The organism is Aeromonas rivuli (assembly GCF_000820045.1).
Taxonomy (GTDB): domain Bacteria; phylum Pseudomonadota; class Gammaproteobacteria; order Enterobacterales; family Aeromonadaceae; genus Aeromonas; species Aeromonas rivuli.
The window spans coordinates 57,468-112,499 of record NZ_CDBJ01000015.1; the positions used below are offsets into that span (position 1 = coordinate 57,468).

At 61.0% G+C, this 55,032-nt stretch carries 57 protein-coding genes (1 of these 57 cut by a window edge); 30 read left to right on the plus strand and 27 right to left on the minus strand.

Annotation, left to right across the window (positions count from 1 at the left end; translation table 11 throughout):
* Positions 1 to 111: 111 nt before the first annotated feature.
* The gene (locus tag BN1130_RS23005) at positions 112 to 246 is read right to left on the minus strand and encodes a hypothetical protein (protein ID WP_269745744.1); all 135 of its coding nucleotides are present in this window, start codon (positions 244 to 246) and stop codon (positions 112 to 114) included.
* 160 nt (positions 247 to 406) lie between these two features.
* Between BN1130_RS23005 and BN1130_RS01695 the strand changes: the two genes are divergently transcribed.
* Complete coding sequence (locus BN1130_RS01695) at positions 407 to 1,114, plus strand: chromophore lyase CpcT/CpeT (protein WP_042039884.1); 708 nt, start codon at positions 407 to 409, stop codon at positions 1,112 to 1,114.
* On the opposite strand, the gene BN1130_RS01700 is transcribed toward BN1130_RS01695, so the two are convergent.
* Genes BN1130_RS01700 through BN1130_RS01725 form a run of 6 tightly spaced genes read right to left on the minus strand, consistent with a single transcriptional unit; the run spans position 1,087 to position 7,116 of the window.
* On the minus strand, positions 1,087 to 2,328 hold the full coding sequence (locus tag BN1130_RS01700) for an MFS transporter (protein WP_042039885.1): 1,242 nt from the start codon (positions 2,326 to 2,328) through the stop codon (positions 1,087 to 1,089). The two genes, BN1130_RS01695 and BN1130_RS01700, sit on opposite strands and share 28 nt — an antisense overlap.
* Before the next feature lie 11 nt (positions 2,329 to 2,339).
* Positions 2,340 to 3,593 carry an ATP-grasp domain-containing protein gene (locus BN1130_RS01705; RefSeq protein ID WP_052448157.1) on the minus strand — a complete coding sequence of 418 codons (1,254 nt, stop codon included), beginning with the start codon at positions 3,591 to 3,593 and terminating at the stop codon, positions 2,340 to 2,342.
* Complete coding sequence (locus BN1130_RS01710) at positions 3,590 to 4,780, minus strand: ATP-grasp domain-containing protein (RefSeq protein ID WP_052448158.1); 1,191 nt, start codon at positions 4,778 to 4,780, stop codon at positions 3,590 to 3,592. The genes BN1130_RS01705 and BN1130_RS01710 overlap by 4 nt, the downstream gene beginning before the upstream one ends.
* On the minus strand, positions 4,777 to 6,033 hold the full coding sequence (locus BN1130_RS01715) for an ATP-grasp domain-containing protein (protein ID WP_042039887.1): 1,257 nt from the start codon (positions 6,031 to 6,033) through the stop codon (positions 4,777 to 4,779). The genes BN1130_RS01710 and BN1130_RS01715 overlap by 4 nt, the downstream gene beginning before the upstream one ends.
* Before the next feature lie 43 nt (positions 6,034 to 6,076).
* Positions 6,077 to 6,832 carry an iron-containing redox enzyme family protein gene (locus BN1130_RS01720; protein ID WP_042039888.1) on the minus strand — a complete coding sequence of 252 codons (756 nt, stop codon included), beginning with the start codon at positions 6,830 to 6,832 and terminating at the stop codon, positions 6,077 to 6,079.
* A gap of 20 nt (positions 6,833 to 6,852) precedes the next feature.
* On the minus strand, positions 6,853 to 7,116 hold the full coding sequence (locus BN1130_RS01725) for a 2Fe-2S iron-sulfur cluster-binding protein (RefSeq protein WP_042039890.1): 264 nt from the start codon (positions 7,114 to 7,116) through the stop codon (positions 6,853 to 6,855).
* Positions 7,117 to 7,276: 160 nt separating this feature from the next.
* Between BN1130_RS01725 and BN1130_RS01730 the strand changes: the two genes are divergently transcribed.
* Positions 7,277 to 8,701 carry an aminotransferase-like domain-containing protein gene (locus tag BN1130_RS01730; RefSeq protein ID WP_042039891.1) on the plus strand — a complete coding sequence of 475 codons (1,425 nt, stop codon included), beginning with the start codon at positions 7,277 to 7,279 and terminating at the stop codon, positions 8,699 to 8,701.
* A gap of 111 nt (positions 8,702 to 8,812) precedes the next feature.
* Here BN1130_RS01730 and BN1130_RS01735 read toward each other — a convergent pair whose 3' ends face one another.
* From BN1130_RS01735 to BN1130_RS01760, 7 genes are all read right to left on the minus strand, one after another.
* Entirely contained in the window at positions 8,813 to 9,445 is a 633-nt protein-coding gene (locus BN1130_RS01735; RefSeq protein WP_157013852.1) for a LysE family translocator, read from the minus strand.
* Between the two features lie 47 nt (positions 9,446 to 9,492).
* Positions 9,493 to 10,308, minus strand: coding sequence for an AraC family transcriptional regulator (locus BN1130_RS01740; RefSeq protein ID WP_042039893.1), 816 nt, complete (start codon positions 10,306 to 10,308; stop codon positions 9,493 to 9,495).
* A 142-nt stretch (positions 10,309 to 10,450) separates the two neighbouring features.
* The gene (gene rarD, locus BN1130_RS01745) at positions 10,451 to 11,353 is read right to left on the minus strand and encodes an EamA family transporter RarD (RefSeq protein WP_042039894.1); all 903 of its coding nucleotides are present in this window, start codon (positions 11,351 to 11,353) and stop codon (positions 10,451 to 10,453) included.
* 211 nt (positions 11,354 to 11,564) lie between these two features.
* Complete coding sequence (locus BN1130_RS22515; protein ID WP_198135210.1) at positions 11,565 to 11,735, minus strand: hypothetical protein; 171 nt, start codon at positions 11,733 to 11,735, stop codon at positions 11,565 to 11,567.
* Between the two features lie 372 nt (positions 11,736 to 12,107).
* Positions 12,108 to 14,414, minus strand: a complete 2,307-nt coding sequence (locus tag BN1130_RS21265; protein WP_052448159.1) for an Ig-like domain-containing protein — start codon at positions 14,412 to 14,414, stop codon at positions 12,108 to 12,110.
* A gap of 281 nt (positions 14,415 to 14,695) precedes the next feature.
* Positions 14,696 to 16,192, minus strand: coding sequence for an aldehyde dehydrogenase (locus tag BN1130_RS01755; RefSeq protein WP_042039895.1), 1,497 nt, complete (start codon positions 16,190 to 16,192; stop codon positions 14,696 to 14,698).
* 144 nt (positions 16,193 to 16,336) lie between these two features.
* Positions 16,337 to 16,879 carry a cupin domain-containing protein gene (locus tag BN1130_RS01760; RefSeq protein ID WP_042039896.1) on the minus strand — a complete coding sequence of 181 codons (543 nt, stop codon included), beginning with the start codon at positions 16,877 to 16,879 and terminating at the stop codon, positions 16,337 to 16,339.
* A gap of 174 nt (positions 16,880 to 17,053) precedes the next feature.
* Between BN1130_RS01760 and aptA the strand changes: the two genes are divergently transcribed.
* From aptA to BN1130_RS01790, 6 genes are all read left to right on the plus strand, one after another.
* The gene (gene aptA / locus BN1130_RS01765; RefSeq protein WP_042039897.1) at positions 17,054 to 18,385 is read left to right on the plus strand and encodes an omega-aminotransferase AptA; all 1,332 of its coding nucleotides are present in this window, start codon (positions 17,054 to 17,056) and stop codon (positions 18,383 to 18,385) included.
* Positions 18,386 to 18,490: 105 nt separating this feature from the next.
* On the plus strand, positions 18,491 to 19,987 hold the full coding sequence (locus tag BN1130_RS01770; protein WP_042039898.1) for a CoA-acylating methylmalonate-semialdehyde dehydrogenase: 1,497 nt from the start codon (positions 18,491 to 18,493) through the stop codon (positions 19,985 to 19,987).
* Between the two features lie 54 nt (positions 19,988 to 20,041).
* Entirely contained in the window at positions 20,042 to 20,761 is a 720-nt protein-coding gene (locus tag BN1130_RS01775; RefSeq protein ID WP_042039899.1) for a glutamine amidotransferase-related protein, read from the plus strand.
* Between the two features lie 42 nt (positions 20,762 to 20,803).
* Positions 20,804 to 21,919 carry an alanine dehydrogenase gene (ald, locus tag BN1130_RS01780; protein WP_042039900.1) on the plus strand — a complete coding sequence of 372 codons (1,116 nt, stop codon included), beginning with the start codon at positions 20,804 to 20,806 and terminating at the stop codon, positions 21,917 to 21,919.
* Positions 21,920 to 22,028: 109 nt separating this feature from the next.
* A complete protein-coding gene (locus BN1130_RS01785; protein WP_042039902.1) occupies positions 22,029 to 22,868 on the plus strand; it encodes a PfkB family carbohydrate kinase in 840 nt (279 codons plus the stop codon).
* A gap of 230 nt (positions 22,869 to 23,098) precedes the next feature.
* Positions 23,099 to 23,551 carry an Rrf2 family transcriptional regulator gene (locus BN1130_RS01790; protein WP_042039903.1) on the plus strand — a complete coding sequence of 151 codons (453 nt, stop codon included), beginning with the start codon at positions 23,099 to 23,101 and terminating at the stop codon, positions 23,549 to 23,551.
* A 64-nt stretch (positions 23,552 to 23,615) separates the two neighbouring features.
* Here BN1130_RS01790 and BN1130_RS01795 read toward each other — a convergent pair whose 3' ends face one another.
* A complete protein-coding gene (locus BN1130_RS01795; protein ID WP_042039904.1) occupies positions 23,616 to 24,128 on the minus strand; it encodes a ferredoxin-type protein NapF in 513 nt (170 codons plus the stop codon).
* A 136-nt stretch (positions 24,129 to 24,264) separates the two neighbouring features.
* Here BN1130_RS01795 and BN1130_RS01800 point away from each other — a divergent pair, with 136 nt between their 5' ends.
* Positions 24,265 to 24,480, plus strand: a complete 216-nt coding sequence (locus BN1130_RS01800) for a hypothetical protein (protein ID WP_042039905.1) — start codon at positions 24,265 to 24,267, stop codon at positions 24,478 to 24,480.
* Positions 24,477 to 25,817, plus strand: a complete 1,341-nt coding sequence (rmuC, locus tag BN1130_RS01805; protein WP_084218099.1) for a DNA recombination protein RmuC — start codon at positions 24,477 to 24,479, stop codon at positions 25,815 to 25,817. Before BN1130_RS01800 ends, rmuC begins: the two co-directional genes overlap by 4 nt.
* Positions 25,818 to 25,880: 63 nt before the next feature.
* Here rmuC and BN1130_RS01810 read toward each other — a convergent pair whose 3' ends face one another.
* From BN1130_RS01810 to def, 5 genes are all read right to left on the minus strand, one after another.
* The gene (locus BN1130_RS01810) at positions 25,881 to 27,323 is read right to left on the minus strand and encodes a TrkH family potassium uptake protein (protein WP_042039906.1); all 1,443 of its coding nucleotides are present in this window, start codon (positions 27,321 to 27,323) and stop codon (positions 25,881 to 25,883) included.
* A 93-nt stretch (positions 27,324 to 27,416) separates the two neighbouring features.
* A complete protein-coding gene (trkA, locus tag BN1130_RS01815) occupies positions 27,417 to 28,793 on the minus strand; it encodes a Trk system potassium transporter TrkA (protein WP_042039907.1) in 1,377 nt (458 codons plus the stop codon).
* Between the two features lie 64 nt (positions 28,794 to 28,857).
* Positions 28,858 to 30,153, minus strand: a complete 1,296-nt coding sequence (gene rsmB / locus BN1130_RS01820) for a 16S rRNA (cytosine(967)-C(5))-methyltransferase RsmB (protein WP_042039908.1) — start codon at positions 30,151 to 30,153, stop codon at positions 28,858 to 28,860.
* A gap of 60 nt (positions 30,154 to 30,213) precedes the next feature.
* On the minus strand, positions 30,214 to 31,158 hold the full coding sequence (gene fmt, locus BN1130_RS01825; RefSeq protein WP_042039909.1) for a methionyl-tRNA formyltransferase: 945 nt from the start codon (positions 31,156 to 31,158) through the stop codon (positions 30,214 to 30,216).
* 12 nt (positions 31,159 to 31,170) lie between these two features.
* On the minus strand, positions 31,171 to 31,683 hold the full coding sequence (gene def, locus BN1130_RS01830; protein ID WP_005893461.1) for a peptide deformylase: 513 nt from the start codon (positions 31,681 to 31,683) through the stop codon (positions 31,171 to 31,173).
* A gap of 108 nt (positions 31,684 to 31,791) precedes the next feature.
* Here def and BN1130_RS01835 point away from each other — a divergent pair, with 108 nt between their 5' ends.
* The 9 genes from BN1130_RS01835 to spfP all read left to right on the plus strand — a co-directional run bounded on the left by BN1130_RS01835 (position 31,792) and on the right by spfP (position 38,778).
* Complete coding sequence (locus BN1130_RS01835; protein WP_042039910.1) at positions 31,792 to 32,880, plus strand: LysM peptidoglycan-binding domain-containing protein; 1,089 nt, start codon at positions 31,792 to 31,794, stop codon at positions 32,878 to 32,880.
* 11 nt (positions 32,881 to 32,891) lie between these two features.
* Positions 32,892 to 34,058, plus strand: a complete 1,167-nt coding sequence (dprA, locus tag BN1130_RS01840) for a DNA-processing protein DprA (protein WP_042039911.1) — start codon at positions 32,892 to 32,894, stop codon at positions 34,056 to 34,058.
* Complete coding sequence (locus BN1130_RS01845; protein ID WP_042039912.1) at positions 34,051 to 34,524, plus strand: DUF494 family protein; 474 nt, start codon at positions 34,051 to 34,053, stop codon at positions 34,522 to 34,524. The genes dprA and BN1130_RS01845 overlap by 8 nt, the downstream gene beginning before the upstream one ends.
* A gap of 53 nt (positions 34,525 to 34,577) precedes the next feature.
* A complete protein-coding gene (locus tag BN1130_RS01850; RefSeq protein ID WP_042039913.1) occupies positions 34,578 to 35,135 on the plus strand; it encodes a DNA topoisomerase family protein in 558 nt (185 codons plus the stop codon).
* A gap of 73 nt (positions 35,136 to 35,208) precedes the next feature.
* Positions 35,209 to 35,715, plus strand: coding sequence for a 5-(carboxyamino)imidazole ribonucleotide mutase (purE, locus tag BN1130_RS01855; protein WP_042039915.1), 507 nt, complete (start codon positions 35,209 to 35,211; stop codon positions 35,713 to 35,715).
* Between the two features lie 49 nt (positions 35,716 to 35,764).
* The gene (gene tsaC / locus BN1130_RS01860) at positions 35,765 to 36,325 is read left to right on the plus strand and encodes an L-threonylcarbamoyladenylate synthase type 1 TsaC (RefSeq protein WP_042039916.1); all 561 of its coding nucleotides are present in this window, start codon (positions 35,765 to 35,767) and stop codon (positions 36,323 to 36,325) included.
* Positions 36,326 to 36,406: 81 nt separating this feature from the next.
* Positions 36,407 to 37,315, plus strand: a complete 909-nt coding sequence (gene hemF, locus BN1130_RS01865) for an oxygen-dependent coproporphyrinogen oxidase (RefSeq protein WP_042039917.1) — start codon at positions 36,407 to 36,409, stop codon at positions 37,313 to 37,315.
* Positions 37,316 to 37,418: 103 nt separating this feature from the next.
* Complete coding sequence (gene aroE, locus BN1130_RS01870; protein ID WP_042039919.1) at positions 37,419 to 38,240, plus strand: shikimate dehydrogenase; 822 nt, start codon at positions 37,419 to 37,421, stop codon at positions 38,238 to 38,240.
* Between the two features lie 490 nt (positions 38,241 to 38,730).
* Positions 38,731 to 38,778, plus strand: coding sequence for a small protein SpfP (spfP, locus tag BN1130_RS23285; protein ID WP_462101308.1), 48 nt, complete (start codon positions 38,731 to 38,733; stop codon positions 38,776 to 38,778).
* A 498-nt stretch (positions 38,779 to 39,276) separates the two neighbouring features.
* Here the strand turns inward: spfP and yihA are convergent, their stop codons facing one another.
* Positions 39,277 to 39,927, minus strand: a complete 651-nt coding sequence (yihA, locus tag BN1130_RS01875; protein WP_042039921.1) for a ribosome biogenesis GTP-binding protein YihA/YsxC — start codon at positions 39,925 to 39,927, stop codon at positions 39,277 to 39,279.
* A gap of 141 nt (positions 39,928 to 40,068) precedes the next feature.
* Here yihA and BN1130_RS01880 point away from each other — a divergent pair, with 141 nt between their 5' ends.
* The 4 genes from BN1130_RS01880 to hemN all read left to right on the plus strand — a co-directional run bounded on the left by BN1130_RS01880 (position 40,069) and on the right by hemN (position 43,907).
* Positions 40,069 to 40,686 (plus strand): c-type cytochrome, encoded by a 618-nt coding sequence (locus BN1130_RS01880; RefSeq protein WP_042039922.1) that lies wholly within the window; start codon positions 40,069 to 40,071, stop codon positions 40,684 to 40,686.
* Positions 40,687 to 41,487: 801 nt separating this feature from the next.
* Positions 41,488 to 42,054, plus strand: coding sequence for a Der GTPase-activating protein YihI (gene yihI / locus BN1130_RS01885; RefSeq protein WP_042039923.1), 567 nt, complete (start codon positions 41,488 to 41,490; stop codon positions 42,052 to 42,054).
* Between the two features lie 11 nt (positions 42,055 to 42,065).
* Complete coding sequence (locus BN1130_RS01890) at positions 42,066 to 42,506, plus strand: DUF2489 domain-containing protein (RefSeq protein WP_042039961.1); 441 nt, start codon at positions 42,066 to 42,068, stop codon at positions 42,504 to 42,506.
* Between the two features lie 27 nt (positions 42,507 to 42,533).
* Positions 42,534 to 43,907, plus strand: a complete 1,374-nt coding sequence (gene hemN / locus BN1130_RS01895; RefSeq protein WP_042039924.1) for an oxygen-independent coproporphyrinogen III oxidase — start codon at positions 42,534 to 42,536, stop codon at positions 43,905 to 43,907.
* Positions 43,908 to 43,997: 90 nt separating this feature from the next.
* Here the strand turns inward: hemN and add are convergent, their stop codons facing one another.
* Both add and asnA read right to left on the minus strand, forming a co-directional pair.
* Positions 43,998 to 44,999 (minus strand): adenosine deaminase, encoded by a 1,002-nt coding sequence (gene add / locus BN1130_RS01900; protein ID WP_042039925.1) that lies wholly within the window; start codon positions 44,997 to 44,999, stop codon positions 43,998 to 44,000.
* A gap of 505 nt (positions 45,000 to 45,504) precedes the next feature.
* Complete coding sequence (asnA, locus tag BN1130_RS01905; RefSeq protein ID WP_042039926.1) at positions 45,505 to 46,497, minus strand: aspartate--ammonia ligase; 993 nt, start codon at positions 46,495 to 46,497, stop codon at positions 45,505 to 45,507.
* Positions 46,498 to 46,652: 155 nt separating this feature from the next.
* Between asnA and asnC the strand changes: the two genes are divergently transcribed.
* Positions 46,653 to 47,114: a transcriptional regulator AsnC gene (asnC, locus tag BN1130_RS01910; protein ID WP_042039927.1), complete on the plus strand. Its 462-nt coding sequence runs from the start codon at positions 46,653 to 46,655 to the stop codon at positions 47,112 to 47,114.
* Positions 47,115 to 47,250: 136 nt separating this feature from the next.
* Here asnC and BN1130_RS01915 read toward each other — a convergent pair whose 3' ends face one another.
* Together BN1130_RS01915 and BN1130_RS01920 are read right to left on the minus strand one after the other, a co-directional pair.
* Entirely contained in the window at positions 47,251 to 48,015 is a 765-nt protein-coding gene (locus BN1130_RS01915; RefSeq protein WP_042039928.1) for a substrate-binding periplasmic protein, read from the minus strand.
* Between the two features lie 100 nt (positions 48,016 to 48,115).
* A complete protein-coding gene (locus tag BN1130_RS01920) occupies positions 48,116 to 48,520 on the minus strand; it encodes a CBS domain-containing protein (RefSeq protein ID WP_042039929.1) in 405 nt (134 codons plus the stop codon).
* A gap of 180 nt (positions 48,521 to 48,700) precedes the next feature.
* Here BN1130_RS01920 and BN1130_RS01925 point away from each other — a divergent pair, with 180 nt between their 5' ends.
* A complete protein-coding gene (locus tag BN1130_RS01925; protein ID WP_042039962.1) occupies positions 48,701 to 49,405 on the plus strand; it encodes an SDR family oxidoreductase in 705 nt (234 codons plus the stop codon).
* On the opposite strand, the gene BN1130_RS01930 is transcribed toward BN1130_RS01925, so the two are convergent.
* Positions 49,331 to 49,861, minus strand: a complete 531-nt coding sequence (locus tag BN1130_RS01930) for a 2-amino-4-hydroxy-6-hydroxymethyldihydropteridine diphosphokinase (protein WP_042039930.1) — start codon at positions 49,859 to 49,861, stop codon at positions 49,331 to 49,333. The genes BN1130_RS01925 and BN1130_RS01930 overlap by 75 nt on opposite strands.
* A gap of 127 nt (positions 49,862 to 49,988) precedes the next feature.
* Here BN1130_RS01930 and cydH point away from each other — a divergent pair, with 127 nt between their 5' ends.
* The 4 genes from cydH (at position 49,989) to BN1130_RS01945 (ending at position 53,380) form a co-directional block, all read left to right on the plus strand.
* Positions 49,989 to 50,081, plus strand: coding sequence for a cytochrome bd-I oxidase subunit CydH (gene cydH / locus BN1130_RS22045; RefSeq protein WP_157013853.1), 93 nt, complete (start codon positions 49,989 to 49,991; stop codon positions 50,079 to 50,081).
* Between the two features lie 97 nt (positions 50,082 to 50,178).
* Complete coding sequence (locus BN1130_RS01935) at positions 50,179 to 51,579, plus strand: sensor histidine kinase (protein ID WP_042039931.1); 1,401 nt, start codon at positions 50,179 to 50,181, stop codon at positions 51,577 to 51,579.
* 5 nt (positions 51,580 to 51,584) lie between these two features.
* Entirely contained in the window at positions 51,585 to 52,103 is a 519-nt protein-coding gene (locus BN1130_RS01940) for a hypothetical protein (RefSeq protein WP_198135211.1), read from the plus strand.
* Positions 52,100 to 53,380, plus strand: a complete 1,281-nt coding sequence (locus BN1130_RS01945; RefSeq protein ID WP_042039932.1) for a sigma 54-interacting transcriptional regulator — start codon at positions 52,100 to 52,102, stop codon at positions 53,378 to 53,380. Before BN1130_RS01940 ends, BN1130_RS01945 begins: the two co-directional genes overlap by 4 nt.
* Before the next feature lie 114 nt (positions 53,381 to 53,494).
* On the opposite strand, the gene BN1130_RS01950 is transcribed toward BN1130_RS01945, so the two are convergent.
* Complete coding sequence (locus BN1130_RS01950) at positions 53,495 to 53,983, minus strand: DUF1097 domain-containing protein (protein WP_042039933.1); 489 nt, start codon at positions 53,981 to 53,983, stop codon at positions 53,495 to 53,497.
* A gap of 393 nt (positions 53,984 to 54,376) precedes the next feature.
* On the opposite strand from BN1130_RS01950, the gene msrP reads away from it, so the two are divergent.
* Positions 54,377 to 55,032 carry the 5' portion of a protein-methionine-sulfoxide reductase catalytic subunit MsrP gene (msrP, locus tag BN1130_RS01955; protein ID WP_042039934.1) on the plus strand. It continues 355 nt past the right edge of the window, so the window shows 656 of its 1,011 coding nt (coding positions 1-656); its start codon is at positions 54,377 to 54,379; the stop codon falls past the right edge of the window.

The following is a 55,032-nucleotide window of genomic DNA, read 5'->3' on the forward strand; positions in this document are numbered from 1 at the left end:
CAATCACGCGAACGTCCGATTACGCTTCGCTAATCGAACCTACACGTCGAATAGAGGCGGGTTATCGACATTTCGCCCGACAGGCGGGTCCCAGGCTCCCGCTTGTCAGAGTCACCGTAACTGAAACGCCTTGACGATAAATTCGATAAAGAGCCGTACCTTGGGGGACTGCTCCTTGTGGAAGGGGTAGACGGCGAACAGGGCGTAGGGGTCGGGTTGCCAGTGGGGGAGAACAATCTGGAACAATCAACAATCCGGAAAACAATCCGGGACACCCACCTTGCTGGGAGAATCATCAATCTGGCGGCAGATGAGATGGCCGAGGGGACGCCACCCGGACCCGGGATCCTTAAGGGTTTGATCTGGCTTGCAGTTTTTGCGATCGATAGCTCATATAATCGCCGCCATGAAGATGACTCGGACGGATTCGATGACACAGCGGATGGCACTCCTGCTCGGGCTGCTTTACGGCGGTCTGGTATGGGCGGCGCCAGTGTCGGCCCCCTTGATCACCCCTCAGACCGGCCCGTCCGTGGCCAGTGAAACAAGGGAGGGCGGCCCCATGGAGCCGCTGCTCTCCTGGTTTAGCGGGGATTTTTCCAATGCCGAGCAGGCGAGCCATGACGACCGTTTCGCCAGTGCCAAGCTGCGGCTGATGGAGATCTGGCCGGGCATGGCCGGGGTGCGCTGGGTCTACGCCGAGCAGAGCCTGAGCGAGCGGCCGGATCGTCCCTTTCGTCAGCGCATCTATCGTTTCAGCGAGGGGCCAGGCGGCCGCATCCTGATGGCCGAGCTGACCATGCCGCGCGCCACGGATTTTGCCGGTGCCTGGCACAACCCTCCCCTGCTCGACTCTTTGGCTCCCTCCCAGCTCTCCTTGCGCGCCGGCTGCGAGATCCTGCTCAGTCGTCAACCCTCCGGCGATTACCAGGGCCACAGCAAGATAGGCAGCTGCGACACCGATTTTGGCGGCGCCCACATCCTGGTGCAGTACCTCTGGATTGGCCCGGATCGGGTGCGACTGCTCGATCGCGCCTACGACGAAGGCGGCCATCAACGCTGGGGTAGCCCGGGGGAGGGCTATCTCTACCTGCGGCTGCCCGCCGCCGGTTGAGTCGGTTCGGGCAGGGCCCGGGTGCGGGCGGCCCCGGCGATGGATCGATAGAGCAGCAGGTAGCCCAGGGCACAGACCAGGCTCGCCATCAGGAAGATCTCCTGCACCGCCACCCTGTCTCCCAACAGGGCGATGATGAGCCCGGCCAGAGGCAGGCTGAGCTGATTGAGCAGCACCATCAGGCTGATCACTCTCCCCCGCTGCTGTTCCGCTATCCAGTGCAGTCGCTCGGTGCGAATAAAGACATTGAACAGACCGCACAGGCCGTAGCTGAGGCCGCATCCCAGCAGATACCAGCCAAAACTCGGGGCCGTGGCCATGATGAGGCCTCCGGCCAGGATCAGCAGGAAGGCGAGCTGCCCTATCCAGTAGACGGCGACCCGGCGCAGCAACCAGGGCATCAGCAGGAAGGCGCTGATGGAGATGAGCCCCATGGTGAGCTGGACGCTGGCCAGGGTCTGATCGCTCTGGCCAAACAGTCCCAGCGTCATGGGGGCGGCGGTGGCGAGCGCCAGGCCGACGATCAGGTTGACCAGCATGGCGAGTCCGACCAGCCGCAGCAATATGGGTTGGGCCAGCAAGGCGTCGAGCCCGACCCGCAGCTCGGGCAGCAGCGCCCTGTGTTGACTCTGGGGGTTGGCGGCGGGCGCGGCACCCCGGGTCAGTCCCAATACCCCGGTGGCACTCAGGGCGAAACCCAGGGCGCATCCCCATAGCAGCTGGGTGGCGGGCAGCCAGATGAGCAGAACGGCGGCCAGGGCAGGGCCGAGCACGCTGGCCCCGTTGTTGGTGACTTGCAGCCAGCTCTGGGCCTTGGCCATGTCGGCCGGAGGCACCAGTTGGGGCAAGGTGGTCTCGAGGGCGATGAAGGCCTGGGCATAGCAAAAGGCACACAGCGCCATCATCACCATGATGGGGGCCATACCGCTGCCGGGCCACAGGGTCATGATGAGGGCGGTGATGACGCAGGCCGCCGCCCTCAGGCCGTCGGCCAGTATGTAGACGCGCCGCCCGCCGACCCGGTCGGCAAACACCCCGGCCAGAGGCAGGGAGATGAGGCGGGGCAGCCATTCGATGAAGAAGGCCAGCCCGGACAGGGCGACGCTGCCCGTGCTGCGATAGACCAGCAGGGGCACGGCAAACTGGAGGATCTGATCGCCGAGCCCGGACAGCATGCGGGAACCCAGAAAGACGGAGAAGCGCATTGCTTGCATAGACATATCCCTCAGCAGTGGACGACCGGCTGGTCGCAGGCGATCAGGGTGTCGGCCTCGATGGCCTCAGCCAGGGCATCGAGTTGGGCCAGCAGGGTCGGATAGTCGGCGTGGTGCAACACTATCTGGCCCATGAAACCGCCATTGTCGGTCACCCTGGTGCTGACCCGCTCCCCCACGGTCTTGCTGTAGCTGCCTTGGTGCAGTGGGATGCCCAGAGCCTGGGCGAGGCGCGGGATATCGGCCTGGCGGCGCAGGGTTCCGCTCTGACGGGGGCGCAACATGCGGATCCCGCTATAGCCCAACTGGCGGGGAAGGACGGTATGGGTCTGTCCCGTGCGGGCCCAGTGCAACCAGCGCTGCCAGGGATCGAATGCCTCGAAGCTGAGGGCGGCGAGATCCCAGATGTGCATGCCCGCCGGCCGCATGTTGCTCTCCACCGCGCTGGCCCCCTGCTCGCGCAGGAAGAGCTCGTTGTGATAGGCCCCCCACTCCTTTGCCAGCAGTTGACGCATGAAGCCCCCGGCCTGATTGAGCCAGCGGGTCTGCTCCGGGGCGAGCCGGGCCGGTACTATCTGCTGGTATTCGGCGCGGTACTCCCCCTGGGTGGTGTGTTTCTCGGTCAGCCAGCGGCAACCGGCCACATAGTCCCAGCTGAATTCCCGCGCCCCTTCGATGAGGGGCTCCATCATGATGCCGCTGGTGTGATAGGGGGCCAGCTCGGCCCAGACGGCGGCGCAGTCGGTGTGCCCATGAACCGCCATGCAGCCCCGGCTGTTGCCTTCGGCCACCGGCTTGATGAAGCCGGTGCCGCCAAACTCCTCCCGGGTGGCGACCAGGGTCTCCAGGCTGTCGATGGCCCGGGCCGTCAGGGGCAGATAGTGATCCGGGGCGGGCACCTCGGCCTCCATGGCCCGGAAACGTCGCTTGTCCAGACCAGCAAGGGCCGCCTCCAGCCGGGCACCGGGCAGCCGGTAGTGCTGGGCCAACATGGCTCCGAGCGGTACGCCTCGATCGGAGAAGGGGAGTATGCCGACCGGTGTCATGGCCGCCTCGGCCAGGGCCTGGCACACCCGCGCCAGGGCGGGGGCCTGGCCGAGATCCGCCTGGATCACCAGATCGGCAGCCTGCCAGTCTTGCTGGCTGGCCCGTTCCACCACCAGCACCAGCTGGCAATTGAACCGGTCGTGAGCCAGCTGGCGGAGCTTGGCGACATCATAGATGCGCACATTGTTGTAACCGACAATGACGAAACAGGGGGTCATGCTGATGCCTCCATCCGCGCAGGCGGGGTCGATATGTATTCCACGCGGGTCTGCTCCAGCAGGGCGCCGAGGGCCGGGGGCAGGGTCTCTGCCCGGCCTTGCACTATGCCGGACAAGGGAGTGGCGCCAGTGGCGTAGCTGATGCTGCCGGGACGCGCCATGTTCGGTTTCGCCTGATGCCAGCTGTGCAGCAGGGCGCCCCAGCGGCCGTGGTCGAAGTGGATGCGCTGGGCCTCGCCCCTGTGGTGGGCCGGATAGACGAACCAGCCGTAGTGGGTGTCACTCAGGGGAGCCGCCTGCTGGGTGATCTTCCCATGGAGCTGGTATTGCAGGTCGATGTGATAGAGGTTGAGCCCCGTTCTCAGGGCGAAGGTGTCGGCGACCCCGGCCCCGCCGACCCGGCAGGCGGTCTCGAGGAAATAGAGTCCACCCTGGTGGTCTTCAATGAGTTCGAAGTGAAAGCAGCCCTGGGCCTGGCCCAGGGCGGCCAGGGTCTGGCGCAGCAGTGCTTCCATCTGCGGCTGGGGGGCTATCTGAACCGAGCCCAGGGGGGCGCCCCCGGCGTAGTCGAGGCAGTTGCCCACATAGCGGCTGGTGATTGCCTGGACAAGTTCCCCCTCGCGCAAGAAGCCATCGATATGGCAGATCTCACCCTGGATGAAGGCTTCCACGAAGTAGTCATCCGGGCGGGTAAGTTGCCCGATGGCATCGAGCAGCCTCTGCCGATCCCCCATCACTATCCCTGTGCTGGAGGCTTCCAGTCTGGGTTTGAGCACGAAGCTGCCGGGGCTGTCCGGCAGGCGGGAAAATGTCTCAAGGGACCAGAACGCGGGCTGGGGGATGCCCGCGGCCTCACAGCGGACCCGCATGGCCCACTTGTCGCGCAGGGGCAGTATGTCCTGCGGCCTGTCACCGGCAATGGCGAAGCGCTCGCGCAGCTCGGCTGCGGCCAGCAGCTCGTACTCGGAGCGGGCGATCAGCCGATCGGCCCGGTGCAGCAGGGGGGCACATTGCCGGGCCAGCTCCTCGGGCTCGAAGCTGGCGACGTCATGATGATGACTGCCGGGGGGAAGGTCTGCCTGGCCGCCGGGCAGGCAGAGGTAATCGACTCTGTGCTCGGCATGGTCGATGGCCTGGTCGTAGCGGATCTTGCCATAGGGCAATCGATGCAGAATGACAATGTTCATGCTTGATACTCCACCTGGAAGTGGTGCGCCGTGCTGGCGGCGAAGTCGGGAAATTTGTGGTGCGGCAGCGCCGAGATATCCCAGAGGGCCTGGCCGATGAAGATCTCCCGCTCTATCTCCGGCAGGCGATCACCTTCTCGCACAAACAGACGCTGATCGAGCAGAGGGGCCTCTGTGTCGCCCTGGGGTTGGATGCGTGCCAGGGTGCGGCCACTCTGACCGAAGAAGACACGAAAGAAGCTACGCCGATTCGAGGGTTGAGCTGGTTGGAGCGGTCGGGACAGCAAGCTGTCGAGCCAGAGGGAGAGCAGATCTACCCCGGCGTGATGCTGGGTGCTCTCCAGTATGTAGGCCCCGCCGATGCGCGGGTTGATCTCGACAATCTCCCACCCTTGTTGTTCGGCAAACTTGGCCTCGATATGGAACAAGCCCGTGGTGATTTCCAGGCTCGCCAGACAACGGGCCACGAAGGTCCTGCCCTGCGCCAGTTGCGCGGGCTGCACCGAGACGGGGGGGCAGACACAGGCGTTCTCCAGTACGGTAAAGCCCTCCTGGTGCATGTCGATCTTTTCATGGACGGCCAGCACCTGAGCTTCTCCTTTCACCACTATGACCTCGAAGCAATACTCGGTGCCCAGGATCAGGTCTTCGATGATAAATTCCGGTTCCCCCTCAAAGACACCGGCATAGGCCCGATCGGCACAGGCCTGTTGCCACAGTGCGTCGAGCTGGCTCGGTTGATCCAGCTTGTCTGCCCGGAATGCGCCGAATGAGGCGAGCCCGGTTCTGGGCTTGATGAAGAAGGCGCTGGGATCGGTGATCCCTTGCCACAAGTGGTCGGTGAGCGGCTGAGCTTGCACCCGGGAGAGCCCGTCTCCGTGCAGCCAGCGTCGCATGGCCAACTTGTCCCGCAGTCGGGTTACGCTGGTCACGCCGAGATCGGTGGCACCAAGCAGGCCATTGGTCTGGGCCATGAGCTCGCGATAGCCATCCCATACCGAGATACAGGCCACCAGGGTGACTTCGCCGGGCAGCTTCGCCAAGTAAGCGGCTATGTCCCGCATGGTCAGCGCATGGTCATCGGTGATCTCAAGCTGGCTTACCCGATCCAGCCAGGGAGGGGTGAGCGCGCGGGATGGACGGGAAGAGAGGACATAGCAATCGAGCCCTCGGGCCGCCAGCTGCTGTTGCAGCGGTGCGACCATGGAGAGCAGTTGGTGGGACAGGATCAGGACACCTGTACGTGAATTCATGGGTCACTCCTTGGGGGCCTGATGGACAGGCCCCGCTCCGTGCTTATGCGGCTTGCTCTGTGGCCTTGCCATGCTGCTCGTACAACTCCACGAAGAACAGCTTGAGCAGTTCCTGGATTTCGCTGAAGTAGCGCTTGATGTCGACGATGTCCTGCTCGCTCTCGATGAGCAGATGCAAGATGTCCCACATCTCCTGGGTGTGATCCTCCACCAGATCGGTGTTCAGGTGGGCGGCCTGACCGGCAATCTTGTCTTTGCCCAGGGAGTCGGCCATGGCGGCAATCTGCTTGGGGGTGATTTTCTGGGTGGTGTATTCGACCAGATAGCTGTAGCAAACCACGCCAAGGGGCTTCTCGTGTTCGGCCACGAAATAGAGGTAACCCGCCAGCAACCGGGTGTAGAAGCTGGGCTCGGTGCGATAGATCTCCTCCTGGGTGACGCCGATCCGTTCCGCATCCTGAATGAACAGGGTGTCGTGCAACATCTCTTCATCCTGATAGGCGGCGTAGCGCTGGGCTGCCTCGGCATTGATGCGACTGATCTTGTGCAGGTTGTTGCACTGGGCGCTGCGCATCAGGCGGATACGCCAGGCATGCTCCATGAGGGTCTGGCGATAGTAGGGCAGGTTGACTTCGGCTCCCTCCAGATGACGGGCGAAGGGAACGGTTCGGTTCCACTCGTCAATCTTGGTGTCGAGAAATGCGTCCAGCTCCCGCTTTACCTTGGCGCTCTCCTGAAGGGAGAGCAGGGGTTTGCGACGAACGATGGCGCGATCCGTGATGCGGTTTTTCAAGTCCATTTGAGAGTCCTCAGGTTGAGTTAGCGAAGAATGACGTCGCCTAGCACCTTGCATTGGCAGGCCAGGCGCAGGTTGGTATCGGTCTGTTTTGTCAGCGCGAATAGTCGCTGCTCCCTGGGTGTCAGGGCAGACAGTTGATCCTGCCCCTCGACGACATTGATGGTGCAGGTGCCGCAATTGCCGGCGCGACAGGCGAACTGAATGTGGTCGTCCATGTCGAGCAGGCGGATCGGGTCGGGTGAATCGATGACGACGTCGCTTCCCAGGAAGGTGATGCTTGGCATAGTTGAGTTCCAACAGATAGGGGTTAGGCCGTGGACGGGCCTTATTTGTTCGGGTCACTCTAATCTCGCCATACATAGGGGGGCAGGGAAGGGAGGTATTCATTTGGCATTACTTTGCCGGTAGAGTGGCCAGTAAAGTTGAGCAAGGAGCCTCGCTGTCATGATGATCCCCGACCTGGTATTCAAACCAGGGGAAGCCAAGGTGCTGCAAATTACGGCCCATATCAGTCAATTGATTCAGGATGGCAGCTTGCCAAAAGGGGCCAGATTGCCCTCCATCCATGCCCTGACGCGTCAGCTCGGGGTCAGTAAATTTACCGTGGTGGATGCGTTGGACAGGCTCAAGGGCCAGCAGCTGGTTCATGCCCGCCAGGGACGCGGCTATTTTGTCTCCCGGCATGCGCCTGTGCCGGATAGTGACAGCCTGGGTCAGCTCTTGCCGCAGGATTTTCTGAGTGTGTCTCGCCGTGCCCTGATTGGCGAAAATGTGGCGGATCGGCCCGGCTGCGGCTTCTTGCCTGCCGACTGGCTGGATGATGACGGGTTGCGCCAGGCGCTGCGTCAGGTGAGTCGTCAGCCTAACCTCAGACTGGCAGAATATGGTGATGCCGCCGGTTACCGACCCTTGCGTGAGACCTTGCGCGACCGACTCGCCGTCCATGGCATGCAGCTGACCAGCAGCCAGCTGGTCACCACGGCCAACACCATGCAGGCCCTCGATCTGTTACTGCGCTTGCTGCTGCGCCCCGGCGAGACCGTCTTGGTCGATGATCCCTGCTATTTCAATTTCCATGGCATCTTGAGCCTGCACGGCGCCCGGGTGCTGCCTCTGCCTCGTGGCCCGCAGGGGCCTGATCTGGTGCAACTCGAACATTGGCTCAGGGAGGAGCAGCCGCGGCTCTATCTGACCTCTGGCCTGCTGCATAACCCCACCGGTCAATCGCTCTCTACCGCGCAGGGGTTCAGCCTGCTGGAGCTGCTGTCTCGCTGGGATTGTCACCTGATTGAGGATGACCTCTACGGGGATCTGCTCGGGGAGGGGGGCGCCCGGCTGGCGAGCCTGGGTGGTGCCAGTCGAGTGACCTATGTGTCGGGTTTTTCCAAGTTGCTCAGCGCCAACTTGCGGATAGGTTTTATTGCGGCGAGTCCGGCTCTGGCGGCGAGTCTGGCCGGACTGAAGCAGGTCTGCGGCGGGGTGACCATGGAGATAGGGGAGCGGATGTTGACCGGGTTGCTGCGAGACGGCCACTACGACCGGCAGCTACGCCGCATTCGGCAGCGACTGTGTGATGCGGGGGGCCGTGTCGACGACTGGCTGACAGGGTTGGGCTGCCGGTTGGAGTTCAATGGGGAGGGGGGGCTGTTTCGCTGGGTACGGCTGCCGGAGGGGGTCAACAGCGAGACCCTGGCCCAGTCGGCTCTGGCCGAAGGCATCGCCTTGGCCCCGGGCTCGCTGTTCACCCGGGGCCAGGAGGGGCACCGCTATATGCGACTCAATCTCGCCCACACCGATCACCCCGAGTTGATGGCAAGGCTGGGGCGGCTGCTGCGAAAGGCGGGGCAAGGACCGACTGCGCTCCCCTGACGGGGAGCTCGGCAGTGGGTGGATCTCTGCTAGAGAAGCTGCCCGGTCATGCCGCCCGGGAGGGAGAGGCTGGGACTGGGCACCAAAGGGCGCGCCAGAGGCCGTCCTCTGCTAGATAAGCTGCTCGGCCATGCCGCCCAGGATGGAGAGGCTTACGGCGCCAAACAGCACACCAGTCACGAAATTGAGCGGGCGCTGTACCTGGCCGAGCAGGCGCTGGGCGCGCGGGGTGGAGAGGCTCCAGGCCAGCAGTCCAAACCAGGCGAGGGATAACAGAAAGAGTTCCATCACCAGCAGGCCACGGGTCAGGCCACTCACCTGCGGTGTCACCATAGCCGCCAGCAGGCCGACGAAAAACAGCAGTGCCTTGGGGTTGAGCAAGTTAGTTGCCAGCCCGCGGCGAATGCCCTGCACCAGACCGCCATGCTCGCCTCCTGCCTGCAAGCTGGCCGCCGCTCCCCCTTGCCACGCCGCCCTGAGCGCCCCCCAGCCGAGCCAGCCGAGATAGAGGGCACCGACCAGCCGCACCAGGATGAACAGCCAGGGGTGGTTGGCGATCAGCAGGCTGATGCCGGTCAGGCTGAAGGTGGCATGCAACAGAATGGCGATGGCAATGCCGATGGCGGCGCCAATGGCGGTGGGTCTGTGCAAGCTGGTGCGCAGGATCAGCGCGAAATCCGGGCCCGGGCTGGCCAGGGCGATGATATGGAGGAGCCCTATGGTGACGAACAGACTCTGCATGATGGTGCTTTCCTTACTGTGCTGCCTTGAAGAGCGAGCAGCTTGCCAGCCTAGGGGTGCGGATGGCTTGTAAAAGATTGCATCTGCTGGCGGTAGTCGGCCGGGGTCAGCCCGAATGCCTGACGAAAGCCGTGGTGGAAGTGGCTCTGATCGAAGAAGCCCACCGTCAGTGCCACCTCGCTCACCGTCATGCCCCGGGCGAGCAGGGCCTTGCTGCGCTCGAGCCGTAGCCGCTTGAGCCAGGCGTAGGGGGTCATGCCAGTCTTCTTCTTGAATTGGCGCAAGAAGGCGAAACGATCCAGGCCGAACAGGGCGGCGAGATCCTCCAGGCTGTGGCGCTCATCGAGGCGATCCAGCAGATGGCCGCGCAGGAACCTGAGCTGGGGATCCGCCAGCTTGTGCTCGCTCGGCGCCAGGTGCAGCAACTCGCCGAGCAGGGCCAGCAGTTCGCTCTCGGCCAGCAGGCCATCGACCCTGGGATCTTCCAGGTACATGTGCAGGCGGGCGAAGCCGGTATAGAGATCCGGACGCCGTTGCAGGCCCCGGTCGAAAAAGTGCTCGCCACCGGGCAGCCAGGTTGCCAGTTGGTGCGGATCGATGGAGAAGACCCGCACCTCGTACCCCTCCGGCAGCAGGCTCAGGCCGTCGTGCATCTCGTCGGGATTGACGGTGGAGAGCTCGCCGCGCACCAGGGCATGGCTGCTTCCCTTGTGAATGAACTTCTGGCCACCCCGCTGCACCAGACCTATGTGGTAGTCCAGGTGCACATGGCGGCCATAGCTGAACTCCCGGTGATGGGAGTGAGAGAGTTCCAGGCCCGGCAGATGGGGGGACTGCCAGTAGTGAATGGGGGCGGCGTGTTTCATCCCTTACCAATACCCCAGATTGGCGACGGGCGCTTGTAGATTATTGCGGTCGGCCGATGTTGGGTGGCCAATACCGGTTCGGGGCTGATGGCAAACACCCGGCGGGGGCCGGGTGTGTGAGAGATGAGGGTCATCCGGTCTGCTATCGAACCGCGGGTTGAGGTGGTCGTCTGCTGCTGCGCAGACCATCCAGGCTGAACAGTACCAGCGCACTCCAGATGCAGGCGAAGGTGATCAGCTTGTCGGTGCGCAGTGCCTCGCCGTACAGGGTGACCGCCAGGATAAACATCAGGCTGGGCCCTATGTACTGGAAGAAGCCCAGGGTGGAGAACTTGAGTCGGGTCGCGGCGGCGGTGAAGCAGAGCAGGGGGGCAGTGGTGACGGCGCCTGCGGCAATCAGCATCAGGTTGAGATAGAGGCTGTTGTCCGTCATATGGCTGGTCGGGCTGTCGGCGATGCCCCACAGATAGATAGCGGCGGGCGGCAGCAGGATCAGCGTCTCCAGCAGCAGGCCGGTGAGGGCATCCAGCGCCAGCTTCTTGCGCACTAGGCCATAGAAGGCGAACGAACTGGCCAGCACCAGGGCAATCCAGGGCAGGGAGCCGAAGGCGATTAACTGCACGGCCACGCCGATGAAGGCGAGCCCCACGGCCCACCACTGCAGGCGGCGCAGCTTCTCACCGAGGAACACCATGCCGAGCAGCACATTGAACAGCGGGTTGATGTAGTAACCCAGACTGGCATCGAGCATGTGACCGTTGTTGATGGCCCAGATAAACAGCAGCCAGTTGCCGCCTACCACGGCCCCGGTCAGTGCCAGGGTCATCAGCACCTTGGGCCTGCGCAGCACGGCACGCACCTTGGGCCATTGGCGGGTGAGCAGGACCAGCACCGCCAGCAGGGCGCACGACCAGATGATGCGGTGGGTGAGGATCTCGGCGGCGGGGACCTCGGCGATCAACTTGAAATAGATGGGGGCTATGCCCCAAAGGGTATAAGCACACAGGGCATAGATGATCCCCTGGCGCTGGATCTGTTCTGGCATCTGGCTGACCTTGACGAAGGAGCGATGTGACTGACACCGCCAAACGATCAGTTTAGCCATCCTCGGGGCGGGAAAGAAGCGATTAAATAGTGATTAACATGCATCTTACAGCGGAGTATCTGGCTATTCGCATCCACCCTGGCGGATCTTGGCGATATTCAGCCGTCATCACAGCACGGCATGAGTGGCCATGCTGGCCGGGTTTATCTGCTTAGCCTCTGCCGCGGCGGATCTTGTCGATATCCAATAGCAACCACAGCATGAGCACCAGGGCCGAGATCCAGGGGCCCCATGTCACATAGGCCTCCCCCTGACCCAGCAGGAAAAACAGCAGTGGCAGCCCTATTACCAGCAGCAGTACGCTACCCACGAGAAATAACATCTTGATATCTATGGCTGAGATGGTGCTTGGCTGAGGAGTATATCAATTAGGACGCCCGAGAGAAGCGCTCATTCTGATGAGGCTATCTTTCATCCTCCCATCGCCTCGACCGGGTCTGTCTCTGTGCCATGGCGGCCTGGCTAACACCGTTTAAACAGGGCGCGGCCCGGCTGTTCTCTTCTCTCTTCGACCTGGATGCGTTCTTGCCCCCGGCTCTCTATCACCCCCGACTGCCGTGGCGCGCTCGAGGGCGCCGAGCGTGTTGGAAGCATGACCAAGAGGGGGCCCCTGCCGGGAAAAAACTTTGCTGACGTCATAAAAAGCGGGGCCACTGGCCCCGCTTGCATCCTAGAAGGTTTGCTATCCCTGAGTTCAGGGACGCTCGCTGATGGCGGCAAAGGCACCGTTGTTTGGCACTATGCTCTGTACCCGGCTGAGTGCGGATTGCACGGCACTGCTGTCGCCACCATTGGCGGCATCCCCCCAGCTGACCACATGGCCGTCGCTGGTGACGGCGGCAAAGGCTGTGCCGGTGGCGTAGATGGTGGCCACGTCAAGCAACTGACTCTGCACGGCGCTGCTGTCGCCGCCACTGCTTTGATTGCCCCAGGTGACGACAGTGCCATCCTGCTTGAGGGCAGCGAAGGCGGTATCGGTCGCCGAGACAGCGCTCACAACGGTGAGTTGACTCTGCACGGCGCTGCTGTCACCGCCCTTGGCGGCATCGCCCCAGGTGACGATGGTGCCATCCTGCTTGAGGGCTGCGTAGGCGCTTCCTGTGCTCACAATGTCGGTCACATCGGTGAGCTGGCTCTGCACGGCGCTGCTGTCGCCGCCACTGGTGGCGTCGCCCCAGGTGACCACAGTGCCATCCTGCCTGAGGGCTGCGAAGGTGAAGGCGCCGTGGAAGAGGGTTTTGACATCGATAAGCTGGGCCTGTACGGCTTGGCTGTTACCCCCGTTACTTGGCTCGCCCCAAGTGACCAGGGTGCCATCCTGCTTGAGGGCGGCGAAGGCGCTGTTATTGCCCTCGATAGTGGCAACCTGGGTAAGCTCGGCCTGCACGGCTGAGCTGTCGCCGCCACTGCTCTGATTGCCCCAGGTAACGACAGTGCCATCCTGCTTGAGGGCGGCAAAGGCGCCTTGGTTGGCAAAAATCTCGCTGACCTGGCTGAGCTTATCCTGCACGGCGCTGCTGTCACCTCCATTTGCGGCATCCCCCCAGCTGACTACTGAGCCATCATCACGCAAGGCGGCCAAAGCGAGGGTACCAGGGGTGACGGCGGTGACGCCGACCAGCTGATCCTGGACCGCGCTGCTGTCGCCGCCATAGGGGCCATAACCCCAGGTCACGACAGTACCGTCGCTCTTGAGGGCGGCGAAGGCGCTGGCGTTGTTGTAAGGGGTGGCCACCAGGCTGCTGACCTGGGTGAGGGGCTGCACGGCACTGCTGTCCGCCCCGAAGAATTCGCCCCCCCAGGTAGTGACCTGGGTGTTGATGGCAGCCAGCTCGGCGCTGTTGCTGGTGACACCGGCGCGGCTCGCCGTGATCTGGGTAGTACCGGTGGCATGGGTATGGGCCCTGCCCATTAGCCCCATGGTGGCGACCGTCTCATCCGCGCTTTGCCATTGCACTTGGTGACTCAGGTCTTGCTGATGGCCATCGCTGAAGCTGCCGAGGGCCTTATATTGCTGGCTTTCCCCCAGGGTGACTTTGCTGACCTTGGGGGTGATCACTATGTCGGCCAGAGTGGCATTGGTGACCGTCAGGGCGCTAGTGGCGCTGAAGCTGGCACCATTGACGCTGCCGCTGGCCTGAAGCTCGGTGGCACCGGCACTGACGCCCTGGGCCAGGCCCAGATCGGTGACGGTAGCGATGGCCGGATCCGCGCTGGCCCAGCTCAGGGCCGAGTTATCTGTCACATCCAGCGTGCTGCCATCGGAGAAGGTAGCGATGGCTTGCAGTTGCAGTTGGAAGCCAGCAGCGAGAGTGGCGCTGGCCGGGGTCAGGGTCAGTTTGGTCAGGGTGTGATGGGTGACGGTCAGGGCGGATTGCCCCTCGAAGTTGACCCCATTGGCCGAGCCGCTCGCCTTGATGCTGGTGTTACCGGCCTCTATGGCCTGGGCCAGACCCTGGCTGTCGACAGTGGCGATGGCAGGATCTGCACTGCTCCAGCTGAGGGCAGGGTTATTGGTCACATCCAGGGTGCTGCCATCGGACAGGGTCACAATGGCCTGCAACTGCTGGCTGAAGCCCTTGGGCACAGCGGCGCTGGCCGGGCTGACCCGCAGGTCGGTGACGGTGGCATTGGTGACCTTGATGGTGGCGACGTCGCTCATGCCATCAAACAGCGCGGTGACCCTGGCCTCACCCTCGGCGAGGGCTGTCACGGGCTCTCCCTGGGCAGTGGCAGTACCCAGGGAGACCTGGGATTCAGCATCACTGCTCCACAGCGCCTGCTGCGAGACATCGCGGGAGCTGCCGTCAGCATAGAAGGCGGTGGCCACCAGATCCTGACTCAGGCCTATGGGCAGTTGCAGGTTGGCCGGGGTCACTTGCAGGCTGACGATAGGGTTGACCGGTTGGTCCGGATCCTGGGGATGGGAGGTATTGTCGCAACCGGCCAGCAGCAAGAGCGCCTGGGTCGCAACCAGTAGACAGATTAACCATTGTTTCATGGCGGCGGGTCTTCCTTCATGTGTGTGCAAAAACGGATCACTTTTAATGTGAAGCCGGTCAGTAAAACATCACTTGAACTTAAGATCTTGATGTTTTTGCGCAATGAGTTGTGGAAATCATCCTGTCAGTGGTGGGGAAGTTGGGCTCCACTAGGCTAATTCAGCCGGGTTCTCTGGGGTAAGCCCCCCTTCCCCATTTGGTATGGAGAGGGGGCTAAGTCATGCGTCAATCTGTGACATGTGAAGCAAATCTGAAGGGGGCTTGTGGAGGCGGTTGCTCGTCAAGCAAGCTGGATCCAGGTGCTCTTGAGCTCGGTGTATTTTTCCAGGGCGTGCAGTGACTTGTCACGACCATTGCCCGACTGTTTGAAGCCGCCAAAGGGCATCGTCATATCACCGCCGTCCCAGTTGTTGACGAAGACGGTCCCGGCGCGCAGGGCGCGAGAGCCCTTGATCGCCTTGTTGAGATCCGCGGTCCAGATGGCGGCGGCCAGGCCGTAATCTGTGTCATTGCCGAGAGCAATCGCCTCTTCGAGGGTATCGAAGCCGGTGATGGCGAGCACTGGGCCGAAGATCTCCTCGCGGAAGATGCGCATCTGGGGCGTCACCTCGTCGAAGATGGTGGGGGCGATATAGAAGCCGCCGCTCTCCTCCAGCGTGCGCTGACCGCCGAGCAGCAGCTTGGCGCCCTCCTGCTTGCCGATGTCGATATAACGCAGCACTTGTTCCATCTGAATGCCGTCGACCATGGCACCGATGCGGGTGCTGGGATCCTGGGGATCTGCCGAGACCCACTCGCGGGCATGGGCCAGCAGCCGCTCGATGAACTCGGCCTTGATGCTGTTTTGCACCAGCAAGCGGGAGGCGGCGGTGCACACCTCCCCCTGGTTGTAAAAGATGGCGGCGGCGGCGCTCGATGCGGCGGCGTCCAGATCCGGCGCATCCGCCAAGATGATGTTGGGGCTCTTGCCGCCGCACTCCATGAAGGCACGCTTGAGGTTCGACTTGCCGGAGCACTGCACCAGATGCTTGCCGATTTTGGTGGAGCCGGTGAAGGTGATGCAGTCCACGTCCATGTGCATGGCGAGCGCCTCACCCACGGTATGACCAAAGCCCGGCAACACATTGAACACGCCGTCCGGAATGCCCGCTTCTTTGGCTATCCCGGCGATACGCAGGGCGGTGAGGGGGGATTTTTCGGACGGCTTGAGGATGACGGAGTTACCGGTGGCGAGCGCCGGACCCAGCTTCCAGCACGCCATCACCAGCGGGAAATTCCAGGGCACTATGGCGGCGACGACGCCCAGCGGCTCCCGGGTGATCAGGGCCAGGGCGCCCTCCTCGACCGGGGCGACCTCGTCATACAGTTTGTCGATGGCCTCGCCATTCCAGGCGATGCAGTTGGCCGCGGCCGGTGCATCGTAGTTCATGGCATCCATGATGGGCTTGCCCATGTCCAGGGATTCCAGCAGGGCCAGCTCCACCTTGTTGAGCCGCATCAGCTCGGCGAAGCGCTGCATCACCAGCTTGCGCTCCTTGGGGGATTGCCCCGCCCAGCGCTTGTCGTTGAAGGCGGCGCGGGCGGCTGCGACGGCCAGCTCGGCATCGGCGGCGTCGCAGGCGGCAACTTTTGCCAGCAGTTGGCCATTGGCCGGGTTGATGCAATCGAAGGTGGCACCATTGACGGCATCACGATAACTGCCATCGATGAACGCCTGGGTGGGGAGGTTCAGCTGGGCCTGTCGGTATTGCCACTGGGCCAGGGTCATGTCACTCATGTTCGCTCCTTGAACGTGCAAAGGTTGTCCGCGTATCAATATGCTAAACATTTTGCCGTCTGTAAATCCAGGTTGTAACAATTCCTTAAACAGGGATGTCGACGGGCACCCGGCATGGCGGCCCACCTCGGCCCGAGACAGGGGTCAGAAGGTGGGCGGGGTATTGGCCGAAATCAGCACACACTCCTGTTCATCGACATTGCGAAAACGGTGTGGGGTGCGGCTGTCGAAGTAGTAGCCGTCACCGGCACCGAGCAGGTGGATCTGCTCGCCTATGGTCACCTCAATCTGACCCTGGATGACGATGCCGCACTCTTCCCCGTCATGGCTGAGCATGTCGTCACCGGTGTCGGCGCCAGGGGGCAATATCTCTTGCAGCATGCCAATGGCGCGGTTGGCGCGGCTATGGCCGACCAGACGATAGCTGATGGGGTGACTACCGAGATCCGGCATGTCGGCGGCGCGAAACACCACTTCGGAGTCCAGGGCCGTCTCGTCGGTGAAGAAGCTGGCGAGGGACATGGGAATGCCTGCCAGCACCTTGCGCAGGGAGGCGACCGAGGGGCTGACCTGATTCTTTTCTATCTGGGAGATAAAGCCATTGGTCACCCCCGAGCGTTTGGCGAGTTCACGCTGGGACAGGGCCGCCTTGGTGCGGACCGCCTTGAGGCGCTGACCTATATCCATCCTTCTGTTCTCCTCGAGTGTTTACTATTATTGAATTTGTGTTAAATATCTTATACCACCCTGGTCGGGGTGACACCATCACTGGGCAGCATAGCGCCCTTTTTTATGGATATAGGTGTTTAATTTAATAGGCGCTCACCCAGAGTAGCTAAACACCTTAAGGATGAGGTGACCATGAAAGTTGTCAGTGACATCAATACGCCGGCGGATATGTCCGCCTTCTGGATGCCCTTCACCGCCAATCAGCAGTTCAAGGCGGCGCCGCGCATCCTCAAGTCTGCCGAGGGCATGTATTATCGCGCAGAGGATGGCCGCAAGATACTGGACGGCACCGCCGGCCTCTGGTGTTGCAATGCAGGGCACGGTCGCCGGGAAATCGCCGAGGCGGTCTCCCAGCAGATCTCCCATCTCGACTTCGCCCCCACATTCCAGATGGGTCATCCCCTGCCGTTTGAACTCGCCAACCAGCTGGTAGAGATAGCCCCCCAGGGTTTTGGCCATGTCTTCTTCACCAACTCGGGTTCAGAGTCGGTGGATACGGCACTGAAGATTGCGCTCGCCTGGCAGCGGGCCCGCGGTCAGGGCACCCGCACCCGGTTGATTGGCCGTGAGCGCGGTTATCACGGGGTGGGGTTTGGCGGCATCTCGGTCGGCGGCATCCCCGGTAACCGCAAGTGGTTCGGCTCCCTGCTCGGCGGCGTGGATCATCTGCCCCACACCCTCGACATTGCCAAGAATGCCTTCACCAAGGGGCTGCCCGAGGAAGATCTGACCCTGGCCGACGAGCTGGAGAAGATCGTCTTCCTCCATGATGCCAGCAATATCGCCGCGGTCATCGTCGAGCCCATCGCCGGCAGTACCGGGGTCATCATGCCGCCCAAGGGCTACCTCAAGCGGCTGCGGGATATCTGCACCAGGCACGGCATCCTGCTCATCTTCGACGAGGTGATCACCGGATTTGGCCGGTTGGGGGCACCCTTCGCCGCCCAGGAGTTCGACGTCATCCCCGACCTCATCACCTGCGCCAAGGGGCTCACCAATGGGGCCATCCCCATGGGAGCCGTGCTGGTCCAGAACCACATCTATGACGACATGATGGGCGCGGGCAAGGGGGCCATCGAGCTGTTCCACGGCTACACCTACTCAGGGCACCCGGTGGCCGCGGCCGCCGGTCTGGCGACCCTCGAGATATACCGCAACGAGAACCTGCTGCACCGCGCCGCCGAGCTGGCCGATTACTGGCAGGAGGCCGCGCATTCGTTGAAGGGCTGCAAGCATGTCAAGGATGTGCGCAACTACGGTCTGGTGGCGGGTATCGAGCTGGAATCCATGGCGGGGGCGCCGGGCAAGCGCGCCTATGAGGTGTTCGTGCGTTGCTTCGAGAAGGGGGCCCTGATCCGGGTCACCGGCGACATCATCGCCCTGTCGCCACCGCTCATCATAGAGCGCAGCGAGATAGACGACCTCTTTACCCTGCTGCAGGACGTCCTGCAGGCCCAGGAGTGAGCAACCCATAGTACGGAATTCACTGACCCACTATTGGCGGGTCAGTGCCCTGGGTCCTGACCAAGTCGGGCGCAGGGGAGAGTCATTACCCATCACGGAGGATGCATGGAATACAGGGTCACCAACTTCATCAACGGCGAGTTCAGCGCCAGCCACAGCGAACGCTTCGCCCCTATCTTCAATCCGGCCACCGGCCAGCAGCAGGGCCAGGTCGCGCTCAGCAGCGCCGCCGAGTGTGGTGAGGCCATCGCCATTGCCGAGGCGGCCTTCGTCGGTTGGTCCCAGACCCCGCCACTGGTGCGGGCCCGGGTGCTGTTTCGCTTCAAGGAGCTGATGGAGTTGCACAGGGACGAGCTGGCCGCACTCATCAGCCGCGAGCACGGCAAGGTCTTCTCCGATGCCCAGGGGGAGCTGACCCGGGGGCTGGAGGTGGTGGAGTTCGCCTGCGGCATCCCCCATCTGCTCAAGGGGGAGCACTCCCTCAATGTGGGGCGCGGGGTGGACAGCTATTCCATGATGCAGCCGGTCGGGGTCTGCGCCGGCATCACGCCGTTCAACTTCCCGGCCATGGTGCCGCTGTGGATGTTCCCGGTGGCCCTGGCCTGCGGCAACAGCTTCATCCTCAAGCCGTCCGAAAAGGATCCTTCGCTGGCCCTGCGCATGGCCGAGCTGCTCAAGCAGGCCGGTCTGCCAGACGGGGTGCTCAACGTGGTCAATGGCGACAAGGAGGTGGTCGATGTGCTGCTGACCGACCCGCGGGTGGCCGCCGTCTCCTTCGTCGGCTCCACCCCCATCGCCGAATACATCTACGCAACCGCCTCGGCCCATGGCAAGCGGGTACAGGCCCTGGGCGGCGCCAAGAACCACATGGTGGTGATGCCGGATGCGGATCTCGATCAGGCGGTCTCCGCCCTGATGGGCGCCGCCTATGGCGCGGCCGGTGAGCGCTGCATGGCGATCTCGGTGGCGGTGGTGGTGGGAGAGGAGACCGCCGATGCCCTGGTGGCCAAGCTGGCGCCCCTCGTCGAGGCACTGCGGGTGGGTCCCGGTGTGGGTATGACCCCGGAGAGTGAGATGGGGCCGCTCATCAGCCGCGAGCATCTGGCCAAGGTGCGCGGTTACGTGGATCAGGGGGTGGCCGAGGGGGCCCTGCTGCGGGTCGATGGTCGTGGGGTGAGTCATGGCCAGGGCTACTTTATCGGTGGCAGCCTGTTCGATCGGGTCGGCCCCGAGATGCGCATCTACCGGGAGGAGATCTTCGGCCCGGTGCTCGCCATAGTGCGGGCCCCGGACTATGAAACGGCACTCAAGCTCATCAATGAGCATGAGTACGGCAACGGCACCGCCATCTTTACCGGTGACGGCGATACGGCGCGGGACTTCACCACGCGGGTTCAGGTCGGTATGGTAGGGGTGAACGTTCCCATCCCCGTGCCCATGGCGTTCCACAGCTTCGGTGGCTGGAAGCGATCCATCTTCGGGCCGCTCAATATGCATGGGCCGGATGGGGTGCGGTTCTACACCAAGATGAAGACGGTGACCGCCCGTTGGCCCCAGAGCCTGCGGGCCGGTGCCGAGTTTGCCATGCCGACCATGAAGTAGGGCCCTGGGCCGCTTTGGGTCGGCCCGCCCTATGGACGTATAAAGGAGTAAAGGATGCGACTGGGAATTCTCGATTGTGATCGGCTGGATCCGGAGTTCGAAGCCCGTTTTGGCCGGGTCTATTCCGGGATGTTTATCGAGGGATTCAGGGCCTTGGCACCGGATCTGGAATTTCGGGTCTGGTCGGCCCTAGATGGCGACTTGCCGGCGGATCTGGATGAGTGCGATGCCTGGCTCATCACGGGATCGCGCCATGACGCCCATGGGGATGCCCCCTGGGTGGAAGCATTGCGGGAGTGGGTACGCCGGGCGGATGAGGCCCGGGCCAAGCTGGCCGGGGTCTGCTTCGGCCACCAGGTGATCGCCCAGGCGCTGGGCGGCGAAGTGGTCAAGTCCGACAAAGGCTGGGGACTGGGGGTCGCCACCAATGCCATGCTGGCGAGCGAGCCCTGGATGCAGCCCGCCCTCGATCAGATCCGCATCCTGGCGAGCCATCAGGATCAGGTGGCGCTGCTCCCCCCCGGTGGACGCCGGCTGGCAGGCAATGGTTTTTGCCCGAACTTCATGTTCGGTCAGGGGGAGCACATCGTCGCCATCCAGGGTCACCCGGAGTTCCCGGTTGACTATGACAGGGCACTGATCGAGAAGCGGCAGTCGCATCTGGCCCCTGAGCGTTATCAGGCCTGCCTCGACTCGCTGGAGCAGGAGGTGGATTCCACCATCATGATGGGTTGGTTGTTGCGATTTTTAGGGATACTGCCGGGTCGGCCCTAAGCGGCCCCGGCGGGATACAGGGATGAACGCAGGAGCATTGAGATGATCATTGGTGTACCCAAGGAAATCAAAAACCACGAGTACCGGATTGGCATGACCCCCTCGGGGGTGCAGGAGCTGACGGCTCGAGGTCATACCGTACTGGTGCAGGTGCGGGGCGGTGAGGCCATCGGTCTGTCCGACGAAGAGTACCGCGCTGCCGGGGCCGAACTGGTCGCCAGCGCCGCCGAGATCTTCGCCCGGGCCGAGATGGTCGTGAAGGTGAAGGAGCCGCAGCCCGAGGAGTGCGAGCTGCTGCGCCCGGGGCAATTGCTGTTCACCTATCTGCATCTGGCGCCGGATCCGGTACAGACCCAGTTATTGGTTCACTCGGGGGCGGTCGCCATCGCCTACGAGACGGTCACCGACGATCGCGGCGGCTTGCCACTGCTGGCACCCATGTCCGAGGTGGCGGGGCGCATGGCGGTGCAGGCCGGTGCTCACAGTCTGGAGAAGGCCCAGGGCGGCAATGGCACCCTGCTCGGCGGCGTCCCCGCGGTGGCCCCTGCCAAGGTGGTGGTGCTGGGCGGTGGCGTGGTCGGCGTCAACTCGGCGCGCATGGCGCTGGGTCTGGGGGCGGATGTCACCATCCTGGACAGATCCCTGCCGAGACTGCGGGAGCTCGATGGCCTCTATGGCCCGGCCCTCAAGACCCTCTATTCGACCAAGGCCAATATCGAGGCCTGCATCGCCCAGGCGGATCTGGTGATCGGCGCCGTGCTGATCCCGGGGGCGGCAGCGCCCAAGCTGCTGACCCGCGCCATGCTGGGGTTGATGCGCAAGGGCTCGGTGCTGGTGGACGTGGCCATCGACCAGGGGGGCTGCTTTGAGACCTCCAGGCCAACCACCCATGAAGACCCCACCTATGTGGTCGATGGCATCATCCACTACTGCGTGGCCAACATGCCGGGCGGGGTGGCGCGCACCTCCACCTTCGCCCTTACCAATGCCACGCTGCCGTTCGTGCTGGCTCTGGCAGACAAGGGTTACCAGCAGGCCCTCAGGGAGGACAGGCATCTGCTGGCCGGACTCAATGTCTATAAGGGCAAGGTGACCCAGCAGGCGGTGGCCGAGGCCCTCGGTTACGACTACGTCAGCGCGGCCACTGTGCTGGGGTGATTGGGGGGAGTGAACCTGGGCGACAGGCTTCACATTCTCAGCGTATCAGGGAGGGCCGTCATGGCCCTTTCTCTTTATAATGGGCCCTCGCCCTGCCTGAGGATCCGTCATGTCCCGCATTCTGCTGCTCGCCAATCTCAACTGTGACCATGTGTTATCCCTCTCCGAGCCTCTGGTCGCGGGGGCCCGCTTGCAATATCTGGATCGGGGGCGGCGCCTGGGGGGCGGAGCCGCCAACACCGGCATAGGGCTGGTGTGGGCGGGGCATGAGGTCGCCATCGCCTCGCGGATCGGCCTGGATGACACCGGGGACTGGTTGCTGGCCGAGGCGCGCAGCCATGGCCTGGAGTGCAGCCATGTGGAGCGCTTTGGCGGTGAGACCGGGGAGTTGCTGATCCTGGTGGACTCCACTGGCGAGCGCACCATCTTGCGCCAGCCCCGGCGTCCCGATCTGCCCGGTAACTTGCCGAGCCAGGGGGTGGATTGCCTCTATGTCAACTATCCGGGAGGGGCGGTGGCGGACTATATGCGCCAGATGCAGGACGGCTGTCTGGTGGTGGCGCAATATCCCAAGGGCGGCAAGCACTTGAGGCCCTGTCACCTGCTGGTGGCCTCGCGCTCGGATCTGGGGGAGATCGCTGACCCCTGGGCTCATGCCCGGGCGCTGGCCGGTGAGCAGTTGCAATGGCTGGTGCTGACCGAGGGCAAGGCCGGGGCCGTCGCCATCCATGGAGAGGAGCGGATCAGGGTAGCGGCGCGGCCCGTCTCTGTGGTGGACACCACGGGCGCCGGGGATGCCTTCGCCGCCGGGCTCATTCATGGGTTGGCGCGGGGCATGGCCATTGAGGCGGCATTGCAGTGCGCCGTGGATTGGGGCGCCTTTGCCGTTGCCAGTCAGAGCTCCATTCCCTCTGCGGCGCTCAAGTCCTGGCTGGAACAGGGGCACTGATGGCGACACCTTCCGCAGGGTGGCACTGAGGCGTCATCCCGCCCTCTCGCCCCCTTGGCATAACTGCCCGTTCGCGCTCAAACCGGCTAGAAGCGTGCAACAAGGCGGCAAGTTTGCGTTCAATCAAAGAAAGTGTCGATTTATGTGCATCTTTATCGACACTCGCTACCGCTGCTCTTAACCTTGGCTCTTCTTGTCCGAATCCGGCTGTAGTGAGAGGCAGTACCACCATGCAACTGACACGTTTTACCGACTATGCCCTGCGCGCCTTGACCTTTCTGGCGCTCCAGCCGACGGACCGGCTCTCGACCATCACTGAAGTGGCCGACACCTTTGCCATCTCCCGCAACCACGTGGTCAAGATAGTGCACCAGCTTGGCATCAAGGGTTACATCGAGACGGTGCGTGGCAAGCATGGGGGCATCCGTCTCGGCCGCTCCGCCGTCTCCATCAACCTGCGTGATGTGGTGATGGACATGGAGAACATCCTCTGTCCCGCCTATTGCAAGACGGATAACTGCCGCTTGGCTGGTGGCTGCCGTATTCAGGGCATATTGCGCAAGGCGATGAACGCCTTCCTCGAGGTGCTGGGGGAGTACACCCTCGCCGATGTGGTGAACGATCCGACCCGGCTCTGCCACCTGCTCGGCATGGAGCAGGAGCAGCACCTGGTCGTGAGTTGAACTTCGTTATCCAGCATAAAGAGGGGGCCTGCGGGCCCCTTCTGCTATCCGCTGCCAGCGGGCGTCAGGGTTGGCGTACCAGGCTGATGGCACCATAGAGGCAGGCGAGGCCACAGGCGCCGCAGCCATCGCAGGCTGCCATGTTGACCGTGACTCCGTCCGGGCTGGCCTTGATGGCCTGCTGGGGACAGGCATCCTCACACAGCAAGCAGTAGAACCCCTGCCTGGCCTGACAGCTGCTTTCTATCCTGACCCGGGTCTGCACCTGGCGGCCGTAGCGCAGATCGAGGGCGCCGCTCGGGCAGGCTCTGGCACAGCTGCCGCAATAGCTGCACTGGCCACAGTCGAGATCCAGCACCGGGGTACCGGCGATGGGGCTGTCTTGGTACTCGGGGCCAGCGGCAGGCTTGATGAGGCCGTTTGGACAGGCCTGGAAGCAGTTGCCGCAGCGTTGGCAGAGGGCGAGGAATTGGGATTCCTCGATAGCCCAGGGCGGGCGCGCCTCGCGGCAACTGATGGTGCCCGGGCGACGTCTGGCCCAGAGCCGCGTCAATCGTCGACAGAGGAAATGCGCCATGCTCTGCTCCTGATACCCATTAGGGGGTAATTCTATGGGGTTTATGCCATGCAAGCCAGCGGAACCGTCACGGCGGGATCGCAAGGCCAGCCCCCCTTGTGTAAGCTAGGCGAGTCTTTTTTGCTGGGTCGACTCTATGTGGTTATTTCTGTGGCGGGCTTCCCTGCTCTATGTCTTCCCCCTGCTGATGTGGGGCTACTGCCGGTTCAAGGGGATCGGCTTCGATGAGCTGGACAGCGGTGTCAACAATCACAAATGGGTGGTGTTGGCCTCCTATCTGCTCTATGTGGTGCTCTGGATCCTGATCAACCGCTATCTCTTGCTGTTCCTGCGGCAGCGGAGCCGGCGATGATGGAGCCGCTGCCGTGGCTCTGGCTGAGTGGCGGGGCCTTGCTGGCGCTCGGGCTCGGTTGGTTGTGGGGGCGTCAGGGCGCCCAGGCCCTGAGCCAGGCGCTGGCGTTGAGCCAGGAGCGAGCCAGTGCCTGGCAGGCGCGACTGGCCGAGCTGCACGATGAGCAGTTGCAGGGGCAGGACAAGCTCGAGCAACAGCAGAATGTCATCATCAAGCTCACCGCCCGTCTCAAGGACGCCGAGGCGACCCTGCGCAGCGAGCGGCTCGCCAGTGCCGAGAAGCTGGCGCTGCAACAGCAGGCGGAGGCGCGGCTCGGCCAGCAGTTCGAGAACCTCGCCAACCGTATCTTCGAGCAGAACTCGGGCAACTTCCGTGAACTCAACCAGCACAGCCTGGATAACCTGCTGGTGCCGCTCAAGGAGCAGCTGGAGGGCTTTCGCCGCCAGGTGGGTGAGACCCATGCCCAGGAGACGGCCCAGCGCCACAGTCTCAAGTTTGAACTGGAACGCCTGGCCGAACTCAACGCCCGGATGACGGAGGAGGCTGCGGCCCTGACCCGCGCCCTCAAGGGGGACAGCAAGCAACAGGGCAACTGGGGCGAGGTGGTGCTGGCGCGCATTCTTCATGAGTGCGGCCTGCGCGAGGGACACGAATATGACACCCAGGTGAGCCTTGAGACCGACAAGGGCAAGCGTTATCAGCCCGACGTCATCGTTCACCTGCCCCAGGAAAAAGACATCATCATCGATGCCAAGGTGTCGCTGACCGCCTACGAGCGCTGGTACAACGGCGAGGATGATCTGACCCGGGCCGTGGCCCTGAAAGAGCATGTCGCCTCGGTGCGCAATCATATCCGCGAGCTGGGCCGCAAGGATTACCAGCAGTTGCCCGGGGTGCGCACCCTGGACTATGTGCTGATGTTCGTGGCGGTGGAGCCTGCCTTCCTGGCGGCACTGGAGGCAGATCCCTCCCTGGTGCGCTATGGCCTGGACCACAACATACTGCTGGTCAGCCCCACCAACCTGATGGTGGCGCTGCGCACCATAGAGAACCTGTGGCGCTACGAGCGTCAGAACCAGAATTCCCGCCAGATAGCCGAGCGGGCCGGCCGTCTCTACGAGAAGCTGCGACTGTTTGTGGAGGAGATGCAGCAGCTTGGCGGCAGTCTGAACAAGGCGCAGGAGAGTTATGACAAGGCCATGGGCCGACTCGCCAGCGGTCGCGGCAACCTGATCGCCCAGGCCGAGCGATTCCGCGAGCTGGGGGTGGAGGTGACCAAGACCCTGCCAGAGCCGCTGGTCAATCGCGCCCTGGAGCGGGAAGAGTCAGGGGACTGAGCCAGTATCGACCTCATGAGAAAGGGCAGCCAGTGGCTGCCCTTTTTGCTGTCCGGCGGCGGCTTATTGCTTCCAGAAGGAGGGGAAGAAGATGACGGCTACCGTCAATATCTCGAGTCGCCCCAGCAGCATGCCGAATGACAGTAGCCACTTGGCCGTATCCGGCAGGCTGGCAAAGTTGCTGCTGGGGCCGATGACGGGCCCCATGCCGGGGCCCACGTTGGCTACCGCCGTGATGGAGCCGGACAAGGCGGTGAGGGGATCCAGCCCGATCAGTGCCAGCAGGGCGGCGATCAAGATGATGATGGCGAAGTAGGCGAGCACGAAGGCGATCAGGGAGCGCACTATCGCCTCGTTGACCGGGCGGCCATTGTACTTCTGGGGGAAGACCCCCGAGGGGTGCATCAGCTGGCGCATCTGCTTCCTGAACAGGGAGAACGCCACTTGCACCCGGAATATCTTGAGGCCGCCTGCGGTAGATCCCGAGCAGGCCCCCAGTCCCAGCAGGAAGAGGAAGAGGATGCTGGTGAGCGGCCCCCAGGTACCGAAATCCCCCAGACCATAACCTGTGGTGGTCAGCACCGAGACGATATTGAAGGCGCTGATCCGCAGTGCATCCATGAAGTCGAAGGTGCCGCGATGCCAGAGGTAGAAGGTCATGATGAGCGTGACCCAGACCACGAGCCAGAAGAAGCCGCGCACCTGGGCATCGCGGATCAGGCTGGTGTCGCGCCGGGTCAGGCTCTGGACATAGAGCAGGAAGGGCAAGCCCCCCAGGAACATGAACAGGGTACCAATCCAGTGTGCCGCGTGAGAGAAGTGGGACATGGATTGATCCGAGGTGGAGTAGCCCCCGGTGCTGAGGGTGGTCATGGCATGGTTGATGGCCTCGAAGCTGTTCATGCCGCTCGCCCAGTAGGCAAGGAAGCAGAGCATGGAGAGCACCAGATAGACCTGCACTATGTTGTTGGCCACCGTCTTGGCGCGGGGGGCGCTCTTGTCTGACCAATCCGAGCTCTCGGTCTGGAACAGCTTCATGCCGCCCACGTTGAGGTAGGGCAGCACGGCCACCGCCATCACGATGAAGCCGACCCCTCCCAGCCACTGCAAGATGGAGCGCCACAACAAGATGCTGTGGGCCATGCCGTCCAGCCCGGACAGCACGGTGGATCCCGTGGTGGTGACCCCGGACATGGTCTCGAAGTAGGCGTCGGCGAAGCCGATGTGAGTGATGAACACGAAGGGCAGGGCGCCAAACAGGCAGGCTACCGCCCACACCGAGGTGGTGAGCAGGAACATCTCGCGCACGCCAAGGTGAAACTCGGCCTTGCGGCCATAGTGCAGGCACCAGAAGGCGGCGAGGTGGGTGATCACCACGGATTGCAGAAATTCGACGAATCCCTCGGAGCCGGTAAGCAGCGCGAGCAGGGTGGGCAGCCACATGAACAGGGCAAGTTTGGAAAGCACCAGACCCAGGGTGAAGACGATGGGACGCAGCTTGATCATGATGAATCGCCTGGTCGTTGATGAGCGAAACACCGGCCACCGCGAGGAGCGGTGAACCGGGTCTTGTCTGCTTGAAGAGTGGGCATGGTCAGGTTACAGGAAGAAGGGGCTTGGCTGGAACAATCGCTCCACTTCCGGTATGTACTTCTTGTCGACGAGGAACATCACCACATGGTCATCTTGCTGGATCTTGGTGCGATCGTGAGCGATCAACACCTCATCACCGCGGACGACCGCACCTATGGTGGTGCCGGGCGGCAGTTTCAGTTCACCCACAGAGCGACCGACCACCTTGGAGGTATTTTCATCGCCGTGGGCAATGGCTTCGATGGCCTCGGCCGCGCCACGGCGCAGGCTGTAGACGTTGGCGATATCGGCCCGGCGCACGTGGGTCAGCAGCGCCGAGATGGTGGCTTGCTGGGGCGAGATGGCGATGTCGATGGAGCCGCCTTGCACCAAGTCCACGTAGGCACTGCGTTGTATGAGTACCATCGTCTTCTTGGCCCCCATCTTCTTGGCGAGCAGGGCCGACATGATGTTGGCCTCATCTTCGTTGGTGACCGCGATGAAGACGTCGATCTGATCGATGTGCTCCTCGGCGAGCAGCTCCTGATCCGCGGCATCGCCACAGAAGACGATGGTGTTTTCCAGCAGTTCTGAGAGTTGCTCGGCCCGCTTCTGGTTACGCTCGATCAACTTGACGCTGTAGCGCTTCTCCAATTGGCGGGCGAGACCGGCTCCGATGTTGCCGCCACCGACGATCATGATGCGGCGATAGGGACTCTCGAGGCGCTGCAACTCGGACATCACGGCGCGGATATGACCAGCCGCGGCGACGAAGAACACCTCGTCATCGGCCTCGATGATGGTGGTGCCTTGCGGGCGGATGGAGCGGCCCTGGCGGAAGATGGCCGCCACCCGGGTCTCTATGTTGGGCATGTGCTCACGCAGGGTCGAGAGTGCGTTGCCGACCAGGGGGCCGCCATAGTAGGCCTTGACCGCCACCAGACCCACCTTGCCACCGGCAAAGTCCACCACCTGCAAGGCACCCGGATATTCAATCAGCCGACGTACATAGTCGGTCACCAGCTGTTCGGGGGCGATGAGGTGATCCACTGGTATCGCCTCGGGCAGAAAGAGCCGATCCCGCTCAGCCAGATAAGAGGGGGAGCGAATACGCGCCACCTTGTTCGGGGTGTTAAACAGCGAGTAGGCGATCTGGCAGGCGATCATGTTGGTTTCATCACTGTTGGTGACGGCGACCAGCATGTCCGCATCCTGGGCTCCCGCCTCGCGCAGCACTTTGGGGTGGGCGCCGTGGCCATTGACCACCCGCAAGTCGAACTTGTCTTGCAGCTCGCGCAACCGGTCGCTGTCGGTGTCGACCAGGGTGATGTCATTGTTCTCCCCGGCAAGGTTCTCGGCCAGGGTGCCGCCGACCTGGCCGGCTCCCAGTATGATGATTTTCATAGGGAAGCGTTACTCGCATCAAGGGGGTGGAGGGGGCCAGCAGGCTGGCCCATGGCCGCATTCATCAGGCTTCTTTTATCAGCTTGGCGTAGTAGAAACCATCCATGCCCGCCTCGCCCGGCAGGAACTGGCGACCCGGAGAGGCCGGGCTGTCTTGGGCGTGGAGTGGTACCAGACGGGCACTCTTGGTCGCGGCAAGGAAGGTGCGCACCTGATCGCGGTTCTCTTCTGGCAACACCGAGCAGGTGGCGTAGAGCAGGGTGCCGCCCACTTTAAGCCTTGGCCAGAGTGCGGCAAGGATGCGGCCCTGCAACTCGGCCAGCTCGCGAATGTCCTGATCCCGGCGCAGCCACTTGATGTCGGGGTGGCGACGGATGACGCCGGTGGCGGAGCAGGGAGCATCGAGCAGGATGCGGTCGAACTGACCCTCTGGCCACCACTGCTCCGGGGTGCTGGCATCCCCATGGATGAGCCGGGCCTTGAGACCGATGCGATCCAGATTCTCCTGCACCCGTTTGAGGCGGTTATCGTCGGCATCGACGGCGACCACTCCGGCCAAGTCGGGCTGGCGCTCGAGCAGATGTGCCGTCTTGCCGCCCGGGGCGGCGCAGGCATCCAGTATCCACTCGCCCGGTTGCGGGTCGAGCAGCTGGGCGGCGAGCTGGGCGGCGCCATCTTGCACCGAGCAGTCACCCTGTTCGAAACCGGGCAGTTTGGTCACGTCACAGGGACGCTCCAGCAAGATGCAGTCAGCACCCTCTTCACCGGCCAGCGCATTGATGCCCGCCTCGGCCATGCGCGTCAGCATCTGGTCGCGGCTCTGGCGCTGACCGTTGTTGCGGATCCACATGGGTGGGCGCTGGTTGTTGGCCTCCATGATGAATTCCCACTGGTTGGGGTAGGCCTGGCGCAGACGCTTGGTGAGCCACTCGGGGTGGCCGAGGCGTATGCTGGGTACCCTGTCGATACGAGCCAGTATCACCTCGGCGCTGCGCTGGAAGTTGCGCAACACGCCGTTGATCAGGCCTCGCAGCGAGCTGCCCTTGAGCAGCTTGACCGCATTGACGGTCTCGGCCACGGCGGCGTGAGCCGGGATACGGGTGTAGATGAGCTGATAGAGCCCGACCAGGATCAGATAGTGGAAGATGCGGCTCTTGTTTTTGAGGGGCTTGTCCATCATCTCGTTGACGGCGGCATCCAGGCGCGGCATCCAGCGCAGAGTGCCGTAGCAGAGTTCTTGCAGGAGGGCGCGATCGCGGGGGGCGACCTTCTCCTGGGCAGCAGGCAGAACGGCGGAGAGGGACAGCCCCTGATCCAGCACCTGTTGAATGACGAGAGCGGCCTGTGCACGTGTTTTCATAATGTTACCTTAGATGCGCAAGTCGGGGCTTGGGCCCCGCTTGTTTCAATTCCATCCAGCTCAATGCAGTCGGATGCCGGGGGCAAACCAGTCACGGCGCGAGTTGAGCAGATCCGAGACGGACATGGCTTTCTTGCCGGGAGGTTGCAGAGTCAGCAGACGCAGGATGCCATGGCCGGTGGCGATGTCGATCCCCTGCTTGTCGGCCTTGAGCAGGGTGCCGGGACGCTGGTCATGTTCGGCCTCGAGTGCTTCTGCCTGCCAGACCTTGACGGTCTGTTCTGCCACTTCAAACCAGCTGATAGGCCAGGGATTGAAGGCTCGTATGCAGCGCTCAATGGCGACGGCGTCCATGGACCAGTCGATGCGCGCCTCCTCCTTGGAGAGCTTCTGGGCGTAATTGGCCAGGGCATCATCCTGCGGCTCGGCGAGGGCGTTGCCGGCGGCTATCTCGTCTAGCGTCTCGACCAATGCCTGGGGGCCCAGCTCGGCCAGCTTGTCATAGAGGCTGGCGGAGGTTTCGTCGGGGGCGATGGGGCAAGCTACCTTGCGGATCATGGCACCGGTGTCCAGGCCCACATCCATCTGCATGATGGTCACGCCGGTTTCGGCATCTCCCGCCCAGATGGCGCGCTGGATGGGCGCCGCACCACGCCAGCGTGGCAGGAGGGAGCCGTGGACATTGATGCAACCCAGACGCGGGGTATCGAGCACCACCTTGGGCAGGATCAGGCCATAGGCGACGACCACCATCAGGTCGGCACCCAGTGCCTTGAGTTCGGCCTGGGCCTCTTCATTGCGCAGGGAGGCGGGTTGGTAGACGGGCAACTGGTGCGCAAGCGCCAGCTCCTTGACCGGGCTGGCCGTCAGCTTCTGGCCACGGCCAGCGGGTTTGTCCGGCTGGGTGTAAACGGCAACGACCTCATGGTCGGAAGACAACAACGCCGCCAGATGACGGGCGGCGAAGTCGGGGGTACCGGCAAAAATCAGTTTCAATTTATTCAAAGGGGCAGGTCCTTAACCGGCTTTACGGTCTTCGCGCGCCATTTTTTCCAGTTTTTGACGGATGCGCTGGCGCTTGAGTGGGGACAAGTAATCCACAAACAGCTTGCCCACCAGATGATCCATCTCATGCTGGATGCAGATAGCCAGCAGATCGTCCGCTTCGAGTTCGAACGGCTTGCCGTTACGGTCCAGGGCGCGGATTTTGATCCACTCGGCGCGGGGCACCAGCGCACGGCTGCCTGGTACAGAGAGGCAACCCTCTTCGATACCTGTGCTGCCTGACTGGGCAATGACTTCCGGGTTGATCAGCACCAGAGGATCTTCTCGATCCTCAGAGACGTCGATAACTATGATGCGCTGATGGATGTCGACCTGAGTTGCGGCCAGGCCTATGCCTTCCTCCGCATACATGGTGTCGAACATATCATCTACAATGTGTTGTAACTCGGGTGTAATGGTCTCGACAGGGGCTGCAACGGTCCGCAGACGTTCATCGGGGAAACGCAATACATCTAGAATGGCCATAGTCTTATCTTTAGTTTCGTATAATTGCAGTCAATATTGACGTAATTCTAGTCATTTACGCCGACAAAAAACAGCAACACTTTGCGCACAGAAATAACAGGGAGTGTTATGTATCTGAAGCAAACGACTTTTGCCTGTCTGCTGGCCCTGATAAGCCAGGGCGCACAGGCCCAGACGCTGTCCCTCAAAAGCGGTTATCCCAGTAACTATGTGGTCCAGAAGGGCGACACCCTGTGGGATATTTCCGGCAAGTATCTCGAGCAGCCTTGGCTTTGGCCCCAGCTCTGGAATATCAATGCGCAGATTGCGAATCCGCACTGGATATACCCGGGGGATGTGCTGCAACTCAGCTGGGTCAATGGCCAGCCGCGCCTCGGCAAGATGGTACAAGGTGGAAAGCGGGTCATCACCCTCTCCCCCAAGAATCACTATGAGAGTAAAGCGAATCCTATCCCGACATTGCCGTTGAGCGAAATTGGTCCCTTCATGCAGACGGATCACATCTTCGCGACGCGCCAGGAGAGCAAGGCCTTGCCCTATATCCTGGGTGAAAATGAAGGCCATGTCGGCATGCTGGAGGGGGCAACCCTCTATGTGCAGGGGGATCTGATCCCGGGTCAGGACTATGGCATCTATCGGCCAGGCACCATTTACAAAGACGAGAAGACCCGCGAGCTGCTGGGCCAGGAGGCCATCTTCGTGGGGACGGCTCATGCGCAGGCGCGACTGGCCAAGGATCGCAGCCGTATCCTCCTCACCAGCAATCAGCGCGAAGTCTATCAGGGGGACAAGCTGATGCCCTTGCCGGCTCAAGAGAACCTCTCTGCCTTGTTTACCCCCAAGGCTGCACCGCTCACCAGCCCTGGCTATGTGGTCGAGTTGCCGAGCAAGGCCCGTGGTGGTGGCAAGTTTGACATTGTCCTAATCAACAAGGGGGCTCGCGATCAGATGGCGCCCGGTGATGTGCTGGACGTGCAGCGACCCGGACTCCGCCTGACTGACAAGTATGGCAAGGTCTCCTATCGCGACTTCTCGTCCCTCTATGACAAGGGCTTCCACTCGGCGGGCCGGACTCCTCTGCCTGACGAGTCCATCGCCCGCATCATGCTGTTCAAGGTCTATGACAAGCTGAGTTACGGCATGATATTGCAGAGCCAGGACATGGTGAGTACAGGTTACAAGGTCAGTAATTTCTGAGCTCGGTCATCATGGATGAACTCCGAGCCTGGCTGATACTGGAAAGCGTACCCGGGATAGGGCCTGTCACCGCTTCGCGTCTTTTGGCGGCCCTGGCTGAGCGTGCCGCCGCAGAAAAGCCAGAGGGTGGCATAACTGCGCTGTTTGATTGCGATGATGCCCATCTCCATGATTTAGGCCTGAAATGGGAGCAGATCAGGGCCCTGCGCCACCCCGGTGCCGGGGTAGATCAGGCGCTTGTCTGGGCTGACCGCCCCGGCAACAGACTCATTTGCCTGGGCAGTCCGGCATATCCTCCCTTGCTGCGGGAGATCCCTGCGGCCCCCCTCTTGCTCTACTGTCGCGGCGATCTTGACGCCTTGTGCTTACCGCAGATTGCCATGGTGGGCAGTCGTCACCCCAGTTATGCGGGCAAAGATAATGCGGCCAGGCTCGCTCAGGCATTGGTGGGATCCGGACTGGCGATCACCTCGGGGTTGGCCCTTGGCATAGATGGCGTCTGCCATCAGCAAGCACTGGCCGCTGGCGGTATCACCCTTGCCGTGCTTGGCTCCGGGTTGGATCAGGTCTACCCCAAACGCCATCAACTCCTGGCTGAGCAGATCCTGGGCAATGGCGGTCTGATCATCTCCGAATTTGCACCGGACAAGGGGCCATTGGCCGAACATTTCCCCCGTCGTAACCGCATCATCAGCGGCCTCTCCCTGGGTACGCTGGTGGTCGAGGCCGCCGAGCAGAGTGGCTCTCTCATCACGGCTCGTTACGCACTGGAGCAAGGGCGTGAGGTGTTTGCCGTGCCCGGTGCCCCGCAAAACGAGCAGGCTTTGGGTTGCAACCGGCTGATCCAGCAGGGGGCCAAACTGGTACTCAATGCCGAGGATGTGCTGGCTGAACTCCACTGGACACAGATTTTCATTCCGTCAGGGGTGGGCGGGGTCCCCTCGGATGCCAGTAATGGTGGCAATATCGACGCTAATACCGCTATTAATAGTGCATTGCCTTATGCCGATTTGTTGGATAACGTAGATTATGAGACCACGAGTGTGGATACCGTTGCCGAACGGACCGAGCTTCCTGTCGAGGTGGTACTGGGCAGATTAGTCGAGCTTGAGCTGGCAGGTGCTGTGATAGCGGTAGCCGGTGGATACGTCAAAGCGAGGAGGGCGAATCATGTTTGATGTATTGATGTACCTTTTCGAGACCTACATCCACAGTGATGCCGATGTAACGGTCGAACAAGATGAACTCACCGACGAGTTGACCCGTGCCGGTTTCGACCAGGACGAGATCAACAAGGCCCTCAACTGGCTGGAACGGCTGGCCAATCTGCACGATAGCGAACGTGAAGTCTATGTGACCGCCAGCGCCCAGGGCTCGATGCGAATCTATGCCCCCGAAGAGTTGGTGCGTCTTGGCACCGAGTGCCGTGGCTTCATGTTGTTCCTGGAGCAGGCTCAGGTACTCAATGCCGAGACCCGCGAGATCTGCATCGAGCGACTGCTCGAACTCGACAAACCCGATATCGAACTCGATGACCTCAAGTGGGTCGTGATGATGGTGCTGTTCAATGTCCCCGGCAGCGAGACCGCTTACCAGCAGATGGAAGAGCTGGTGTTCGACGAGTCGGACGGCATACTGCACTGACAGCCCGGTGCCGCGCTGGTAGAATCCGGATCATCCGAATTCGAGGCGCGGCCATGTCCAAGATCGACCATCAGCTCTTTTCTGCCCACGAGCATGCGCTTGAGCGTGAGCCTTGCCCCCAGTGCGGCGCTGCATTGGTGATCCGCCAAGGCAAGCACGGCCCCTTTCTCGGTTGTGCCAGCTACCCCGCCTGCGACTATATCCGTTCCCTGGCCCCATCCGGTCGCGACATCGAGAAGGTGCTGGAAGGTTCAATCTGTCCCGATTGCGGCCAGCCACTGGCCATCAAGAAGGGACGTTATGGTCTCTTCGTCGGTTGTACCCAATACCCTGCCTGTCAGCACATGGCCTCATTGCAGGAGAGTGGTGATACCCAGATCCCCTGTCCTGCCTGTGGCAAGGGCCATCTGCTCAGCCGCACCTCCCGTTATGGCAAGCAATTCTACAGCTGCAATGACTATCCCCATTGCAAATATGTGGTCAATGACAAGCCGGTGGCCATACCTTGTTCCGAATGTGGCTGGGCTATCATGGTCGAGAAGCGGGTGCGGGGAATATTAAGATTTATCTGCCCGCAAAAGAAATGCGGTCATCAAAGCGAGCAGGTATAATCGCGCCGCCGTCGAGCGAGCGAAACGTTTGCGGTAACTTCAACCCCCCACTTGGAGTAAGGAAATTCCCACCATGAATAAACCGTTTGTTGCTGTGCTGATGGGTTCTGATTCAGATTTCCCCGTGATGCAGACCACCTTGGAAGTACTCAAGTCCTTCGATATCACAGTGGAAGTGAAAGTCACCTCTGCGCACCGTACCCCGGCTGCGACCCACCAGTACGTCACCGATGCCGAAGCCCGTGGTTGCAAGGTCTTCATCTGTGCTGCTGGTTTGGCTGCGCACCTGGCCGGTGCCGTTGCCGGTATCACCACTCGTCCCGTGATCGGTGTGCCCATAGACGGTGGCCCGCTCAAGGGTCTGGATGCTCTGCTCTCCACCGTGCAGATGCCGGGTGGCGTGCCGGTTGCGACCGTTGCCATCGGCAAGGCTGGTGCCAAGAACGCAGGTTATCTGGCCGCACAGATGCTGGCCGTGGCCGATGACGCCCTGGCCGTCAAGGTACGTGCCGAGCGTCAGAAAAATGCCGAAGAAGTGATGGCCAAAGATGCCGCCCTTCAGGCTCAGTTGCTGAAATAAGTCCCATGCGGCAGCTCGGCTGCCGCATTTTTTTGATACAGAATCTCCTATGCAGAACGAATTCGAACAAGCCGTCGCCGCCCTTCGTGCTGGCGGCGTCATTGCCTATGCCACCGAGGCTGTATTTGGCCTGGGGTGCGACCCCGATAACCAGGCTGCCGTGCAGCAGTTGCTCGCCATCAAACAGCGGCCGATGGAGAAGGGGCTTATCTTGATTGCCGCCGATCTGGCCCAGCTGGAGGCTTATATCGACCTGACCCAGTTGAGCGCCGAGCAGCGCGCCCAGGTACTGGCCAGCTGGCCCGGCCCCTTCACCTGGATCATGCCAGCCAGGGCTCATACCCCTGACTGGCTGACTGGCCGATTCGATACCCTGGCAGTACGGATTAGTGCCCACCCCCAGGTTCAGGCCCTGTGTCGTGCCTTCGGCAAGCCACTGGTATCGACCAGTGCCAATCTGACTGGTGAAGAGCCGGCCCGCAATATTGCCCAGATACCGCCCGGGCTGGCCGAACAACTGGCGCATATACAGGCCGGGGAGGTGGGCGGGCTGTGCAACCCGTCCGAGATCAAGGATGCCCGCACTGGTGCCCTGATCCGTCCCTCCTGACATCCCGTTGTCCCCCGTAGGGGAAATTGCGACAAGACGATAACGAGGCGGGACTCTTTGATCCCGTTGGCTGGAGAAGCAATGAGCAAACCTGATGTGGCCGCAGTCAAAACATTCCTGCTGGCGCTGCAAGACAGTATCTGCCAAGGGCTGGAGCAGGCCGATGGCCTGGGCCGCTTCGTCGAAGACGCCTGGACGAGAGACGGGGGTGGCGGTGGCCGCACCCGGGTGATGCGATCCGGCAAGGTGATAGAGCAGGGCGGCGTCAACTTCTCCCATGTCTATGGCGATGCCATGCCTGCCTCGGCTACCGCCCATAGGCCCGAACTGGCCGGGCGCCGCTTCGAGGCGATGGGAGTTTCCCTGGTTATCCATCCCCACAACCCCTATGTACCGACCAGCCATGCCAATGTGCGCTTCTTCATCGCCGAGAAGGAGGGTGAAGATCCCATCTGGTGGTTTGGTGGTGGCTTTGACCTGACGCCCTTTTATCCGTTCGAGCAGGACGTGCGACACTGGCACCAGGTGGCTCATGAGTTGTGTCAGCCATTTGGCGATGATATTTACCCTGAGTTCAAATCTTGGTGCGATCGCTACTTCTATCTCAAGCACAGGGATGAGACTCGCGGCGTTGGCGGCCTCTTCTTTGACGATCTCAACCGTTGGCCGTTCGAGCACTCATTCGCCTTCATGCAGGCAGTGGGTGAGGGTTATCTTGCCGCGTACCTGCCGATCCTGGCTCGCCGCAAAGACACCCCTTATGGTGAGAGGGAGCGCCAGTTCCAGCTCTATCGTCGCGGTCGCTATGTCGAGTTCAATTTGGTCTATGACAGGGGAACCCTGTTTGGCCTGCAAACCGGTGGCCGTACCGAGTCCATACTGATGTCCATGCCGCCCCTGGCACGCTGGGAGTATGACTGGCAGGCCGAGCCAGGTTCTGCTGAGGCTCTGCTCTACACGGATTACCTCACGCCACGGCAGTGGTTCTAATGGAAAGGGTCGCTGAGGCGGCCCTTTTTCATGGGGATTGAACTTGTCCCATGCGGGGAAAAGCCGTTAAATCGGATCACTCTTTCCTAGATGGACACTCGTGATGGACAGGTATGCGGTATTCGGTCACCCGGTGCGACACAGCAAGTCGCCCTTCATTCACACCCTGTTTGCCCGGCAGACCCAGCAGCAGCTGGAGTATGGACTGGCCGATCCCGAGCCGGACGAGTTTGCCGCTGCGCTGCGTCGCTTCTTTGTCGAGGGAGGCAAGGGTTGCAATATTACCGTGCCTTTCAAGGAGCAGGCGTTCGTCCTGGTCGACAGCCTGAGCCTGCGTGCCAAGCTGGCGGGGGCCATCAACACCATCAAGCTGACCGATGATGGCCTGCTGCTTGGCGACAATACCGATGGGGCCGGTCTGGTGGCTGACCTCAAGGCTCAGGGAATTATCCTGGCCGAGAGTCGCATTCTGCTGCTCGGCGCGGGTGGCGCGGCTCGTGGTGCCATTGCTCCCCTGTTGGCGGAAGGGCCCAGCGCTCTGGTTGTCGCCAACCGTACCCATGACAAGGCGGCTCAGCTGGCCCAGCGCTTCGCCAGCCTGGGGCCTATAGTCGCGGCGCAATATGATGCGCTCACGGGGCCGTTCGACCTGGTGATCAACTCCACCTCAGCCAGTCTGCAGGGGGCTCTGCCAGCGATCTCGCCCACGCTCATCCATGCTGATGTTGCCGTGTATGACATGATGTATGGCGCAGATGACACGGCATTCAATGCCTGGGCCAGGGAACAAGGCGCGCGCAAGATCATGGATGGGCTCGGCATGCTGGTGCAACAAGCCGCCGAGGCCTTCACCATTTGGCGGGGCATACGCCCTGGCACAACCCAGGTGCTACGGGAACTGAAACGCAACCTGGAAGGGGGATGACGCAGAGCATTTCCAGACCAGGCGATGGGGCAGGGGACCGCGCAGCGGCCCTCTTTCCCCATGCTACGGATGGGGGCTAGGATCCCTGGCTACATGCATCGCTATCGGTGGGGAAACTAGCCGGTCACCCTCTACTGCGGGATAAGGACTTCCTCAGAGCCTTCTTCAACTCGACATTTGACACGCCACCCCATTAAAACTCATAAATATCAATGCATTACCTTATTTGTCGTTCTTGCTGTCTAGACCAGCCAAGTTTTTTTTCAGGAGAGTGGAACTTTGTCATTATCGCGCTGACTAACTAGATAGTTGAGGAAGTGCTAGTTAGTCACCTTTATAACACCCCGGTATTCGTACTGGGGTTTTTTTTATCCACTTGAAAATTATAAAGAAAAGTCACATTGAGCTTCAGTGAAACTTTGTTACATAAATTACTTTCACTTTTTTGCCGCTTTGATGTACAGTTGTTGACGTAGGGTACAGAGGTAAGATGTTCTATCTTTCAGACCTTTTATTTCACGTAATTGAATGTGGCTGAATAGCTGCCCCGATGAGCTCTCGTCGGGGTGTTTTTTTATGCGTCCGATTTAGAGTAAAGACTTTAAAAATGGCGACTCTTTGATAAAATAGAGCGGTTTCTTGGGTAAACCCAGTTGTCATTTGTTCTCAAGACCCATTTCTTCCCAATTTTGCATTGCTTCTTCAGGCCGGTCTCCTACTCAGGGTACTGGCCTCATTTTTGTGTCTGTCTCGCGCCTGCCGCGGTCTATTTTGGTAATTTAATTACATTTTTCTGTATGGAACTGTTTTTTATTGCCCTTAATCAGTGAAGGTCTGAAAACGTTATCAAGTTGCTTAATTGTTTATTCTTAAAGAGAATTAAATATTTTATCTATTTAAAACAATTAATTGCATAAGAAGCCTCGAATGGAGAATATCGAGCAGGTGAGCAGGTGAGCAGGTGAGCAGGTGAGCAGGTGGGGGAAAGGGTTTCAATTAGCGGAGCCCAGCTCCGCTAATTGAAAAATGGCGGGGTTTAATCGGCGTCATGCTCGACGTCGAAGTTCCCTTCAGCGGTGTCACCCGCGAGGTACCAACCAGTCAGGGTCTGCGCCAGCTTTTCCAGCCCGATCTGATTGAGGGAGGAGAATGCCTCGACCTGGATCTGGGGACCCAGATTGGCAACAGCCTGACGCACCTTGATCACCTGGGTGTTACGCGGGCCTGGGCTCAGCTTGTCCGCCTTGGTCAGCAGCAGCATGACAGGCAGTTCGCGGTGGGAGCTCCACTCCAGCATGTTCATGTCGGTTTCCTTGAGCGGGTGGCGGATATCCATCAGGATCACCAGACCTTTCAAGGACTCACGGCGTTGCAAATATTCGGCCAGTGACTTTTGCCACTTTAGCTTCATTTCCAGTGGAACCTGGGCATAACCATAACCTGGCAAGTCGACCAGACGTTTGCCGGGTTCCAGTTCAAACAGGTTGATCAACTGGGTCCGGCCGGGGGTTTTACTGGTCCGGGCCAGGTTCTTGTGCTTGGTTAAGGTGTTCAATGCTGATGACTTGCCTGCGTTGGAACGCCCGGCAAACGCAATCTCGACACCCCCATCATTTGGTAGGTGACGGATGTCGGGTGCGCTGGTCACAAAATGCACCTTATTGAAATTCAGAGTTTGTGTATCCAACGTAAATTCCCCATGGAGAGAGAGGGTTATAGAGTTACTTTTTTGTGAAATCGTGTAAAATGGCGTCGCTTAAACGCGTTTATTTTAACATGCCTTCAGCGGCATGGGATCGGAAGCCTAATAACGAGAAGTTGGAACGCCATGAAGAACCTAGTCATTACTCTTGCTCTGATGGTTGGCGTAACGGGGATGGCACAAGCCACAGGCGATGCCGCTGCGGGACAAACCAAGTCGGCGGTCTGCGCTGCATGTCATGGACCGGACGGAAACAGCCCGGCTGATATTTACCCCAAGCTCACTGGCCAGCACGCATCATATATTAAAAAACAATTAGTGGAACTGAAGGCTGCCGCTTCTGGTAACACGGGTCGCGCTTCTCCCATCATGGGAGCCATGGCTTTGCCCCTGTCAGAGCAGGATATGGACGACCTGGCCGCCTACTTCTCCAGCCAACAAATTACACCGGTTGCCGTTCCTGATGAGGTCGTTGCCGCTGGCAAGGCGCTCTATATGGGCGGTGACATGAGCCGCGGTCTGCCTGCTTGTTCTTCTTGTCATGGCCCCCGTGGTGCCGGCGTAGAGCAGGCGAAGTACCCCAGCCTGTCCGGTCAACATCCTGCCTACATCAAGGCGCAGCTGGAAGGCTTCCGTGCCGCCACCCGCGACAATGATCCCAATGGCATGATGCGAGACATCGCCAAGAAGCTGACGGACAAGGACATCGAGATTTTGTCCAAATATGTGCCAGGGTTGCACTAACTGGCGCGCGACAGAATCTTTGCTGTGATTGCATCAGCGCAACAAACAGGGAGCCCTTGGGCTCCCTGTTTTGTTTTCGGTGGCTTTGACCAGTTTCCCTGTGCGAGATCCACCATTTCCCTCGGCGGCCCAGGCTGAAAAAATTGCATTAAATAAAATAAAGTTATTATTTTTTAATTGGTTATTCATTGCCTATGCAGTTTGGCCCCTCCCTTGAGACTGAGCTCGGATTGAGCCAGTCATCGAACTTGGTAAAGTGGTAACAAGGAAACGGCCCAAGGATTGGGTCAAGGCTTCACCCAGGGAGTGGTGAGGGCAGGACGCCGGGAATGGCAGGGTGCCAGGCAAGGGAGTGAAAGATCAGGATGGTGACCTCTCGGGAAGAGAGGGTGATGCGGGACGCAACCACCTTGACGCGTTACAGGCGAGTAGAGCGTCGAGTCAAGCAAGCACACGCATATTCAGGAACGATCAATAAGGTCAGGATGACCATAAAAAGATATGAAGCGAGGCGTCAGGGAAGGGCGACATCGACAGGAATAGGACTCGCACAAGCATATCGGGGCAGCTTCGGCTGCCTTTTTTCTATTGGATGATTAACCCGGGCCGACATTTTGTGTCAAAATACCAGCAACATGCCCAGAGGATACCGATCCTGCGGTGTTCAGCTGCCTTGCGAGGCACAAATGATGCTGGATCCTGTGCTCGTCCTCATTATTCACTGTCAGCATCCTATCCCGCCAGACGCCCCAGGTGTCTTGTGACGGGTTTTATATATTCAGCAATGTCCCGGAGTCATTCATGTCTGCCAAACAACCCACTCGCAAACCCACCGGTAAGCGCAAAGAATCAGATACCAGCGCCCTGGAAGGCCGCGAGCGTAAACGTGCTGCCAAGCGCAAAGGCTTGAAGGCAGGGACTCGCCAGCAGGTTGCCGAGCCCAAAAACAGTGGCAACAAACAGGCGCAGGATCCCCGTCTGGGCTCCCGCAAGCCGGTCGTCTTGATTGTGGATGACAAACAGAGCAAGCCGAAGCCAGCCAAAGCCCCCAGAGAGAAGATCCTCAAGCTGACTCCCGAGCAGGAGCTGGCCGCCATCGAGAACGACGATCGCCTCAACGACTTCCTCGATCGTCTGGATGAGGGTGAGACCCTGAGCGCCGCCGATCAGGCTTGGGTCGATCAGCGGGTCGATCGTTATCAGGAACTGATGGACGAACTCGGCATCATAGATGACGAGGATGAGGAGGAGCCGGCGATCATGGATGACTTCGAAGAGGCCCAGGCCCCGGCGACCGAAGAAGATCTGTGGGATCGCTTTAACAAGGCCGACTATCAGCCACAGCCCGTTGAGCCCAAGAAGAAGTGAGCACGGCGCTGATACTGGCTACCCTGGCGGGTAGCCTTATTTTACTGGGTTTGGCCATCTATGCGGGCATGCTGCTGGCCCGGGTGCGTCGTCAGGGCGAGCTACAGGCAAGGGCCATTCGCGAGCGCAACGAGCGCATCCTCGACAGTGTGCGACTCATCGCCCATGCGGTGCGTGATGGCCAGTGTGACTATTCGGAAGGGGCCATACGACTGACCAACCTGCTCAATGCCCTGCAGATCAAAGAGGGACGAGCCTTCGCCGAGGAGTTCCCCGGTTTGTACGATCTGTACGAGAAGGTGAAGGATATGCCGACCCATGAGGCCCGCAAGGCGTTCAAGCGCAACGAGATCATGAAGATGGATCTGGAGCGCAGCGGCTACGAGGTTGAACTGGAGGCGCAGATCCTCAAGGATGTCACCCTGTTGAAGGATTTCCAGCTGGGTCACTGATCCCGGCCAACCCATGAGGAAACAAGTGTGCGAGTCGAACCCCTAGTGTGGGATCAGGCGCTGATCGAGAAATACAATCACAGCGGCCCCCGTTATACCTCCTATCCCACCGCCCTGGAGTTCAACGAAACGTTCGGTTATCCGGACTTCGTGCACGCCGCAGGTCAGTATCCCGATCGCAACCTCTCCCTCTACGTGCACATCCCCTTCTGCCACAAGCTCTGCTACTACTGTGGCTGCAACAAGGTGATCACTCGTCATCAGCACAAGGCCGATCAGTATCTCGATTATCTGGAGCGGGAAATTGCCGCCCAGGCTCCGCTGTTTGCCGGCCGTACCGTGACCCAGCTCCATTGGGGCGGCGGCACACCCACCTATCTGGACGAGGCCCAGAGCCGACGTCTGATGGCCATGCTGCGCACCCATTTTCACTTCGCAGACGCTGGCGAAATCAGCATCGAAGTGGATCCGCGCGAGATTGAGCTGCATATGCTGGATGTACTGCGGGAGCTGGGCTTTAACCGCATCAGCCTGGGGGTACAGGACTTCAACAAGCAGGTGCAGCGGGCGGTCAACCGCGAGCAGGACAACGACTTCATCCGCGCCATGCTGGAGCGGGCCCGTGAACTGGGTTTCCGCTCCACCAACCTCGATCTCATCTATGGTCTGCCCCATCAGGATCGCGACAGCTTCCACCACACCCTGGAAGAGGTGCTGAAAACGGATCCGGCCCGGCTCTCCATCTTCAACTATGCCCACCTGCCGAGCCGGTTTGCCGCCCAGCACAAGCTGAAAGAGGCGGACATGCCGGCGCCTCGGGAGAAGCTGGCTATGTTGCAAGACACCATTTCTTTCCTGACCGGTCAGGGTTATCAGTTTATCGGTATGGATCACTTCGCCAAACCCGATGACGAGTTGGCGGTGGCCCAGCGAGCGGGCAAGCTGCATCGCAACTTCCAGGGTTACACCACCCAGGGGGATTGCGACCTGCTGGGGCTGGGGGTCTCCTCGATCAGCATGATGGGGGATGCCTACTCCCAGAATCAGAAGGATCTCAAGGCCTATTACGCCCAGGTGGAAGCGCGAGGGCATGCCCAATGGAAAGGCTGCGCGCTCAAGCCCGATGACCTTATCCGCCGGGAGGTGATCAAGCGGCTCATCTGCGACTTCTCTCTGGAGTTTGCCGTCGTCGAGCAGGCCCATGACCTGGTCTTCAACACGTACTTTGCGGAAGATCTCAAGCTGCTGCAGACCTTCGTCGATGATGGTCTGGTGCGATTGACCGACACCGGCCTGGAGGTGGTCGGCACGGGTCAACTGCTCATTCGCAACATCTGCATGTGCTTCGATGTCTATCTGCGCAATGCGGCGCGGGCTCAGCAGTTCTCCCGGGTGATCTGACCCGGCTGCGAGCGGCTGGCCAAGCAATAAAAAACCGCCATACAGGCGGTTTTTTATTGCTGCTGAATCGAGCCTCGGCTTGATGAGGCGTCAGCGAGCGACGGCACTGGCGGCCAGTGCGGCTTTTTCCTGCTTGCTCAGGAAGGCGAGCTTGAGGCCATTTTCCTGGGCGGTGCGTATCTGGCTGGCGGTGAGACCGGCCGCCGGGGCCGCTACCTCGTATTCATGACGCAGCTCTATGCCTTCCACCGCAGGATCGTCGGTGTTGAGGCAGGCGAGCACACCATGGTCCAGGAACTGGCGAATGGGGTGGCTCTGCAGGCTCTCGACCGTACTTGTCTGCAGGTTGGAGGTGAGGCAGGACTCGATGCCGATGCCGTGCTCGGCCAGATAGTCCATCAAGCGGGGATCCTGCACCGCCTTGACCCCGTGGCCGATACGAGTCGCACCGAGGTCGCGGATCGCCTGCCACATGCTCTCGGGGCCCGCCGCCTCGCCGGCATGGACGGTGACCTGCAAACCGGCATCACGCACCCGGCGAAAATGGTCGGTAAAGAGCTCGCCAGGGAAGCCGAGCTCATCACCGGCCAGATCGATGGCGACCAGTTGGCTGCTGTGCGCCAGGCAGGCTTCCAGTTCGCGGCGGCACTGTTCGGTGCCAAAGGTGCGGCTCATGATACCGATGAGCTTGGCCTTGACGCCAACGTCGCGGCAACCCGCCTGGACGCCGTCGATCACCGCTTCAACCACCCCTTGGGGATCCAGCTTGTGGGCCATGGCCATGTAAGCGGGGCTGAAGCGCAGCTCGGCGTAGTCGATACCGGCACGCAGCAGGTCTTCGGCATTCTCGTATGCGACCCGGCGACAGGCGTCGTAATCTGCCAGCACGGCCACCCCCCAATCAAGCTTCTTCAGAAAGGCGACCAGGCTGGGCTCGTTCTCGACTATCTGCACATGGGGGCGCAGTGCCTCCAGCTCAAAGGCGGGCAGGGCGATGTTGTGCTGACGGCCGAGCTCGAGGATGGTCTGGGCCCGGATGTTGCCGTCCAGGTGACGATGGAGGTCGGTCAGGGGGAGGGATCTGTCAATCATGAGGGGTGCCTTCTTCGAGCCGATGATAGAGAAGCTAGTCATTTTAGGCAGGGATGACAAAAAAGATACCCTGTTTGAAATCAAAGGGGGTCGAATCACAGCCGGGGTGGTGGGGGCGTGATGGTAAGCGTTTTTCTGGCAAGCCGGGAGGTGCCGTCCAACAACCGGTTGCTGGCCGACAACCATGGTTGCGGGTGAGGAGGGCTGCCAGAGGCAGCAGAAGTCGCACTGCCGGTCTCCTCGAGCACTGCCCGGAGAGAAGAAAAACCCGGCCATCAGGGCCGGGGTTACTGTATGACAGTGAAATCATCTGAGGAATGTAGTGATGCGACCTGAGGTGGGTTGAGCGGGTCGCAGGGGCTGACCCCACGTCGGCGTGGCTTGCGCCAGCACCTTACAGCATGTCCGACATGCGCTCTTTCATATCGGACTGCCACTCTCTTTGCCTCTGACTCGCCTGCTGCTTGGTGGCAACAAGCTGGCCAGCCGCAATACATGCACCTGCTTACAGCATGCCGGGGATGCCGGCCTTCATCTCGGCCGGCCAGACACCGACTTGTACCTGTCCTATGTGCTCTTTCTGCAGGAGCAGCATGGCCAGACGGGATTGGCCAATACCGCCACCTATGGTCTGCGGCATGCGTTCTGCCAACAGATCCTGATGCCACTCATAACCCAGGCGATCTTCATCCCCGGTGATGGCGAGCTGGCGGCGCAGGGCCTCGGCGTCAACCCGGATCCCCATGGAGGAGATCTCGAAGCTGTCTTCCAGCACCGGGTTCCACACCAGGATGTCACCGTTCAGACCGGCCAGGCCCAGTTCGCTCTCGCTGCTCCAGTCGTCATAGTCCGGGGCACGTACATCGTGGCGCTCGCCGTGGGAGAGGGCGCCACCAATACCCATCAGGAAGACGGCCCCCAGCTCCTTGGCGATGGCCCGCTCGCGCCCCTTGGCATCCAGATCCGGGTAGCGGGTCAGCAGCGCTTCGCTGTGCAGGAACTGGATCTCCGCCGGCAGGAAGGGGGTCAGTTCATGTTCGGCGCAGACCGCGCGCTCTGTGGCCTTGATGGCGCTCCAGATGCCGCGCACCGTCTCCTGCAGGTAGGCGAGATCCCGGCGCTCGCCCGGCATCACCTTCTCCCAGTCCCACTGATCCACGTAGACCGAATGGATGGGGGTGAGTCTGTCTTCGTCCGGGCGCAGGGCCTTCATGTGGGTGTAGATGCCTTCACCCGGGGCGAAGCCGAAGCGGCCCAGGGTCTGGCGCTTCCACTTGGCCAGGGAGTGCACCACCTCATAGCTGTGTTCGGGTAGTGTCTTCACCTTGACCTGCACCGCATTCTCACAGCCGGAGAGATTGTCCTGAGTGCCATCGCCGACCCGGCTCAGCATGGGGGCTTGCACCTCCATCAGGCCCAGCTGCTGGGCGAGTTGGCGGGAGAACATCTCTTTGACGAAGCTGATCTGCTGTTGGCTGCGAATGTAGTGCTGTTTCATTGTGGTTTCCTGTCTCTGACTGCCGTGATGTGTGGCGATTCTTCAACAGAAGTGACACTTAATTCAATATTCGATAATGAAAATACCATTTATCTATTTTTATCATCAAAATAAGTGCTAGTTTAATGAGATATCGACAATGAGAGAGCAAAAAAGTGCCAGAAAATTATCGGATCGATAATCTCGATCAGGCCATCCTCAGCGCCCTGATGGACAATGCCCGCATTCCTTACGCCGAGTTGGCCAAGCAACTCGCCGTCAGCCCCGGCACCATTCATGTGCGGGTGGAGAAGATGAAACAGGCGGGGATCATCGAAGGGACCCGGGTACAGGTCAACGCCAAGCGCCTCGGCTATGACGTCTGCTGCTTTATCGGCATCAATCTCAAGAGTGCCAAGGACTATCCCTCGGCCCTGGCCAGATTGCAGGCCCTGGACGAGGTGGTCGAGGCCTATTACACCACGGGCAACTACAGCATCTTCATCAAGGTGATGACCCGTTCCATCGACGAGTTGCAGACGGTGCTGATCCACAAGATCCAGACCATAGACGAGATCCAGTCGACGGAAACCCTGATCTCGTTGCAGAACCCGATCCTGCGAGATGTGAAGCCCTGATGATTGCCCGCTCCGGTGCATGGGATGAGATCCATTTCCCATGGAAACCCTGATCTCGCTGCAGAACCCGATATTGAGAGACGTGAAGCCCTGAGCGATGGAACAAGGCCGCCGGCCGATAGCGGGTGGTGAGTGATCAGGGCTCGAGATAGGGAATGCCGTACTTGGCGAACAGTGCCTGGAGCCGGCCATCCTGTTTCATCTGCAGCAGTTGGGCATCATAGGCCGCCATCAGGGCCTGGGTCTGGTCATCGGCCCGCGCCTTGCACCAGACGTGATAGTAGAGGCTGGCGTTGAGTGGTTGGGGCAAATAGTCGACGCTCTCTTCCAGGTGCTCCTCCCGGATCTGGCCAAAGGCGCTGACCAGGGACATGGGCACCAGATCGATCCGGCCGGCGACCAGCTTGCGCAACTGCAGCTGGTTGAGGGGGATCTCCTGGAAGTGGTACGCCGGATCATGCACGGCCGCACTGAGTTCAGGGGTGTAGGCATAATCCTTGGTGATACCGATGCGCCAGGGCTTGAGATCGCTCAGGACCCGATAGCGGATGCGATCCTTGTCCTGCTTGCGCACGAAGAAGTGCCAGCTGTGGCGGATATGGGCTTGCGTAGGGTAGAGCAGATAGCTATCTCGCTCCGCTTTGTAGGAGAGGCTCATCAAGAGATCATACTCACCCATCTTGGCGTTGCGGGTGAGCCGGGCGCCCGAATCGGTCAGTTCGATGCGAATGGGCACCTTGAGGGCGGTGAAGATCTCGGTCAACAACTCGACATCCATCCCCGCCGGTGTCTGCTGTGCATCCAGGTATTTGAGCGGCGGCTCCAGCATGCCACCAATGACCAGGGTCTTGGCGGGCAGGGCGAACGACAGTAATAGGCATAACAGAGACAAGGTCCGCAATCTGCTTCTCCAAAAGCCATCCATGGCGGTGCATCGACCGCGGCTGTCTAACAGAAGATCGACCGTCCCTGGCCAATCCTGAAATAAGGGACTCCTCTGACTAGGTCTGCTGGCAACCCTTGAGCTGCTGGTTGAGGGCCTGCATCACCTGGCGGCGACTGATGATGCCAATCACCTTGCCCTGTTCAACCACGGGATAAATGCGCGGCTTGGCCCCGGTCATCTGGCGAGCGAGATCCAGTATGCTCTCATCCGGCCCGATGGACAGCGGCGTTTTGCTCATCATGTCCTGTACCTGGGTGCGGGTATCGCAATGGTAGGTCCCCGTCAGCAGGCTGGGGATGCAGTCCTGCTCGGACAAGAAGCCAACCAGTTGCTGTTTGTCGTCCAGCACCGGCAGGCCACTCAGTCCCGAGGCGTGCAGACTGTCCAGGGCGGCGGCCAGTCCCTGCTGTGGTGTAAGGGAATGGCTCAGGCGGCTCAGGTGATCGCGTACTTGTAACATATTGATTGCTCCACGGTTCTGGTTGGCTTCACTATGAGGGTGTCGCCATGATGATGCCAATGGGTGGTGCCGCAAGGATTGATAGACAATACCATTGGTGATGGATGCAAGATGCGATCGGCGGGGCAATTTCATGACAAGTTTGACACCCGTCTGGCCTGTGTATGGGAGGGAGAGACTATGCGTGCCTTGGTGACGGGAGTGGGCCGACGACTCGGTTTCTATCTGTGTGAGCAGTTGGTGGCCGCCGGTTGGCAGGTGACGGGACAGTACAGATCGGCGCGACCCGAGCTGGAAAGATTGCGCGCCCTCGGGGTTGAACTCATCCAGGCCGACTTCACCCGGCCGAGGGAGGTCGCCGCCCTGGCTGCCGCTCTGGCGCATTGCCCGGATCTGGGGCTCATCATTCACAACGCCTCGGCGTTCGAGCCCCTGGCCGAAGATGCGGCCGGTCGGTTGGCCCAGCTCGATCGCTTCTATCAGGTGCACATGGCGGCACCTTTCGCGCTCAATCAGGCGCTGGCCCCCCGCTTGGCCTGCAACGATAACGCCAGCATCATCCAGATCACCGACATCTATATTCATGCGCCTCCGCCGCAGTTTGCCGGCTATGTCGCGACCAAGGCGGGGGCTCACACCCTGGCCATGAGCCTGGCCAGAGAGTTGGCGCCACGGGTGCGGGTCAATACCATAGAACCGGGCCCCATCCTGTTTCTCGATGAGCATGGCGACGCCTGGCGTCAGCAGGTGCTGGCCAAAACACCCCTGGCACGGGAAGGGGGGCTGGAGCCTATCTGGCAGGCGGTGCAATTACTGCTGAGCAACACCTATATGACGGGGGCGAGCATCAAGGTGGATGGTGGCCGCTCCCTGGCCAGCCTCTGATTCCTGACTGAGGGTGACGGGACTCTGGCCCAGGTGCAGACCCCAAGGGGTGAGGGCCACTTTCTTCACATTCAGGGCCTGCTCGCCATAGAGTTCCGCCAGCAGATCCTTGAGATAGGCGTCGACTTCTGCTGCGTGGAAGTCGTCATCCTCACGCATCGCCAGTATGTCGATATCGAGGGGCCTGTCATGCACCTTGCAGAGGGGATCGGAGCGATCCCGCCCGTGGGCCTGCTCCATGGCCACGAATTCAGCCTTCAGATGCTGGGGGCTGGCCTCGCTCTCGATCACGAACAGGCAATTGAGGAAGTCATGGCATGAGTGCATGCCGACGGGTTTGGTCTGGATCACCGAACTGAGCTGCACACGCCGGAAGCGCTTCAGTAGTTCACCGAGCGCTTGACCGACATGGTGATCAGGCTCGAGATTGGATCCTATGCTACACAGATAGAACATGCCGCGATTCCTTGCGTTAGGGCTCATCTGAAATGGTTACTTGGCTCACGTTAATCCCCTTAACTATGCATTAACATCGGCCAGGTATGTTGTGATCGGGCTCTGATTGAGCAACTAAGGAGGGGTTATGAGTATAGAAATGAAGTGGGCTTTGCTGACGGCGAGCGGTGCCTTGGCCATGGTATTTGTCATCAGTACCATCGCCGTGCTCTTCGTCTGATCGGGTTAGAGACGATCAAACCGGCCACTGGGCCGGTTTTGTTTTTTGCGCGACTGCGGATATGCTTGCCAACCCAATAATGAGCTGAGAGAACAAGATGACACGGGTAAGGCCGCGCTCACTGTTACAAGTCGTCCTGATGGGCTTCGTGCTGGTGCTGATGCCACTTGGCGGCATGATCTGGCATGACAGCCGCGCCCTCGAACACCTGAGTCAGCTCACCAGTGTTGAGATGGAGCGGGCTGTCCGCGATACCCGGCGCGCCACCTTGCTCACCAATCTGGCGGTCGATCTGGAGCGTACCCTGCGTCGCTATGCCGTGCTGGGGGACAGTCGCATCCTCGCCAGCTATCAGCAACAACTGACCCACTATCGTGAACTGCTTGCCGAACACCAGATCTCCATCCCCAATGCTCCCGTCTATGGCCAGCTGGGGGAACTGCTCGGCTGGCTCGACAGCCTGCAGGATCTGACCCGGGCCAAGGTGGAGTCGACCAGTATCCGCTTCGAGGAGCTCGACCAGGTCAGCACTGAGCTGGAGGTGACGACCCGCAGCCAGGTTGATGAGCATCTGCTCAGGGTGCGGCTCGCCATCGATGAGTTGATGAAGGAGATCTGGTGGGTCAGCGGCCTGGTCGCCTTATTGAGTCTTTTGTTGATCCTGCTGTTCACTTATCTGATCATTCACCCTGTCCGTCAGATAGAGTCGCGTATTCTCAGTCTTGGCGCCGGCATAGAGCCGGATAAGCAGCCGGTGGACGGCCCGGCCGAGCTGGTTGTCCTGGGGGAGCGCATCCTCTGGCTGCACGACAAATTGAAGGAGCTTGAGCAGCAGAAGTATCAGTTCCTGCGCCATGTTTCCCACGAACTCAAGACGCCACTGGCGGTATTGCGGGAGGGGGCGGATCTGCTCTCGGAGCAGCTGGTGGGACCGCTCAATCCGGATCAGCAGGAGATCTGCCAGATGCTGGAGCAGAACAGCCGCCGCCTGCAGACCCTGATTGAACGGCTGCTCGACTTCAACCGCTTGAGTCAGCAAGAGGAGTTCGAACGGGTGCCGGTGGCGCTCACGCCGCTGCTCACGGAGCTGTGTGCCGAGTACCGACTCGCCATCGAGTCCAAAGAGGTCAAGGTTCATCTGCCAGAGACGGATCTTGTCCTGCAAGCCGACCCTTACCGGCTGCGGCTGATCGTCGACAACCTCTTCTCCAACGCGGTCAGCTATGGCGCCCAGGGGGGGCAGATCTGGATCCGCTCCGGTCAGGCCGGGCAAGAGAGCTGGCTGGAGGTGGCCAATGAGGGCCACCCTATTCCTCAGGATGAGCGTGAACGCATTTTCGAACCCTTCGAGCAGGGCAGTATCGCTCGGCAGGGATTATTGAAAGGGTCTGGCATGGGGCTATCCATCGCCCGCGAGTCTGCCATCAGCCTCGGCGGCGAGCTGAGCCTGGTGGACGATGCCCAGGCCCCCGTCTGTTTCCGGTTGACGTTGAAGTGATACCTATGATCAAACCACTGATGTTTCCCGCCTTCCTGGCGACCATACTGACAGGCTGCGGTCTGTTGCCGCATCTGGAGCCCTCCTCGGTCACTGACACCGAGCTGGCACAGCGGATGGAATTTGCCAACAAAGAGATGCAGGTGCGCCTGCAGTATTCTGACTGGCTGTTGGCCAGCCAGCCCCAGCAGCGCGAACAAGAGCGCGATCGCCTGAAGGGCCAACCCGATCTGGAGAGCCGTGTCAGCCTGGCCATGGTCAACAGCCACCCGGCAGAATCGGTGGCGAGCCGTCGCGCCGGGCTCGATGCCCTCAAGGGGCTACAACCGGAGCTTGGCCTGGATGCCCAGGCCTTCCTGCGTAGCTGGATAGCCCTGGGGGAGCAGCTGCTGGAGCGGGACGGTCGGCGCGATAACCAGAGTCAGGAAGTGCAGCGACTCAAGCGTCAGATAGAGCAGTTGTCCGCCATCGATGAACAGCTCAACAAACGCAAGTATCAAGAGACGGACGGGACCCGGCCATGAGCCGCATCCTGCTGGTTGATGACGATAGCAGCCTGCTCAAGTTGATGAGTATGCGGCTGCGCAGTCAGGGCTATGAGGTGGATACCGCCGATAGCGCCGAGGCGGCCCTCGATCGGCTGCGTCAGCAACGGGCCGATCTGGTGCTGAGCGATCTGCGCATGGGGGGAATGGATGGCCTGGCGCTGTTCGAGAAGATCCAGACCCAGTGGCTCGGCATGCCCGTTATTATCATGACGGCCCATGGCACCATTCCCGATGCCATTCAGGCGACCCGCTCCGGGGTGTTCAGCTTCCTCACCAAACCCATCGACAAGGATGAGCTGCTGAGCACGATCGAGCATGCACTCAGCCTGACCCGGCCCAAGCAGAAGCGGGAGTGGCAGTCCCAGATCCTGACCCGCAATCCGCAGATGGAGCAGATCCTGATCCAGGCCAGCACCATCGCCACCATGGAGGTGCCCGTGCTGATCCTGGGTCCCTCAGGTTCCGGCAAGGGGTTGATGGCGCACACCCTGCATCAGGCCAGCGCCAGGCGCGAGCAGCCGCTCTATGCCATTAATTGCGCGGCCCTCTCCTGGGAGGCGCTGGATCAGGAGCTGTTCGGGGAGGATGGCCGCAGCGGCATATTCGCCCAGGCCAAGGGCGCGACCCTGTTTCTCGACGAGATAGGCAACCTGTCAGCCTCGCTGCAGGCCAAGCTGCTGCAAGTCTTGCAGGAGTACGGCCAGGGGACTGCCGAGGTGCGGGTATTGAGTGCCAGCCATCAGGATCTGGTGGCGGCGATGGATGAGGGGCGCTTTCGAGAGGATCTCTTCTATCGCCTCAACGTGGCAAATATCACCCTGCCCCCCCTGTGCGCCCGCAGTGAAGACATTCCCCTGCTGGCCCGTCAGGCCCTGGATGGTTACAAGGCCCGCCACCCCGACTGTTTGGCGATGGGCTTCTCCCCCGAGGCGCTGGCCATGCTGGCCAGTGCAGCCTGGCCTGGCAACGTGCGCCAGCTATCCAGCCTGGTGGAGCAGCTGGCGAGCCTGTGCAGCAGCCCGGTGATAGGTGTTGTCATGGTGGAGTCTGCCTTGAGCGGCAGCAGTGGCGGCATCCCCTCCTTCAACGAGGCGCGCGCCGAGTTCGAGAAGGAGTACCTGATCCGCCTGCTGCGCACCACAGAGGGAAACGTCACCCTGGCCGCCAACATGGCGGGCCGCAATCGCACCGACTTTTACAAACTGCTCAGTCGTCACGCCATCGAGGCGGCGAATTTCAAACCCAAGAGCTAGGGAGGGAGGTGACGTTGACCCGCAGTGGCGCGGGTCAGCCGGGTGATGGCACGCCGCTGGCAAGGGAGGTTCTTGCGCCGGCCGAGGGTGATTCGACGGGGAAATGAGGCGGATTCAGGCCGAGGAGCTCATCTTGTTGGTGCCCGGTTTTGCCATGGGGCGACTGCGGGCGGAGAGCCAGAGGCCGCTCGCCTTCATCAGGTAACCGAAGAGGGCACCGATGACGAGGGAGGGCAATATCAGCCGCCAGTCACCCGCGGCGCCAAAAGCGGCACAGCAACCGGCAAAGGTACCGGGTATGTAAGAGAGCCAGTGCTGCTTGGCTTGCATGCACATCAGGGTGGCGACCACCCCCGTCATCAGATAACCGGCCAGACCGGCTCCCCACCAGGACTCCCCATGGATCAGCAACAGGCCCCACAACATGCCGCTGGCATTGCAGAGCAGGGTCTGGCCCAGGGCCCGCAGGCCGCCCTTGGAGGCGAAGTAGCTGGTACAGCCGAGAAAACCGACCCAGGAAATCAAACCCAGCGCCACGGCCAACCAGCCCCAGAGGGCGGAGAGGATGCCCGTGGTAAGGGCAATGGCAATCAATGGAGACATGGCGACGACCCCTATCTTGGTGGAAAGGGCGCGAGGATACGCCTGCGCAAAGAAGCGGCAAGTTGGTGCTGAGGGAGCTGTGATCGCCATCACATTATGCCCGGCAGGAATACGCTTGCGCTCGCGAAAAGTTCACTGGCTGGCCTCGAGGGTGTGCACCATAGTTATGGGCCCCGTCGCCTTGAAGGAGTGAGTCTCATGCCGTCAAACGTCCTGGTTCCCCTGCTGATCTTCATCATGTTGTTTCTGGTTGGCACCATGTGCAAGGCGCTGCCTTACTACCAATAGCCTCGCGCAGTTTGACCCAGGCGGCCATTTCTTGACGGAAGATGAAATGGATCCTGATCCGGCGCGGTCTTATCAATAACACCATATTCTGTGCGGGAGCCCTTCATGCTGATCAAATCCACGTCTTCCCATCACCCGACCGAAAGTGACCTCACCCCCGAGTCCGTGTATCAGGATCGACGGCTTATTCTTAAAGGCTTGGGGCTAGGCGCAGCGGGCCTGGGTGCCAGCCTGGCTTTTCCCGCCCAGGCGAGCTTGCTCGATCTCTTCAAAGAGAAAGCGCCATCGATACCAGAAGGCAAGCCGCTCAAGGTGACGCCGGCCGCGCGCCCGGAAGGTCTGGTCTTGACGCCCTATGACAAGGCGACCACTCACAACAACTTCTATGAGCTGGGGACTGACAAAGGGGATCCGGCTCGCAATGCCCACTACCTCAAGCCGGAACCCTGGACGCTCAAGGTCGGTGGTGAGGTAGATAAGCCTTTCACCCTGGATGTCTGGGACATGATCAACAAGGGACCTCTCGAGGAGCGTATCTACCGGCTGCGCTGTGTCGAGGCCTGGTCCATGGTCTTGCCCTGGACTGGGATCTCTTTGGCCTCTCTCATCAAGCAGGCCGCCCCCAACAGCCGCGCCAAATTCGTCGCCTTCGAGACCCTTTATGATCCCAAGCAGCTGCCGGGGCAGGGCTCTTCGTTGGGGGGCGGCATCGATTATCCCTATGTGGAAGGGTTGCGCATCGATGAAGCCATGCACCCCCT

Bases quoted from the DNA above. Each gene is read 5' to 3' on its own strand.
- BN1130_RS01695 (WP_042039884.1), top strand. From the start codon at position 407: ATGAAGATGACTCGGACGGATTCGATGACACAGCGGATGGCACTCCTG.
- BN1130_RS01700 (WP_042039885.1), bottom strand. From the start codon at position 2,328: ATGCAAGCAATGCGCTTCTCCGTCTTTCTGGGTTCCCGCATGCTGTCC.
- BN1130_RS01705 (WP_052448157.1), bottom strand. From the start codon at position 3,593: ATGACCCCCTGTTTCGTCATTGTCGGTTACAACAATGTGCGCATCTAT.
- BN1130_RS01710 (WP_052448158.1), bottom strand. From the start codon at position 4,780: ATGAACATTGTCATTCTGCATCGATTGCCCTATGGCAAGATCCGCTAC.
- BN1130_RS01715 (WP_042039887.1), bottom strand. From the start codon at position 6,033: ATGAATTCACGTACAGGTGTCCTGATCCTGTCCCACCAACTGCTCTCC.
- BN1130_RS01720 (WP_042039888.1), bottom strand. From the start codon at position 6,832: ATGGACTTGAAAAACCGCATCACGGATCGCGCCATCGTTCGTCGCAAA.
- BN1130_RS01725 (WP_042039890.1), bottom strand. From the start codon at position 7,116: ATGCCAAGCATCACCTTCCTGGGAAGCGACGTCGTCATCGATTCACCC.
- BN1130_RS01730 (WP_042039891.1), top strand. From the start codon at position 7,277: ATGATGATCCCCGACCTGGTATTCAAACCAGGGGAAGCCAAGGTGCTG.
- BN1130_RS01740 (WP_042039893.1), bottom strand. From the start codon at position 10,308: ATGAAACACGCCGCCCCCATTCACTACTGGCAGTCCCCCCATCTGCCG.
- rarD (WP_042039894.1), bottom strand. From the start codon at position 11,353: ATGCCAGAACAGATCCAGCGCCAGGGGATCATCTATGCCCTGTGTGCT.
- BN1130_RS22515 (WP_198135210.1), bottom strand. From the start codon at position 11,735: ATGTTATTTCTCGTGGGTAGCGTACTGCTGCTGGTAATAGGGCTGCCA.
- BN1130_RS21265 (WP_052448159.1), bottom strand. From the start codon at position 14,414: ATGAAACAATGGTTAATCTGTCTACTGGTTGCGACCCAGGCGCTCTTG.
- BN1130_RS01755 (WP_042039895.1), bottom strand. From the start codon at position 16,192: ATGAGTGACATGACCCTGGCCCAGTGGCAATACCGACAGGCCCAGCTG.
- BN1130_RS01760 (WP_042039896.1), bottom strand. From the start codon at position 16,879: ATGGATATAGGTCAGCGCCTCAAGGCGGTCCGCACCAAGGCGGCCCTG.
- aptA (WP_042039897.1), top strand. From the start codon at position 17,054: ATGAAAGTTGTCAGTGACATCAATACGCCGGCGGATATGTCCGCCTTC.
- BN1130_RS01770 (WP_042039898.1), top strand. From the start codon at position 18,491: ATGGAATACAGGGTCACCAACTTCATCAACGGCGAGTTCAGCGCCAGC.
- BN1130_RS01775 (WP_042039899.1), top strand. From the start codon at position 20,042: ATGCGACTGGGAATTCTCGATTGTGATCGGCTGGATCCGGAGTTCGAA.
- ald (WP_042039900.1), top strand. From the start codon at position 20,804: ATGATCATTGGTGTACCCAAGGAAATCAAAAACCACGAGTACCGGATT.
- BN1130_RS01785 (WP_042039902.1), top strand. From the start codon at position 22,029: ATGTCCCGCATTCTGCTGCTCGCCAATCTCAACTGTGACCATGTGTTA.
- BN1130_RS01790 (WP_042039903.1), top strand. From the start codon at position 23,099: ATGCAACTGACACGTTTTACCGACTATGCCCTGCGCGCCTTGACCTTT.
- BN1130_RS01795 (WP_042039904.1), bottom strand. From the start codon at position 24,128: ATGGCGCATTTCCTCTGTCGACGATTGACGCGGCTCTGGGCCAGACGT.
- BN1130_RS01800 (WP_042039905.1), top strand. From the start codon at position 24,265: ATGTGGTTATTTCTGTGGCGGGCTTCCCTGCTCTATGTCTTCCCCCTG.
- rmuC (WP_084218099.1), top strand. From the start codon at position 24,477: ATGATGGAGCCGCTGCCGTGGCTCTGGCTGAGTGGCGGGGCCTTGCTG.
- BN1130_RS01810 (WP_042039906.1), bottom strand. From the start codon at position 27,323: ATGATCAAGCTGCGTCCCATCGTCTTCACCCTGGGTCTGGTGCTTTCC.
- trkA (WP_042039907.1), bottom strand. From the start codon at position 28,793: ATGAAAATCATCATACTGGGAGCCGGCCAGGTCGGCGGCACCCTGGCC.
- rsmB (WP_042039908.1), bottom strand. From the start codon at position 30,153: ATGAAAACACGTGCACAGGCCGCTCTCGTCATTCAACAGGTGCTGGAT.
- def (WP_005893461.1), bottom strand. From the start codon at position 31,683: ATGGCCATTCTAGATGTATTGCGTTTCCCCGATGAACGTCTGCGGACC.
- BN1130_RS01835 (WP_042039910.1), top strand. From the start codon at position 31,792: ATGTATCTGAAGCAAACGACTTTTGCCTGTCTGCTGGCCCTGATAAGC.
- dprA (WP_042039911.1), top strand. From the start codon at position 32,892: ATGGATGAACTCCGAGCCTGGCTGATACTGGAAAGCGTACCCGGGATA.
- BN1130_RS01845 (WP_042039912.1), top strand. From the start codon at position 34,051: ATGTTTGATGTATTGATGTACCTTTTCGAGACCTACATCCACAGTGAT.
- BN1130_RS01850 (WP_042039913.1), top strand. From the start codon at position 34,578: ATGTCCAAGATCGACCATCAGCTCTTTTCTGCCCACGAGCATGCGCTT.
- purE (WP_042039915.1), top strand. From the start codon at position 35,209: ATGAATAAACCGTTTGTTGCTGTGCTGATGGGTTCTGATTCAGATTTC.
- tsaC (WP_042039916.1), top strand. From the start codon at position 35,765: ATGCAGAACGAATTCGAACAAGCCGTCGCCGCCCTTCGTGCTGGCGGC.
- hemF (WP_042039917.1), top strand. From the start codon at position 36,407: ATGAGCAAACCTGATGTGGCCGCAGTCAAAACATTCCTGCTGGCGCTG.
- aroE (WP_042039919.1), top strand. From the start codon at position 37,419: ATGGACAGGTATGCGGTATTCGGTCACCCGGTGCGACACAGCAAGTCG.
- BN1130_RS01880 (WP_042039922.1), top strand. From the start codon at position 40,069: ATGAAGAACCTAGTCATTACTCTTGCTCTGATGGTTGGCGTAACGGGG.
- yihI (WP_042039923.1), top strand. From the start codon at position 41,488: ATGTCTGCCAAACAACCCACTCGCAAACCCACCGGTAAGCGCAAAGAA.
- add (WP_042039925.1), bottom strand. From the start codon at position 44,999: ATGATTGACAGATCCCTCCCCCTGACCGACCTCCATCGTCACCTGGAC.
- asnA (WP_042039926.1), bottom strand. From the start codon at position 46,497: ATGAAACAGCACTACATTCGCAGCCAACAGCAGATCAGCTTCGTCAAA.
- BN1130_RS01920 (WP_042039929.1), bottom strand. From the start codon at position 48,520: ATGTTACAAGTACGCGATCACCTGAGCCGCCTGAGCCATTCCCTTACA.
- BN1130_RS01925 (WP_042039962.1), top strand. From the start codon at position 48,701: ATGCGTGCCTTGGTGACGGGAGTGGGCCGACGACTCGGTTTCTATCTG.
- BN1130_RS01930 (WP_042039930.1), bottom strand. From the start codon at position 49,861: ATGTTCTATCTGTGTAGCATAGGATCCAATCTCGAGCCTGATCACCAT.
- cydH (WP_157013853.1), top strand. From the start codon at position 49,989: ATGAGTATAGAAATGAAGTGGGCTTTGCTGACGGCGAGCGGTGCCTTG.
- BN1130_RS01935 (WP_042039931.1), top strand. From the start codon at position 50,179: ATGACACGGGTAAGGCCGCGCTCACTGTTACAAGTCGTCCTGATGGGC.
- BN1130_RS01940 (WP_198135211.1), top strand. From the start codon at position 51,585: ATGATCAAACCACTGATGTTTCCCGCCTTCCTGGCGACCATACTGACA.
- BN1130_RS01945 (WP_042039932.1), top strand. From the start codon at position 52,100: ATGAGCCGCATCCTGCTGGTTGATGACGATAGCAGCCTGCTCAAGTTG.
- BN1130_RS01950 (WP_042039933.1), bottom strand. From the start codon at position 53,983: ATGTCTCCATTGATTGCCATTGCCCTTACCACGGGCATCCTCTCCGCC.